We start from the raw sequence: 57,671 nt of genomic DNA, 5'->3' as shown, positions 1-57,671 counted from the left end.
AGACAGAGAGTCCGTTCAGTAGCCCCGAATTGATGAGCGTCCCAGCCTTACTATCCTTAGATTCTGTCCAAGTGCTGGGGTCTGTAGGCTCTTCGTCATGCGGTAGGACAACTTGGATAATAGGTAAGTCAAAGTGCCGAGCGAAGGCGAAGTCTCGGGAGTCATGTCCAGGCACAGCCATCACTGCTCCAGTGCCATAGCCAGCTAGTACGTAGTCGCTGATCCAGATGGGTATGGCCTCTCCTGTGAGAGGATTCTCTGCGTAGGAGCCAGAGAATACACCCGAGACACGGCGGTCTGCCATGCGGTCTCGCTCTGTCCTACGCTTGGTTGCCTCGAGGTACTCCTCTACGGATGCTTTCTGCTCTGGGGTAGTGACGAGAGGGACGTAATTGCTCTCGGGGGCTAACACCATGAAGGTTACCCCGAATATTGTGTCTATACGTGTGGTGAAGACGGTTAGTTCACCCTTGTGGATACCCTTCTGCTCCTTGCTGGCAAGTACGGGGAAGCGTACCTCTGCCCCCTCACTCTTGCCTATCCAGTTGCGCTGAGACTCCTTGAGTGATTCACTCCATTCTAGGTTGTCTAGGCTGCTGAGTAGCCTACCTGCATAGGCTGATACTCTTAGGCACCACTGCTTCATCTTGCGCTGTACGACAGGGTGACCACCACGTACGCTTACGCCTTCACTTACCTCGTCGTTGGCAAGTACTGTACCGAGGGCTTCACACCAATTGACCATCGTCTCGCCGAGGTAAGCTAGGCGGTAGTTCATGAGGGTCTCTTGACGCTTTACCTCATCCCACTTATTCCACTCCTCGGCGGTGAAGGAGATCTCTTCGCTCTGGGATATATCTAAACCTTCGGTACCCTTCGTCGTGAAGTGCTGGATAAGTTCGTCAATCGGACGAGCTTGATCTCTGGTGTTGTCGTAATAAGAATGGAAGAGACGGATGAAGACCCACTGTGTCCAATGGTAGTACTTAGGGTCAGAGGTACAGATTTCTCGAGACCAATCGAAGCTGAAGCCTATGCGGTCAAGCTGCTCACGATAACGGTGGATGTTTTCCCGAGTCGTTATCTCTGGATGTTGACCTGTCTGTATGGCGTACTGCTCGGCTGGAAGTCCAAAGGCATCGTAGCCCATAGGATGGAGGACATTAAAGCCACGAAGTCGCTTGTAGCGAGCGAATATATCGGAGGCAATATAGCCTAGAGGGTGACCTACGTGTAGCCCTGCCCCAGAGGGATAGGGGAACATATCTAGGATATAGTACGGAGGGCGACTAGGGTCTTCGGTGACACGATATACATTCTTCGCTTGCCAATACTCTTGCCAGCGTGCTTCGATTGCTCTAAAGTTATATTCCATTCTGTAATTATAAACAGCCGATTAGTGCTGCAAAGGTACGTTATTTGTTGCAAAATAGGCTTCCCTCTAGAGTGCTATAAATTACTTGATGAGGAGGGTAATAGGACACTTTCTTTTTATCTGTATTGTGCTTGGGAGGTCTCAGCTCATGGGAGGAGAAAAGTACCCATGCATGGGTCGCTTTTCATACCCACTCGTGGGGTCCATTTGTTACCCACGGGTGGGTTTCGGTGGATACCCACGAGTGGATACCAAGGATAACCCACGAGTGGGTTCCTAGAGAATTTCATAAGGGGGGCAGGGGTGCACTATATATTGAGGTTATGCAGAGCGGCTATTCTATCCTAGAGTCCAATGAGAAATCAAGCACCTGAGACATGAGCTAGTAGCCTCGGTGTTCGTCATAGTACGGGATGGGGTAGGGGAGCTAGAATTGTTGTATCTTTGAGTGTCTGAGGATCTAGGAGTATCCTTCACCTAGACAGCAGAAAACAGCGAACAAATAACATCATAGCTCATGAACAATGAACAACTGATGACCCGAGCAGCCGATAACATCCGTATCCTAGCTGCTTCGATGGTCGAGCGTGCCAAGAGTGGACACCCAGGCGGTGCTATGGGTGGTGCAGACTTTATCAATGTGCTCTTCTCAGAGTTCCTTATCTTCGATCCCAACGACCCCAAGTGGCCGGGTAGGGATCGCTTCTTTCTTGACCCAGGGCACATGTCGCCCATGCTCTACGCTCAGCTATCACTCATCGGTAAGTACTCGATGCAGGAGCTCCAGCAGTTCAGACAGTGGGGCAGTCCCACCCCTGGACACCCCGAGGTGGATGTCCTGAGAGGTGTAGAGAATACCTCAGGTCCACTTGGGCAGGGGCACACCTTCGCTGTGGGTGCAGCGATCGCCGCCAAGTTCCTCGCCGAGCGACTAGGCTGGGTGATGAGCCAGACGATCTATGCCTATATCTCTGATGGTGGTGTGCAGGAGGAGATCTCTCAGGGTGCAGGGCGCATAGCAGGGCACCTAGGGCTGGACAACCTCATCATGTTCTATGATGCAAACAACATCCAGCTCTCTACCAAGGTGGACGAAGTCGATACAGAGGATGTAGCGATGAAGTACAAGGCTTGGGGCTGGCACGTGCTAGAGGTGGATGGCTCATCAGCAAGTGAGATCCGCAAGGCACTGGCAGAGGCAAAGTCTATCGTCGGCAAGCCTACCCTGATCATCGGACATACCACGATGGCTCGTGGGGCTGTCGGTGCTGATGGCACGAGCTACGAGGGTAAGGTGAGCACCCACGGACAGCCACTCTCGGCTGCTGGGGCTTCGTTTGAGGCCACGGTGCAGAACCTAGGGGGTGACCCCAACGACCCCTTCCGTATCTTCCCCGAGGTAGAGGCTATGTATCAGGCTCGCCTTGACGTGCTTCGACAGCTCGCTGAGGAGCGTAAGAAGGAAGAGGCTCTGTGGCGTCAGGACAACAAGGATCGGGCTGAGAAGCTCGACCGATGGTTCTCGGGTGTAAGCCCTGTCATCGACTGGTCTAAGGTAGAGCAGAAGCCCGACCAAGCTACCCGTGCTGCCTCAGCCACTATCCTAGGCGTACTAGCGCAGCAGGTAGAGAATATGGTCGTAGCCTCAGCCGACCTATCCAACTCGGACAAGACGGATGGCTTCCTCAAGAAGACCCGAGCCCTCACCCGAGGAGACTTCGGGGGCGCCTTCCTCCAGCCAGGTGTAGCAGAGCTTACGATGGCTTGCCTATGTATCGGTATGGCACTGCATGGCGGTGTAATCCCCGCATGCGGGACGTTCTTTGTATTCTCTGACTATATGAAGCCAGCGGTGCGTATGGCAGCCCTCATGGAGCTACCCGTAAAGTTCGTATGGTCGCATGATGCCTTCCGTGTGGGCGAGGATGGTCCTACCCATGAGCCCGTAGAGCAGGAGGCACAGATCCGACTGATGGAGAAGCTACAGAATCATAGTGGTGCTAATAGCCTACTGGTACTTCGCCCCTCCGACGTTGAGGAGACGACAGTGGCATGGCGTATGGCTATGGAGAATGTCCATACCCCATCAGCGCTCATCCTCTCTCGTCAGAATATCAAGGACCTCCCTGCCCCCGAAGGCAAGACCCGAGGAGAGGCAGCTCAGGAAGCTGAGCGTGGTGGGTACATCGTCCAGCGTGACGAGCATCCCGAGGTGGTCCTAATCGCTAATGGGAGCGAAGTCTCTACCCTCATAGAGGGAGCCGAGCTCCTTCGTAAGGAGGGTATCCAGCTACAGATTGTAGCCGTACCCAGCGAAGGGGTATTCCGCCGTCAGCCCAAGGCCTATCAGGATGAGGTGCTCCCTCAGGGAATCAAGCGATTTGGTCTCACGGCAGGTCTACCAGTGAACCTCCTCGGTCTCGTTGGGGACAATGGTACTATCTGGGGAATGAACTCCTTTGGTTTCTCTGCCCCATACAAGGTACTCGATGAGAAGTTAGGCTTCACCGCAGAGAATGTCTATCAACAGGTCAAACAGCTACTCGGTAAGTAGTAGTTCATCCATATTACTATGCCTTGCACGAATAAGATAGGACTCGCAGCCGACCATGCTGGCTACGAGCTGAAGGAAGAAGTGAAGGCTCAGCTTATCGCCCGTGGTCTTCAAGTCGAAGACTACGGGTGCCACTCTGCTGAGCGGTGTGACTACCCCGACCATGCGCACCCTATGGGACGTGCCATCCAGGAGGGGATGATAGAGCGGGGGATCTCTATCTGTGGATCAGGTAATGGGATCTCTATGGTGCTCAATAAGTACCCACGAGTACGAGCCGCCCTCTGCTGGAATGTGGAGCTTGCTAAGCTGGCACGTGAGCACAATGATGCTAATGTCCTATCCCTCCCAGCACGATTTATCTCTAGGGAGGAGGCAGAGGCGATCGTCTCGGCCTTCCTAGACACAGCCTTTGAGGGTGGGCGACATGCCGCTCGGGTAGAGAAGATCCCCATTCACTAGCTGGAGGGGATTCCCCCACAGCATAGAAGACCCTATGAGCAAGTATCTAGCCCTATTCATAGCGCTACTCCTCTCCATCACGACATCATGGGCAGGACCACTCCTGCCCAAGGTGAAGCGAGACATCCCACAGCGGGGTGTCTCGCCTTTTCGTAGTGGGCAGGTGTGGCTTACTACCACACGGCTTGAGTCGGAGCTATTGAGCCTCCTTGAAGAACTTGGACTTGAAGTTCACCCAAACGCTAAGCATCGAATTAGTCTAGAGCTACAGACCGAGATAGAGGGACTCCCCAAGGGGAATGAGGAGGCGTACAAGCTAAGTATTACTAGCAACCTTATTAGCCTCAAGGCCTATACAGATACGGGGCTGTATAGAGGGCTACAGACGCTGAGACAGCTCTATGAGAGAGGTGAGTGGACGGCACATATGATCCTTGACTGGCCAGCCTTCCCATGGCGTGGCTTCATGATGGATGTTGGGCGTACCTATATTCCCCTAGAGGAGTTGAAGCAAGAGATAGACTTACTGGCTCGCTTCAAAGTCAATGTTTTTCACTGGCATCTGACAGAGAACGAGGCTTGGAGGCTAGAGAGCAAGCTCTATCCCAAGCTTAATGATCGGACCTCCATGACCCGTATGGCTGGTCGGTACTATACCCAAGAGGAAGCGAGGGAACTCGTACAATATTGTAAGGCACGTCGCGTACTACTCATTCCCGAGATTGATATGCCGGGGCATAGCGCAGCCTTTGAGCGTGCGCTTGGCTACGGCATGCAGACCAAGCAGGGGAAGCAGACACTCAAGGCTCTCATCAAGGAAGCATGCGAAGTCTTTGATGTCCCCTATCTGCATATTGGTACAGATGAGGTGCAGTTCACCGATAGAGCCTTTGTCCCCGAGATGGTCGCCTATGTACGCTCCCTAGGCAAGAAGGTGATCTCTTGGGCACCAGGATGGTCTTACCAGATAGGAGAGGTCGATATGCTCCAGCTCTGGAGCTCTCGGGGGAAAGCCATCGAGGGGATCCCAGCCCTAGACTGCCGCTACTACTACCTCAATCACTATGACCTCTTCTCTGATATAGGACGCCTCTATAATAGTCGTATCTATGGTGAGGATAAGGGGTCAGAGAATCTCTATGGGGCTTTGCTCGCAGTATGGACGGACCGAGATACTCAGAGTGTGTGGCAGATTGTCCGTGAGAACCAGCTATACCCTGCGATGCTTGCCCTAGCAGAGCGTAGCTGGGTAGGTGGTGGTCGAGGTGACTTCACGAGTAGGGAAGTGATGACCTCTGACCCTAAAAGCCCTGCCTACGAGGACTTCAAGGACTTCGAGACGAGGATGCTCCACTATCGCAAGGCCTTCCCTCCTAAGCTCTTTCCCTATGTACGACAGACGGATGCTCGCTGGATTATATCTGCTCCCTTCCCCAATGGTGGTGAGCTTAGTCGAGTATTCCCTCCTGAGCAAGCCATCGGTACCACAGCTCCCCCTAAGTCCTTACCCAGCTATACCTACGAGGGTAAGACCTATAGCTCACAGATGGTCGCAGGGTCAGGATTCTACCTAAGGCATGTGTGGGGTGACCTCTGTGCTGGTCTTTTGGAGCAGGCAGAGACTGACCATACCTGCTATGCTATGGCATGGGTCAATTCACCTAAGGAGCAGAAGGTCGGGTTACTCTTCGAGACACAGAACTATAGTCGCTCGGAGAAAGACCTTCCTCCACCTCTCGGAGCATGGGATTACCGAGGGAGCATGGTGTGGGTGAATGGTATCTCAATAAAGCCTCCCGTGTGGACGAATAGCCATACGATCCCCAGCCTCACCACAGCCCTAGGTAATGAGAATGCTTGCTCTCGTCCTCCAATCCCCATTACCCTAAGGAAGGGATGGAACCAGCTCTTCATTAAGCTCCCCATAGGGGCATTTACCACCCGTGAAGTACGCCTTATCAAGTGGATGTTTACGGCTGCCCTTCTGAGCCTCGATGGTACGGAGGCAGCAGATGTACGTTACCTCGACTTGTAGCCATTATGATCAAGTAGTACCTATCGCCTTGACCTAACTTGGTGAGGCTAGTATGACACTTTTCGTCTTCTCTTTACTTAACTAGCAGGGACTACATAATGGGTCACTTTTCGCTCCCTAAATAGAGTGAGAAAGAAACCCTTGCAAGACCTCCCCAAGGAATGCTTGCAAGGGTTTCTTTACATACCCATGCAAGGGGTTTGATGAGACCCATGCAAGGGTTTGAAGGAGCCTCTCCTAGGGTCTTGAACCAAGCCTATCAAACCTCGTGATTAAAGCCTCTGAGAGGTAAGGATACCACTTCATCAGCCTATCTCAGGGAGGTGCTATTTGGGTGCAAAGCAAAGGGTTAGTAACTTTGTTCCTTGACCCAGCTATCTGAAGCAATATAAAGACTAATGGAACGATTTTTCAACCGAGAGTTTACCTTTGACCGCATAGCACGGATGTTCGTCCTCACGATCATCGTACTGCTTATCCTATGGGGTGTACGGGCGATTTGGGATGTGCTACTGCCGTTTCTGTTGGCAGGGATTTTTGCCTATGTGGTCATGCCACTCGTGCGTTTCTTCCAGTACACGCTACGGCTTCGCTCTCGAGGGCTATCGGTCATTCTGACGCTGGGGGTGATAGGTGCATTGATTTACCTAGCTATCATCTACGTGGTACCCTCTGTGAAGGAGGAGGTGGAGAAGACCCTGCAGATGATCTCCAGCTATAGTGGAGGACAAGACCTGATCTCCATGCTCCTGCCTCGTAGTGTACGGGACTACTTCACGAGTAACCGCACTTGGGGCAATCTCTCCCGTAATCTCTCTATCGACAAAGTCATTGAGAATACGAAGCTCATACTTGACCAAGTCGGGGGGATTATAAATAGTACACTCTCGGTCTTCTCATGGGGCTTTGTCTTCCTCATGGGGATTGTGTACTTCATCTTTATCCTTTTAGACTTCGAGAACCTCGGGCGTGGTATCATCAGCCTCTTCCCCGTATCTCTACGCCCAATGATGCGTACCGTCTTCTCCGACCTAGACCGCTACATGAATAGCTACTTCCGTGGGCAGGCTCTGGTGGCTCTGAGTGTAGGGGTATTGCTCTCGATAGGCTTCAATATCATCGGGCTACCCATGGCGACTGCTATGGGGATCTTCATTGGACTACTGAACTTCATCCCCTACATGCAGGCTCTTGGGATTGTACCCCTCGGTCTGGCAGGGCTACTGATGGCAGCGCAGAATGGTGAAAACGTCTTCGTCTGTTTGCTCTTAGCCTACGGCGTGCTGCTCATCGTACAGATTATTCAGGATATGATTCTCGTGCCTCGGATCATGGGGCATACGATGGGGATGCGCCCTTCGCTTATCCTCCTTGTCCTGACGATATGGGGCTCTCTGCTCGGATTCTTTGGGATGCTAATCGCTTTGCCTGCAACGATGTTCCTTTATTCCTTCTATAAACGCTACATACTGGAGGATAAGGAATACATAGCCGAGGTAGAGGAGCGAGCAAGGCAAAAGGCTGAAAGGCGAAAGAAGAAGTCCACCTCACGTCATCAGACGAAAGCCTCTAACCCCTCTGACGGAGAAGATGAGTCTCTTTAAGGGCAGTAGTACCTTCATCGCTCGAGGACTCCAACGTACAGGGCAAAGGGGAAGCAAGGGTATCTCGGGTTCGCTCCGCCTAACCACTCTGGGGGTAGCCTTTAGCCTGAGTGTGATGCTCCTCTCGGTGACCATCATCCTGGGCTTTAGGGAACAGATACATGAGTTTGCCTTTAGTCAGACGGGGCATATCAGCATAAATAGCTTCGGCAGTGATTGGCGCAACTCAAATACGCCGATACATGTCTCGCCAGAGCTACTTACCTTCCTGAGGCAAGAGCCCTACGTAGAGCGAGTGACACCCATCATACAAGAGGCGGGTCTTCTGAAGACTGAGGATAATTTCGCTGGAGTCTTACTCTATGGCATCGACAGTACCTTCAGGGGAGACTACTTTGCCCATAACCTTCGTGAGGGACGTCTTCCTCAAACAAACCTCCAGCAGGGGCATGCAATGCCAGAGATAACACTGCCTGTACAGACAGCAGAGCGTATGGGCTGTCGTGTGGGAGAGAAGGTACGGATTTACTTCTTTGGTGATAAGATGCGTGTGCGGGTCTATACACTCGTTGGGGTATATGAGTCCACGGGTATGGAGCTGTCACCTGCCTTGTGTCCGATTAGCTCCTTACAGCGACTGAACCGCTGGGATGACAACACCTATAGCCGCCTGATGCTGATGCTCCGTGAGCCAAGCCATGCAGAGCGAGACCTCTCTGAGCTCATTGCCTCCCTGCAGAAACGTCCTAACCTCATCGGTCAGCAAGACTATGGGCTGAACCTCGGGGAGGAGCTACAACCGGAGCTCTTCAACTGGCTTACCTTCCTCGATACCAATGTTTATGCTCTGCTCTCACTGATGATACTCGTCGGAGGCTTCACTATGATTACGGGGCTAATCATCCTTGTGCTGGATAAGAGCAAGCAGATAGGTATTCTCAAGGCTCTAGGTGCTACGGATGGTCTCCTACGCCGTACCTTCCTATTGCTCGCTGGGCGTCTCATCCTTCGGGGGATGCTCTGGGGGAATCTCCTAGCTTTAGCATTAGGGCTCGTCCAGCAGCATTTTAGGCTTATTCGACTGAACCCTGCGAACTATTTCATGAGTTCGGTACCCATCCATTTTGCCCCTTGGGCATGGGTGGGGATTAACGCTGGTACATTATTGCTCATCCTCATCATGATCCTAGTGCCTGCGGGCATCGTCAGTCGCATCCGTCCTGCCGAGAGTATGCGTATTGACTAGGATATGCCTCTCTCTTTTCGCCCTATTGACGACTAAGAAAGCCCACCCTAACTGTGGTGAGCTTTGTCCTTCTACTACAAAAGAGAAAAGCTAATCCTAGAGCTAGATAGGTCTAGCTCTAGGATTAGCTTTTCTCTTTCTACTGCTGGGAGGGTTTATGCCTAGAGCCTATACAGCCTCCTGTCTTTTGGCCTTTAGGGTCATGACCCTTGGCTTCCTTTTTCCGTAGGGGTGAAGGTCGGGAGCTGGATGTGCAGAGCTACCGCAAGTACACGAAGGACAAAGACAGAGAGAGCGGAGAAGAATTGCACCCATTCGATCGAGATACGTGTATAGTAACCGAGCAAGACATAAATCGTCCCTCCAAGGATACATGCCGAAGCATAGAAGTCCGTCCTAAAGATAAGAGGCGTATCGTTGATAAGAATGTCTCGAATGAGTCCTCCGAACGAGCCTGTGATCGTCCCCATAATGATGGCGACCCACCACGGATAGCCTACGGCGTAGGACTTAGCTACACCAACCACCACAAACAGCCCAAGACCAATAGCATCGAAGAAGAAGAGCGAGTGGTTGAGTCGTACCACTTGTCTGCGGAAGACGATTGTGAAGACCAGTGCCAGACCTGTGATAATCAGATACGATGGCTGTATTAGCCAAAAAGGCTTAATGTCCAGCAGAATGTCTCGGATTGTACCACCCCCAACAGCTGTTACGAACCCTACAACGTACGCACCAAACCAGTCAAATCCCTTCGCAGCTGCTAGGCGTATACCACTGATAGCAAAGGCAAGTGTCCCGAGGTAATCACACCAATCGACAAAGCTATTGACGTCAACGATGTGGTCGAAGTTCATCATACCTAGTTTCCGTTTCGTTATACCTTTTCTGTGGCTTCCCCGACTTAATAAGATTCGCTCTCTGAGGGAAACGATCCGTCTCGTACTGCCTCAATGTAATCACCGACAGCAGTACGAATAGCCGAGCCTACCTGCCCAAAGCGACGCAGGAACTTCGGGCTAAAGCTCTCCTCCATCCCTAGCATATCCTGCGAGACGAGTACCTGTCCATCGACACCCGAGCCTGCTCCAATGCCAATGACAGGGATGTGAAGACGCTTAGCAACACGTTCGGCAAGTGTGGCTGGGACCTTCTCTAGGACAAGGGCAAAGCATCCAGCCTCCTCTAGTCCCAGAGCTTCCTGCTCGAGACGAAGGGCGTCTTCCTCACTTTTTCCCTGCAGGTGATAGCCACCGAGCTGATGTACAGATTGTGGGGTTAGCCCGAGGTGTCCCATAACGGGGATGCCTAAGGTTGTGAGTCTCTTGATGAGAGGATACAGTATAGCTCCGCCCTCGAGCTTGAGTGCGTCGCAGCCCGTCTCCTTCATGAGTCGTACTGCTGAGCTGAGGGCAACTTCGTCTGAGACCTGATAGCTCCCGAAGGGCATATCCACTACGACAAGTGCATGCTCTGTGGCACGCACAACGGAGGCTCCGTGGTAGATCATCTGCTCTAGAGTGATGGGTAGGGTCGTTGAGTGACCAGCCATAACGTTTGCCGCCGAGTCCCCTACGAGTAGGATGTCTACTCCTACACTATCGATGAGGCGAGCCATCGTATAGTCGTAGGCCGTGAGCATGGTAATCTTCTTGCCCTCCTGCTTCATCGCAGAGAGGCGTAGCGTCGTTATCTTCTTTAATTCGGGTTTGTGTTGAGACACTTTATTCTATAAAAACTAAGGACACACCTTCTCGCTACACCTAGGGTAGCAGGAAGGCATGTCACGTATGAAATGAACTAGTTAAGTAAGCACTAAGGCGTAGGTAGAGTTTACTCCCACTCTATGGTGCTGGGTGGCTTGGAGGAAATGTCGTAGACCACGCGGTTTACGCCACGCACCTTATTGATAATCTCGTTGGATACCTTGGCCAAAAAGTCGTAAGGCAGGCGCGCCCAGTCTGCACTCATAGCATCGGTACTTGTCACGGCCCGCAGGGCAATCGTGTAGTCATAAGTCCGCTCGTCTCCCATCACGCCCACCGAGCGAATGGGGAGTAGGATAGCTCCAGCCTGCCAGACCTCGTCGTAGAGTCCTGACTCACGGAGCTGAGACATGTATATGTCGTCTGCGTTCTGTAGGATCTCGATTTTCTCAGCTGTAATCTCCCCAAGGATACGGATGCCAAGCCCTGGCCCTGGGAAGGGCTGACGCTTGATGAGGTGCTCCTGCATACCCATCTCGAGGCCGACACGTCTTACTTCATCCTTGAAGAGCAGGCGCAGAGGCTCGACGAGACGAAGGTTCATACGCTCGGGGAGCCCCCCTACGTTGTGGTGGCTCTTGATGACTGTACCTGTGATGCTGAGTGATTCGATGACATCTGGATAAATGGTGCCCTGCCCAAGCCATTTAATGTCCTTGAGCTTCTTGGCCTCTTCATCAAAGACTTCGATGAAGCCTTTACCGATGATCTTACGTTTCTCTTCAGGATCTGTGACGCCTTTAAGTGCGGTGAGGAACTTCTCACGAGCATTCACCCCGATGACGTTCAGCCCAAGGTGTTCGTAGTCCCGGAGGACGTGCTCAAATTCGTCCTTCCTCAGCAGTCCGTGATCGACGAAGATACACGTCAGTTGCTTGCCGATAGCCTTATGTAGTAGTACGGCTGTTACGGAGGAGTCTACACCGCCTGATAGTGCGAGGATGACTTTATCCTGCCCAAGCTGCTCTTTCAGCTCTTGGACGGTATGCTCTACGAAAGATGCAGGAGACCAATTGCCTCTAATGCCAGTCACACTGAGGAAGTTACCCAAGAGCATTGTCCCCTGTTCCGAGTGGAAAGCCTCTGGATGAAACTGCACTCCCCAGGTCTGCTCTCCATCGATGCGGAAGGCCGCTGCTGACACATCCTCCGTGCTGGCTATGATACGGAAGCCTTTCGGTAGCTCAGTGATTGTGTCGCCATGGGACATCCAGACTGTGGAGCCCTGTGTGAGCCCTTTCATCAGTGGGTCATTGACGTGATGGATAGTTAGGTGTGCTCGTCCATACTCACGGCTTGCACAAGGCTCTACCTTTCCCCCTGCCTGATGTACGAGGCTCTGCGCACCATAGCAAATCCCTAGCAGAGGTAGCTTCCCACGTAGGTCACTGAGGGTGATATGGTAGGCATCAGCATCATAGACCGAGTGTGGACTACCTGAGAGGATGATACCAGCTACACCTGTTAGGTCCTTAGGGAGCTTGTTGTAAGGGATGATTTCGCAGTAGGTATTGAGCTCACGAAGTCTGCGACCGATGAGTTGGGTCGTTTGTGAGCCAAAGTCAAGGATGAGTATCTTCTCCTGCATATTCCAGTAACTAAGAGTTGTGGGGCAAAGATACAAATAACCCTTAATACCCCTGCCCTAGAGATGTTGTATCCTACAAAAGTGGTTGGAGCCACATGCCTACCATCTCTATCCTATTGGTGGGTGAGAATATACTCGCTCATACCTCTCGCATCTAATCTCAGGGCAAGGGTAAGCGAGGATGCAAACTTGTACAAGCCGGACACAAGGTATCCATATCTGTTTTGGCCTTGTTGGTACTGAGAGATTTCTTCCCCGCTTAGGGTAGAAAGTACCTGTGTCAATACGGATGTAATGGATATCTTCTCTTTGTTGTAGGACTTGTTCATATAGAAGTCTAACAAGTGCAGGGAGGTCATACTCCCTCTCATATCCTTTCAGTCCCTTTACCTTCTCATATATTGAAAAAAGATCCTCCCGATGCTCGTAACAATCGACAAAGTCTAAGCCAAACTTATTATTGCAGTATTGGGATTCGTAAACTTCGTAATTGCCTCCGTAGTGTGTTTTTCCCCAGTAACGAGCATTCTCTATGTGATGTTCCCAAAAATAATAGCCTTTACCTAGCCAAGCCTTCTCTTCTGCAAATAGAGGGATCTCTAGCCTTTTACTCTCTTTGCGAACAGCCTGGTAAAGGTTGATTGTTTGCTCCATTGAGTTCGAGTGTGTTCTCCTTGAGCTTTTCCCCCAGCCCACTGAGGTTTAACGTCGGTAGGATAATCCCTGGGATTTGAGACTGGGTTGTGACAAGGCTAATAAAGGCTCGGACGTAAGGGAATACGATTGCGATGCTATTTGAGTAGAAATACCCGGGGATAGAAGAAAGAGATATCTCTTCAGAGAAGTGAAAGGAAGCCTCACACTCTACCTTGCCCACTTGATATTGCCCTTGCCCAATACGTACCTCAAGAGAAAGTCGATAAAGCCCTCTCTGCCCCTCAAAGACTCCTCTAGGGAGGAAATCTATAGATAGCTCCCCGTCTTCGAGTGATGTTGTGTCAAATGTGAAGCGAGGAAACCTATATTCCTCGAGCTGAAACCTTGCATTTTCTGTCATACTCATGCTGCATCATCTAGAGAACTCTCTTGTGTAAGGGCATAGCTACCTTCATACTTCGTTTGAAACCCTAACTTAATAGTAAAAGGAGACCGTCTAGAGTAAGATATAGAACTCGTATTATCATCTTCCTCTAGCATGGTAGAGACCTTCTCATATGTATCTTCCCAAATCTGGGTAAACTCCCCTTCTGAGACTGCCTCAAACCAATCATTAAATGCATCCAGTAACTTTCCCATAATTATCCAATAGTCCGAATATGAACTGATAAACTGCTGAGCAAACAGACCTACAATTAGATCTACAAATGTACACCTTTTGTTGAATATGTTACTGTGCTCGTTGCTTCACGTATGGTCCTATACTCTAGTTATGCCTACTTGTGCTAGGTAGTTGTCTAGGTGGACTACAATCTCTAACGCATCTTCTGTGTCCCCGCTCCCAAGAGTATAAGACTGACTGTGCCTGAAATGGTAGGTGTATAGCTTGAGTATGTATTTCTCTTCCTGCTAAGGTAGCGAGGAGGGGGAGTGTATCGTGGGGCGGTGGTGAGTGTAAAGATTGTAAAGTGTGGTTACAAATGGGAAGATTGGAAGGGCTTCCTATGTCTTTGTTTATTAGGCTCTTGTAAAGAGAGATGGACGAGTTGTGGTAAGTCGTCACAAAAAGTTATGGTAACTCGTCGAAACGACTTATGGTAACTCGTGACGACGAGTTATAGTAAGTCGATGAAGAGAGTTATGGTAACTCGTCAATGAAGGATTTTTCAGGGGAGGGGGATGTTTTATAAGGATTGATGTAAGTGGCTATAAAATAGTGGTTTGTATTTCCTTTGGGAAGAGCTTCTTTCCTTTATAGAGGGGAGGGTGGAGGAGAAGGCATAGTTGCAACCTATTTTATATACGAGGAGAGCATTTAACATATACCCCAATTGTTTGAGTGAGTTAGCGTATTTTTGTGAGGCAAAGTCCATAGAGTATCTGCTCGTACACTACGTGGCAGGCCGGGCAGATATGAGGACAATGTTTGGATAAAACGTAATGAGCAAACAGCAGACAAAGAATTGTGGTCTCGTGCTGATGGGAATGGAAGTGAGCCGACGGCAAGAGAGAGCAAAGATCTTCTCTCCGTACAGGAAGATGAGCCCGTGGAGAGGTCTCCTCTCTGTGCTTATCTCGCTACAATCTTGGAGTATGTTTAAGGCTGAAGCTCGAGACTCGAGCATAAATTCACGTTCATGATGACACGATATTTGCGTATTCAGCCTTATAGAAGTTTTCTCTTCCTTTGGCTAGTCATCGTGAGCTTAGCCTCTTGTAGGACGAAGCAGAGCGATACGGGCAAGCTATCCATCACGACGACAATTGCTCCAGCAGCTACCCTCCTAGAGCATCTTGGGTCTGGTCACCTAGAGGTAACAACCCTTCTGCCGAAGGGGAATAACCCTGAAAATTATGAGCCGACGCCGCAGGATATACTATCACTCTCCGAGAGTAGGGCGTACTTCTTCATGGGAGATCTGGGCTTTGAACGTAGCTGGATGACTCGCATCCAAGGTCTCTTGCCTCAGCTACCGCTGGTTCGCCTAGACCAAGGTTTGCACCATAGAGGTGAGCGTCATCAGCATAGCGGAGTCGTGCATGATCCACATTACTGGATGAGTCTGAGTGGCCTGCGGGCTATGGCTGGAGTGATGTATGAGGCTCTGATACGGCTTGATACGCTCCATCGGAATGACTACACAAGAGCCTATGATGAGTTACAAGCAGAGCTGAACGATCTTGAAGGGAAACTGCGCTTGAAGCTCCAAAACCTGCCTACTCGGGGCTTCGTCATCTATCACCCATCACTCAGTGAGTTTGCTCACGAATGGTCATTAGAGCAGTTTGTCATCGAGGAGGATGGGAAGGAACCCTCACCGACTCATCTAGAGTCCGTTATCAGTAAGGCAAGAGAAGCGGGTGTTCGGGTGGTTTTCATCCAAAAAGAATTTGAGACAAAGCTCGTGAAGAGTGTGGCAAAGGAGCTAGGAGCAAAGATTGTAGAAATCAATCCTCTTGATGGCGATAGCCAAGGAGAACTTCTGCGGATCGCCGATGCCCTTGCCCAAGCTCAGTAATAAAAAGCCAACCACAGCGCCACCTAGCTCTCTTTGTGAAGCTGGTTGGGACGAAGCGTGAGGGCTTGTGTAGGATAGGAACCTACACATTCTGTACCTTTGACGAGAGTTTATAATAAGAGGCTTTGTGCCCTACGTTCATGGAGGGATGCTTGTCCGCATAGAGGACGAGTGCCTACCCTAAGACCTATACAAACCAATGAGTCCTATTCTACGACTAGAAGATGCCCAATTAGGCTATGCCGATACCCTTGTTCTCTCGCATTTTGATTGGGAGATCCAACGAGGGGAACGCTGGGCTGTGACAGGACCGAATGGTTGTGGGAAGACAACGCTCATGCGTACACTCCTGGGACTTATTCCCCTGAGAGGGGGGAGCCTCCTACGCTTTGATTGTGAGGGAAAGGTCACGAATACATTGGTAGCAAGTTACCTTCCTCAGATCAACCAAATAGATCGTCATTTCCCCATTCGTGTATGGGAGGTCATCGACTCAGGGCTCCCTAATGCGATGCGCAGTGCTGTGGAGCGAAAGACTGAAATAGAGCGACTAGCAGGAGCTGTTGGGATTAGAGAGTTGCTAGAGAGTGCTATCGGAAGACTTAGTGGTGGACAGCTGCAGCGGGCCCTCCTAGCTCGTGCGCTTGCATCACAACCAGAGCTCCTTATCCTTGATGAGCCATTGAGCTTCCTAGATAGAGCCTACAAGCAGAGCTTTGAGGCTCTTCTGGAGGTGCTTGTCCCCGAGGAAACCACGATGCTTATGGTGACACATGACATCGCAGGCTCTGGAACGGGAGCATGGCAAGAGCTAAAGCTAGACGAATACGCACGATGAGACTGTTTACTTCTTTTTTATTCGCTTTAGCGCTCTTATCTGCTCATGCTCCACTATGTGGGCAAGAGGAGAGGATAGACAGCTTGAGGCTGAACCGTACAGAGGTAAATAAGCAACTGCTTCATGGAGTGAAGATGGCTGCACCAATCGTTGGCGCAGGATTTCTCCAGACACTCAATAATCAGTATGTGCGGGAGCTTCGCTTTGCTTACTATCCACGCTTCCGACATCGTTATGATGATTACCTACAATTTGTGCCACTTGCTGGGCAGCTAGGGCTTCGTCTGGCTGGTGTGCGAGGCGTGACGGATAACGTGCTACAGATGGCCTCAGCCGATGCCGTAGCCTCCCTCACGATGCTTGCCCTGACCTCCGCAATCAAGTACACCGCACGTGTAGAACGGCCCGATGGATCGTCTCGTAATTCCTTCCCATCGGGACATACAACGATGGCTTTCACATCCGCGGAGCTATTGAATATTGAGTATGGTGATCGCTTCCCGTGGCTTCGACCAATTAGCTATACCGTTGCTACTGCTACGGGTGTAGGACGCCTTTTGAATAATCGTCATTGGATTGGGGATGTCGTCACAGGGGCTGGCCTAGGTATCCTCTCGGCACATTTCGGCTATTGGGTTACAGACTTACTTTTTGGCCGAAGCCGTCGGAACCATACACCATCTCCTCTTTTTCCTAGAGAAGGCTTCCTCCTTTACCTGCCTATTGAGTCAGGAACGCTCCATACGAAACGGGGTGCAGAGTGGTATGCGGTAAGTAGAGCCTTTGGTCTTGGAGTAGAATATACACCGCCTTCCTTCCCGCTCTTCTTACAGGCTCAAGCACAGCTAGCGCTACATCGTATTTATAGGCACAGCAAGACTGGTGAAGAGCTAGGTGCAGAGCTTAAGGGGATTCGCCTACAGCTGGGGCTAGGGAAGGATCTCTCTATCTGGGAAGACTTTGGTCTCAACGTATCTACCCATGCACGGTTAATCCGGTATGTGGGACAAGACGTAGTACGACCAGAGGAAATCCAGCGCGTGTCTGTGCCTCGTTGGCGTATAGGGATGGGCATAGAGCTTGCTCCCCACTGGCAGTTTACTCGCCATCTAGGTATCCGTGTGCCTTGTGGTGTTGATTATTTTCCCTCGAGTCTGCGCTTCATGCCTCTGGGAGGAGAAGAGGTTAGACTCCGTGGTCTCTCCTATTACATTTCGTCGTCTCTAGAGGTGCATCTCTAGTGGTGTGCCCCTGTTTAATGTTACTATCTCATGATTTCGTTTTACTTGATGCCCGTAATCTTTGTCCTAGGTATCCTCGGCATTGCCTTTGAGGAGCAGATTAAGATCAATAAGACTGCTACGGCACTACTCACTTGTGTGTTACTTTGGGCTATTCTGCTTATTGATACGAGTATTGCTTCTAGGACAGAGGGCTTCTTACAGTATGTAGCACATGCGACTGGGGGTGGAGATACGGAGGTATCAGACTACCTTTCTCTTAGGCTTACGGAGCATCTTGGGGATGTCTCTGGGACACTCTTTTTTGTCCTCTGCTCCATGGTGCTCGTGAGTACGATCGATAGCTACGGAGGTTTTAAATCGGTGGCGAGCATTGTTGCTACCACTAATAAGCGGAGGCTACTTTGGCGTGTAGCCTTTGCTTCCTTCTTCTTCTCGGCATTTCTCGACAACCTAGCAGCCTCTATTGTCATCATAGCTGTCCTACGCAAACTCGTGCCAGACACGACTGACCGTATGAAGTATGCTTGTATGTCGATTATCGCATGTAACGCTGGTGGATCATGGTCTCCGATTGGTGATGTCACGACACTTCTGCTCTGGAATAATGGGCGCATCACCCCTTACTACCAGATCTTTCACTTGATTATCCCTGCCCTCATTAGCCTTATTGTGCCAACGCTCCTTGCACACTTCTTCCTCTTTAAGAAGGGGGTGAAGCTACGTCAGCGACCTAATGTGCCAGAGGATGAAATGTATGATATCCTTCCCCATCGAGCTCGTATCGTTGTCTTCATCTTGGGTATCCTCTCGCTGATGCTTGTCCCTATCTGGCAGACGTTCTTTGATGTGCCAGCCTTTATGGGAGTCATCTTTGGTCTGGTGCTGGTATGGATCTATACTGAGCTGATGTTCTCTCGCTATAAGAAGAGACTACGTGAAGCGACAACACTTCGCATGACAGAGCAGCTTAACAACAATGCAGACCTAACGACGATCTTCTACTTCTTGGGCATTCTGATGTCGGTAGCGGCATTGATCGAAGGAGGACAGCTAGCAGTAGCCTCTACCCATGTGACTAAGCTAATCCCCAGCACAGGGCTTCTGGCTACAATCATTGGGGTACTATCCTCTGTGTTGGATAATGTCGCTCTTGTTGCTGCTGTGCTGGGGATGTACCCTGTGGATGCAAGTGGTGCGCTCTCACCCTTTGTCTTGAATGGTTCCTTCTGGGTGTTCCTCGCCTATTGTGCTGTCAATGGGGGTAGCTTGCTCATCATAGGCTCTGCTACGGGTGTTACGGTCATGGGGCTTGAGGGCATTAGCTTTGGCTATTATCTCAAGCGGTTCAGTCTACTTGCTCTCTCAGGCTACTTGGCTGGTGCGCTCGCCTATCAACTACAGTCACTTATCTTCTGAGCATTTCACCACTGAATGACCAAGTATGAGTAGACTTGTCGCTGTGGGAATATGAGGGGTTGGATGGTAGGATAGGTGGCGTCTGTACATACCCTCTTTCTGTGATAATTCGTTATATTTGTGCGACTACGAACTGTATAGTCCTGTGATACCACACTCACTCCAAGGCGCGATCGTGGCGATACTGGTGAGGCTTAACAAATAAATAGTGTGTAGAGAAATGATCAGGGTAATGCGTTTAGCCGATGATAAGTCTGATAAGTTTTGGCGCATAGAGACACTAGGATCCGACTTCGTGATTAATTGGGGAAAGACGGGTACCTCTGGTCGCTATGAACTGAAGGCTTGTCAGGATGAGGACAGCTGTCAGAGGCAAGTAGACGAACTTATCCGCGTGAAGATTAAGAAGGGTTACTCCGATCTCACCAGCTTCTGCCCTCAGGGGCAATACTACTACGATGATGACACCTTTGGCCTACATCCCTTAACGAGCCACCCTGTATTCCGCAAGTATTTCACCGACGACTTCTATTACTCGAGTGTCACCGAGTCTGCACCCTTTGGCAGTGACGAGGGGATAGATGCTCTCTGGGAGCTCTCTGATCTCTTACGCCGCAGACCACATGCTGAGCTCGTGGACTTCCCACAGAGCGTCTTGATGAAGCTCTATCAACTACCTTACTTCCCTCCACATGATGAGACCCTCGATGAGCTACGGGAGCTAGAGGGGAAGGAGCACGCAGGGCAACCGATGCTCCATGTACTGAGGCGTACGGATCGAGTGATTATTGCTTCGGCCTTGGCGCATATTAAGATTACGGGCGAGCTTGACTCACAGCTTCACGAGTTGGCACTACGGGCTATTGCCCGGCTGAGCAAGCTCACAGAGCTGGGGCTACCTGTACGCTTGACTAGTGATACCCTCCGTGCGATTACTGAGGATCTTAGTCGCTATGACCGTGAGGTCATTAGGGCGAAGCAAGCCTAGCTTGACACATAGCCTTCCTTCTTCTACTATGATAGCCAGAGCTAAGGAATAGGGAGTTTATTCCCATCCTTTATCCCCTTCCTTTTACACCTCTTCTACCTCTCCACCTCTTGTCGTCTTATGCCCTAACGGAAATGGCGTGAGCGGAACTCCGAGGGAGTGCATCCCTCCATGCGACGGAAGAACTGGGAGAAGAACGATGGATTAGCAAAGTGCAATGCATCGGCGATCTGCTGTATCGATAGGTTGGAGCCTGTTAGGTACATCTTCGCTGTGGAGTGGAGCAGCCCACTGATGGACTTTGCTGCTGTCTCACCACAGTATTCCTTACAGATTGAGTTGAGGTAGCGAGTGGTGATGCAGAGCTTACGAGCGTAGAAGTCCACGGTATGCTCTTCATGGTAATGGTTGAAGATGAGCTCAAGGAAGTCGGCATAGTATACCTCCTTCCTCGTGAACTTAGATGGGTCATATACCACCTCTTCTTCGTAGTGTGATAGGACCTCGCATATCATGGCTGCGGTGATATGCTGTAGGATCTCGATGTTGTACTTCGTCTGTGGTCGAGAGGCTACCCTTCCCATCAGTTCGAGTATCTGGATAAGGTCCTCCATGTGTCCTTCCTTTAGCGTGAAGCAAGGGTAGAAAAATACCTTCTTGATCAAATCTGGACTAGGGTAGTGACCTCGTATGCTTACATCAATGACGTCATTCCACACGAAGAGGTAACCCTCACTGCCTGGACTACACTTAGGGTGTTGGATATTTTGGTAGATGAAGATATTGCATGCATCTCGTTCGTGCAGGGTGTAGGTTGTGTTGTCTGCCGTCAGTGTAATCGTCCCACGGGTGCAGATGAAGAAGCGAGAATAGCTATATGCACTCAGCGCATACTCAAATTTGGAGTAGTCTTGCACATCATCCGTGAAGTGGATGATATTAATCTGCCTTGATGTGATCGAGGGGGAATGGGCCATAGGGATCGATGATAACTCAATAAGGGTTGGAAAATATGTAACGAAGGGGGGGGGTGAAAGCACCCATGCATGGGTCTCAGCGATACCCATGCATGGGTTGGCATCAAGACCCATTATGGGTCTCCTCGGGAACCCTTGCAAGGGTATCTCATACTACCTACTCATTGGTGTGAAATTTGCCTACTTATAGTGCTTATTTACCCATGAATGCCTAGTCACCTTGCTTATCGAATGGACTACTGAGTGTGGGCAAGGTAGCCGTGGTAGCGACTGAGTACTTGGTCAACATAGCGAGTCACACCTTTGCCTCGGAGGTAGCCTGCACGACATACGGGATCATTGTAATATTTGGCTTCGCTCTTGAGGCGTAGAGCCTCTTCGATACCGCCCGACCATTTTGTCGTTGAATAGCCATACTTAGCCGCTAGACGGATAGCATCCTGTAAGTGTGCAGGTCCTGCATTATAGGCTGCGAGCGTTACGGCAATACGATCCTCGAGCTCGGGGATAGAGGTGAAGAGCTTCTCCGTGGCACGGATGCAGTCTACGGCGACTCGTACAGAGACATTGGGGTCAAGGAGTTCGTCCTTGCTTGCCCCAAAGATATGTCCCGTGCGAGGCATGATACCCATGAGGCCCCGAGCACCAGACCAGCCAATGACGTGTGGCTTGAAGTTTGACTCCTGATAGGCAATGGCTGCGAGGAGCTGCCAAGGCCAGTTAATCCGCTGAGCCTCCTTCTTGAAGATGGCATCGAATGGGGAGAGTCCACCCTCGTGTATATAGGTGCGCTCTCCACGACCGATTGTGGGGGAGTGGCCACTCTGTACTGGGCGTGGAGAGGGAGTGGGCTTTACTTCGTCCTCCTCACTCTTGTTTAGTTCAAAGTATTTACGATAGATGTTCTTGAAGGAAGGCTGTGAAGGAATGTCCTCGGCCCACTTGTCTAAGGCCAGGGCTAGCCCCTCGTGGTCGGGAGAGGTAAACCAGCGAAGGCTTTGCTGGAAGCCTACCTCGACAGAGATATCAATGCTTGGGTAGTAGGTCTTCGCTAGGCGTGCTAGCTCTTGGTCGGCGATGGTATAGTCGATACTGCCCGAAGCGACTTGGTCAATGAGGTCTTCACTATCAAGGGTATCCGCAGTGATGAGACGTAGGTAGATCTTCCCACCCAGCTGCTGCTCCAAACGCTCTACACGTTTCTCTTCGCGAGAGCCCGAGAGTAGGGTAATGGTCTTACCCAGAAGTCCCGTCACATCTCGTACGTAGCGAGCGGTATCCTCCTTGTTTATAAGGCGACGCTGTACAAGGGTAAGCCCTGATAGCTCCTCTGGACCAGTGAAGCGTAGCTCACTCCTGCTAGACTGGGTGACGGCGTAGGGAGTGATACAGAGATTCATCTCCCCAGAGAGGATGAGACGCTTAGCCTCTGTCATATCGTGGACAACGTAGAGCTTCAGAGGGCGGCGTACCTTTTCTGCAAAGAGACGTAGTAGCTCATACTGGTAGCCCATAGGTTCGTCTCGGTAGACAAAGAAAGTCGTAGCCCCCGAGAGCGTGACGACACGAAGCGTATCAGGTAGGCGCATCCGTGCCTCTTGCTCCGCTTGTATGCGCTCGGTGCGCCTACGATGAGAGAGGGTAAAGCCAACGAAGAGGGCAAGCAAAAGCCCAGCGACCACAAAGAGGGTCGTTGGGCTAAGTTGTTTGGGTAGTCGCATAGTAGTAGTGAGTAAGAGAGATTAGTGCACGTGGCGTACCAGCTGCACTACATTCTCTATGTGATGGGTGTGGGGGAACATATCCACAGCTCGAGACTTAGTGACTCGATAGTCACCAGAGGCGGTGAGTAGCTGTAGATCACGTGCCTGTGTGGCGGGATTACAGCTTACATAGACGATACGCTGTGGGGCTGCACGGAGGATCGTAGCGATAACGTCTTCGTGCATCCCTGCGCGTGGAGGATCAGTGATGATGACCTCTGGATGACCATGCTGAAGGATAAAGTCTTCGGTGAGGATATCCTTCATGTCTCCCGCATAGAAGAGTGTGTTGTCAATATCGTTGACTTCACTATTGATCTTGGCATCAGCTATGGCCTCGGGGACATATTCGATACCGATGACAGAGGTAGCATGACGTGCAACAAAGTTGGCAATCGTACCTGTGCCTGTATAGAGGTCGTAGACATGCTCCTTACCCGTCAGCTCTGCAAACTCCCGAGCTACCTTATATAGCTCGTAGGCTTGCTCGCTATTCGTCTGGTAGAAGGACTTAGGGCCAATGCGGAACGTAAGCCCCTCCATTCGCTCCTCGATATAGTCACGACCTGAGTAGCAGTGTATCTCTTGGTCAGTGATGGTGTCATTGGCCTTTGCATTGATGACATAGAGTAGGGAGGTGATTTGAGGGAAGTGCTCCTTCACGGCATCAAGTAGTGTGGTACGAGCCTCTTCATCCTCACGGAAGAAGACCACGACAAGCATAATCTCTCCAGTAGAGGTCGTACGCATCATCAGGGTGCGCATGAAGCCCTCCTGCTTACGTAGGTCAAAGTAAGGGTAGCGTTCGGGTCTTGCTTTACAATAATCTCGGATGAAGAGACGGATGTCATCTAAGACCTTAGCTCCGAGGTGACACAGGTCAATGTCCAAGACCTTGTCAAACATCCCTGGTAGGTGAAAGCCTAGTCCAGAGAGATCTTGTCCCTCTCTCTCATCCAGAGCGGAGAACTCATTAGGCTGTAACCAGCGACGATGACTGAAGGTAAACTCTAGCTTATTACGATAACGCTCCGTGCGCCTTGAGCCTAGGATCGGTAGGTAGGTCTCTACGTCAATCTTACCGATGCGACATAGTGCATCTCGTACAACTTGATCCTTGGTCTCTAGCTGAAGAGAGTAGGGGAGATGCTGCCACTTACACCCGCCACAGATGGTGAAGTGTGAGCAGAAGGGGGTGACACGTTGTGGGGAGGGAGTTATTATCTCTGTGATACGCCCCTCCATGAAGCTACTTTTCTTCTTAGTGACCTGGATATCACATACGTCTCCAGGAGCTGCAAAGGGGACGAATAGCACCTGACCATTCACATGGGTGAGTGCCTTCCCTTCGCCTGCGATACCTTCGATAGAGATACTCTGTAGTAGAGGTAGTTCTTTTTTCTTTCGTGCCAATGCTATCTTATATAAAGCTCCCCATAGCTATACGGCACCATGGATAGGTGAGGATAGCTATGGGGAGGAAATGTCTATTAACCTAGGTAGGAGCTAATGAGCTGCTTGTACTCGTTAGCCAGAGAGGCAGCCTGCTCCTGGGTAGGAGCTTCTGTATAGATGCGGATGATAGGCTCTGTATTACTTCTACGCACATGCACCCAGCGGTCAGAGAAGTCAATCTTGACACCATCTACCCGATTGATATTACCCTTACCCTCTTCTTCCCTGGCTAGACGATCAAGTAGGAGCTGTGGATCTGCTGTCGTAGGGAGCTCCACTCGTTGCTTGCTCATGTAGTAGTTGGGATAGGTGGAGCGTAGTGTATGTACGCTACGACCATCCTTTGCTAGTAGGGTTAGGAAGAGTGCTATGCCTACGAGGGCATCACGTCCATAGTGGAGCTCGGGATAGATAACCCCCCCATTGCCCTCTCCTCCAATAAGGGCGTTTGTCTCCTTCATCTTCGCTACGACATTCACCTCTCCTACTGCAGCCGCATTGTAGTTACCGCCATAGCGGAGGGTCACGTCTCGTAGTGCACGAGTAGAGCTAAGGTTGGAGACGGTATTCCCCCCACCATTGAGCTTGAGGAGGTAGTCAGCTATGGCAACGAGGGTATATTCCTCTCCAAAGAACTCTCCTCGCTCATCAACAATGGCAAGTCTGTCTACATCGGGGTCAACGACAAAGCCTAGATCTGCTCCTACCTTACGTACCTCATCACAGATGGCTGTGAGATGCTCGGGTAGAGGTTCAGGGTTGTGAGCAAAGTCTCCTGTTACTTCGCTGTAAAGACCTGTTACTTGGGTTACACCTAGAGCCTCAAAGAGAGCTGGGAGAGCAAGCCCCCCAACAGAGTTTACACTATCGTATACGACACGGAAGTTTGCTCTACGAATAGCCTCTACATCGACCCCTCGTACACTAAGGATAGCCTCAATATGCTCCTTGAGGTAGCTCTTCTCCTCTACGATCCTGCCGAGTGCAGTGACCTCTGCAAAGTCTATCTCCATAGCGTCTGCAAGGCGAAGGATCTCTTTCCCCTCAATGTCACTTAGGAACTCTCCTCTGCAGTTGAGTAGTTTTAGAGCATTCCATTGCTTGGGGTTGTGGCTAGCTGTAAGTATGAGTCCTCCATCAGCCCCCTTACCGACGACAGCCATCTCGGTGGTAGGCGTAGTGGCAAGGTCAATGTCAATGACATCACATCCCATCCCTATAAGCGTACCAATGACGATACTCTTAACCATAATGCCCGAGAGGCGTGCATCACGTCCTACAACTATGAGCGGATGCTCCTCGCCTGATTGGGTACGGATGAATGTGGCATAAGCTGCAGTAAACTGTGCCGTACTTATGGGGTTCAACCCGTCAGTGGGTGCACCACCAATAGTGCCACGGATGCCTGAGATGGATTTGATGAGTGTCATGTGTGCCTGTATCGTTGTGTGGTTGGTTTATCGATAAGTGTATTGAGCCTCCTCGACGTAGATTGAGTTCCCCTGAGTATAAGTTGCCGTAGGCCCTAGCTCGAAGGGGATGATTAGCTGTACACGAGCCCCATTACCGAGAAGGGATGCGGGGAATGCTACACCCTCACAGAGGAGCTGATCGAGTGAATTGGAGAAGCTATTGCTTCCGATGGCTCGGTAGTGCTCTGTGCCTACATTATAATAGGATACGTAGAGGAACTTCAGTTCGTCAAAGGATGGGTTGGCAATGGAGTTAAAGGTATAGACGGTATCTCGACTATCGTTGAACATCCGACCTTTCATCCGTACCAGCACACGTGTTTTCTCTGCTACGGCCTTTTCGTCAGACCCCTTGTCAAGCACACGCATGTAGAGACCATTCGATAGCTTGTAGAAGACATTTTGGTCAATTGGGGTAGGGAGTAGCTCGTCATTGCGAGAGATGACTTGGAACTTCTCCTTGGCGATAAGTCGGTCAATAGCTCGGCGCTGCTCCTTCTTTAGCTGAGAGAGGGGTTTGACGTTGCTCTTCTTACAGCTCCCTAGGAGAGCGAAGGTCACTAGGAGTAGCAGAGCAAAGAGGTGATGGCTACGTAGTCTATTCATTATGTATGTTTATTGTTCCTGTGATAATGGGTATCGCCTAAGCATTCCCTTTAGCTGGCAAAGATAGATATTTTTAGCCTCTTCTATAGTGCCGATATGCTCGGCACCTGCGGCATTCTGATGGCCACCTCCACCGAAGGCTTCCTGGGCAAGTATATGTACGGGAAAGTCCCCAGTAGAGCGTAGGGAGAGCTTGATCTGTGTCTTGTCTTCTCGGATGAAGCAAGAAGAGGAAATGCCCTCAATGGATAATGGGATATTCACTAGTCCTTCGGTGTCTCCCTTGGTAGCTCCAAACTCCTGTAGTTCGGACTGAGAGAGTGTAATTACTGCAGTCCCTAGCTCGGGATAGAGCTCTAGCTTGCGACCCAGTACATAGCCCTGCAAGCGAATCTGCGCTTCGGGGTTATGGTAGGAGAGCCGGTCAATGATAAAAGGGTAGTCGGCACCAAGGGCCAAAAGCTCAGAGGTGACACTAAATAGCTCTGGCGAGAGGTGGCTATACATGAACCTACCCGTATCTGTAATAATACCGGTGAGTAGGAGTGTGGATGCCTCTGGAGAGATATACTCCTTCCATCCCAGCTCTTTGGCTAGAAGGTATACCAGCTCACATGTGGCAGATGCCTCGGGGTAGCTAAAGCAGGGGGAGCAGCCTACCTCTGGGAAGAGGTGATGGTCAATGAGTACACGCTCTGCAGAGCTAGCCTCTATCTCCTTGACGAGCGGAGGGTAGCGTAGTCGCCCCACTTCGTTGTGATCGAGGTGGAAGATGAGGTCTGCTTGCCTGATGAGCTCTAGGCTATGAGCTTCATCCTCAGGATAGATGATGAGCTCGTGGAGGAGGGGTAGCCAGCTAAGGTAGTTCTCGATACGATCGGGGCTAATGGCTTGCACATTAGCTTCGGGGGCTACTGCTCGTAGGACTTGCATCCAAGCCAGTATAGAGCCTAGGGCGTCTCCATCGGGGCTGGTGTGGGGAAGGACTACGATACGCTTGCGACTCAAGATTAGCTGCCTTAGTCGCTCTACCTCTAGTCTATCCCATTGATACTTTCCCATGTATTCCTGTATAGTCTTATTAGCTCGTTTTCTCCTCTAGCTCAAGTTGTCTGAGTACGAGCTCATCAAGTTCGTTGATGAGTACCCCGATACGCTCTGAGGCTGTGATGAGCTCTGCATGTGTGAGTGTACCTGCCGAGAGTGCTTGCTCGATAGCTAGCTTCTCTTCTTCTAACGTTGTGATACGTCCCTCTAGTCCCTCCAGCTCTTTTTTCTCTGCATAGGTGAGTTTAGGTGCACGAGTAGAGTTGGGTCGTTTGGGCTCGCTAGGGATGATGGTTTTCTTCTCTTTGTGTTTCGCCTCTTCTTCCTCTCTTGCCCCTTGCCAAGCACGATAGAGGGTATAGTTGCCTGGGAAGTCACGCACCTTACCCTCGCCCTCGAAGCAGAGGAGGTGTTGGACGACTTTGTCCATGAAGAATCGGTCGTGGGAGACAATGAGTACACAGCCAGAGAACTCCAAGAGGTATTCCTCTAGAGCTTGTAGCGTGAGGATGTCGAGGTCATTCGTTGGCTCGTCGAGGATGAGGAAGTTCGGAGCTGTGACGAGTACAGTGCATAGGTATAGGCGGCGTAGCTCACCTCCACTGAGCTTCTCTATGGGAGTGTACTGACGCTCTGGGGGGAAGAGGAAGCGAGTCAGCAACTGACTGGCGGAGATACGCTCTATGTTACTGCCCGTAGGGAGTGCAAAGCTCTCTGCCATGTCCTCTACGATGTCGATGACCCGTTTGTGTGGGTCAAAGGTTGGAGCCTGCTGACTGTAGTAGCCAAAGCGTATGGTCTCCCCGATATCAAACCTTCCTGAGTCTGGGGTTACTTCCCCGAGGAGCATGCGTAAGAAGGTCGTCTTGCCTACTCCGTTCTCCCCTACGATGCCTACCTTATCCCGTCTGGAGAAGATGTAGCTGAAATCATTGAGGATAACCTTATCGCCATACCTCTTGCTGACGTGCTCTGCCTCGAAGATCTTCTTCCCGAGGTGACCTATGTTTGCTCCACCTAGCTCTACTTGCTGTGTGCTGTGAGTGACTTTGGTCTTCTCCTCTAGGGCATGGAAGGCATCGATGCGGTACTGTGCTTTTGTTCCTCGTGCTTGGGGCTGTCGGCGCATCCAGTCGAGCTCACGTCGGTAGAGGTTAAGGGCTCGCTCACGTGCGGCCTCTACCTCTTCATGACGCTCGTCTCGTTTCTCTAGGTAGTAATCATAGTTCCCCTTGTAGCGATAGAGTTTTCCACCATCAAGCTCTATGATGTGGTTGCATACACGATCGAGGAAGTAACGGTCATGCGTGATGAGTAGGAGCCCCATGGTGGAGCGGGAGAGGTAGCCCTCGAGCCCCTCGATGCTTTTTAGGTCAAGGTGGTTTGTTGGCTCATCTAGGAAGAGTAAGTCGGGCTGAGAGATGAGTGTGCCTGCTAGTGCTACACGTTTCTTCTCACCGCCTGATAAGCCCTTGAGGGGGCGTGCATAGTCATGTATGCCGAGAGCGCCTAGGATCTCCTTGGCACGTTGCTCATAGCTCCATGCTCCAGAGGCCTCCATCTCGGGGAGTAGTTGCTCCATAGCTGTGCTGTCATCCTGTGTGATGGCTAGCTCCCAGCGCAGGGTGAGTTGTGCTATGGGATCATATTTGCTGAAGCAGGCCTCCAATACGGTGCCCTCCTCTGGAAGGTCAGGGAGCTGAGGGAGGAACGCCTTTGTGAGATCTCGCTCGTAGGTTACAGAGCCGGAGTCCTGAGGCTCTAAACCAAGTAGGATACGCAGGAGTGTAGACTTCCCTGAGCCGTTGGGAGCAATGAGTCCGACCTTCTGACCACGATCTATGGAGAATGATATATCGGAGAAAAGGAGGCGATCGCCGAAGCTCTTGGTGAGTTGCTCTACTTGCAGCATAGGGGCGATGCTTGGCTAACGTGTCTTCGTAGAGTCTCGTTGCCCACCCCAGTGCTCTACGACCTCGGGTAAGCGTCCTGCTCCTAGGTAACGCGAGGTATAGTATGAACTGTTGTTGTAGCTCTCTATGACGATCCCTAGACCACAGCTACTGTGCATCATTTGGATATTCCCATTGTCGTTACTGACGACCATCGCTACATGCCCGACGCGACTTTGCCTTTTATTCCTACCCTTGAAGAAGAGTAAGTCCCCAGGCTGAGGATCTTTAATCTTGTTGGCATAAATAGCTATAGCCCCTGAGGAGCGAGGAATCTTGATGCCCTCTAGCGAATAGATGTAGCTCACAAACCCCGAGCAGTCTAGGGGCCACTTAGCGATGCCTGTTGCTCGGTAGCGGTGACCTAGGAGCTTTTGCCCGTGATCCACTACGGTGCGGATGAGGTTAGGGGTACCCTCGGCTAGGGTGATGGGCTTGTAGGAGTAGCCTCGCCCACTCGTACCATGACGTCTAGACTGCGTGGAGCAGGCTTGCTCCTCAGAGCTGTGGGTCTTCTTTCGTTTGGAGTGACGTCGATGCTTGGACTTCTTTTTGCCTTTCTGGGGAGAGGCTTGGTCTGTTTCCTCCTCGAAGCTCAGCTCATGGGAGGACGAAGACGCCAGAGTCTTTGCATCCTGAGCATGGTAGGTGTCTGCCGCAGCCCTTGCTCCACAACTGGTCGTGGTGCATAGTGCTAGGATAAAGAGTGTCGCTACGTATGATTGTTTGAATAGCCTCATCGTTGTCAATGAATGTGAATGAAGGCAAATATACGATAATCATGCGGGATGCCCTGCCGAAAAGCTAGAGAGAAGCCCCTGAAACCCATGCATGCATTCCCGTCGAAACCCTTGCAAGGGTCTGTTTGAGAATGCATGCATGGGTTTCTAAGGAAGTCCTTGCAAGGGTTTCTCTTCCTTCACTAGGAGGCTTGTGTGACCCTTGTCTCTAGGGTAAACTTGACCACCTCACTTGTGTAGTGTCCGTGGCTAGACGTGAGCCTCACCCTCCTCCCATGATGACCCTTATCCAAGGTATTTAGTATATCTTTGCACAAACCTATGGGGATTACCCCAGGTGTAGCACTTTAATTTATAAACCCATACAACTCAGTATTAAGATGGCTCTATTTGATAAGCTTACGAAGAAGTCCACACCAGACTTTGACCCTAAGGAAGTGTTGCCTACCATCCTAGAGGCTTTGGAGAAAGAAGGTTATCGCCCCGATCGAGATAACGATATACGCATCGTGTACAAGAACGAAGGTGTGTATTTCTGTCTCTATTATAGAGTCGAAGACCCTGAGTTCTTGATGGTGCGTGCTACCTTCGAGCGTGCTGCCTTTGAGGATGTCGAAGAGCCTTATCTATACAAGGCCTGTGCTGCCACAGACTACGATCAGAAGGTAAGTAAGGCCTATATCGATGACGAGGGTGATATTGTCTTCTCAGTGGAGACCTTCCTCTTCCCAGGTACACCGATTGCCAAACTTGCCCTGCGTATGAATGACGCTCTAGGCTCTACCGTGGCCTTCTTCCATCGTACCCTCAAGGAGATGGTCGGTAAGAAGGATGGGGCAGAGGAAGCTACCACACAACCCTCGGGAGGCGAACTCGCCAACTAGACCTACTCATTACCTCCATATAGATACAGAGGTATCCAACCTATCAAGACCCCCTAGAGCTATACGCCCCAGGGGGTCTTATGCGTTGATATACAGGGGAGAGAGGGGTTATTCCTCTTGGCGTAGGTGCCTCGTGTGTCAGAGTGTCAGATGACGGAGTATTTGGTCTGTTCTTTGCAATATGTTACAAAAAGACTAACTTTACCAGCAGAATGGTAGGCTCATGTAGGGTTTGGATGTTATTGCTTAGTCCCCTTCCTCCTATCCCTGCCTTTCGCTAGATTACAAGTCAGAAGTAAAACGATTAGACGATACAAGCTATGAATGCTGTAAAGATGTTGCTCCTCCTCGGAGCAGGCTTCCTGTGGGTGCCCGTAGTACATGCACAGAAGGACGATAAGTATCTCGATGATGCTTACTATCGTCGAAGTGATATACAGAAGATTGACCAAGAGGCTAGGCGTAAGGCAGAGCTACGCGCAGCTGCCGCTCGAGCAGAGCGTGAAGCATGGGAGAAGGAGCAAGCAGAGCTCTTGGCTCGATACAAGAGAAGGAAAGCAGACCGTGAGATAGATGCCTATAATGGGCGACTAGGCGAGAATGATACGATTATGCTTACTGAGGCGGAGCTAGCTGACCTCCTAGCCTCACAGCGCAGTCGACAAAAGGGGGATGAGCCACGTGTCTATGGCCCTTACTCCTCTCGCCTCTCTCGATTCTATGGCAATGGCACGACAGTCATCGATGGCGCACGACGTGTGTATATCGATGCTGACCCTTGGTACAACGACTTCGACTACTACCGCTCTGGAGCCGACATATATGTAAATATCGGTAGTTATAGCCCTTATTGGGGGAATAGCTGGGGCTGGGGAGCACGTGTCGGTTGGGGCTCTTGGTATGATTACCCTTACTCTTGGTATGACTCCTACTATTATCCTAGCTATTGGAGAGGGAGCTACTGGGGCTATCCTCGCTACTATGGAGGATACTATGGTGGCTACTATGACCCCTACTATTACTACTCAGGTTACTACAATGGGTACTATGGTGGGTACTATAACGGCTACTACGGAGGGTACTATGACTATTACTCTCCCTACTACTATGGCTATGCTACTGGAGCTGCCACTCGTGCCTACAACGAACATTATTACAACAACCCCTACTCTCATGGGGCACGTTCGCACACAGGTCGGTCAAGCTACAGTGGCTCATGGGGTGGCTACTCTGCGTACTCTCAAGTAAGAGACCGAGGGGAAATCAATCCTCCTCGTGCTTGGGATGGTACATACTCGACCTCGCCAAGCCAAAGGGCTCGTGGACTCTACGACAACGACTATCAGAGACGGAATAGTGACTACCAGAGACGTAGCGAACCCCAACAACAGACTCAGCGTACCTATGAAAGCTACCCAGCTCGTAGCTATGATAGGAATGACTCGCAGGCAGGGCAGTCTCAGAACTCTGGTGGAGGGTCCTCTACCCCCTCACGCCGCAGATAGTCTACCAGAGGTGTGTGATTAATCTGATTGATAAACGATAAGCATTGTCGCCCGATGACATACAAGCATAAACTACTAGGGGTAGTAGCCCTCAGTCTCCTACCCCTAGCTCTATCGGCACAGAGTGCTAGCGAGGCGTTTCGTCTAGGTAGTGCTACGGATCCAACAGGATCCGCTCGTTATACAGCCCTCTCTGGGGCTATGGGAGCTGTCGGCTCAGACGCTTCCTCCTTGGTGCGAAACCCTGCGGGCATCTCTCTATATAGAGGTGATAATCGTCTTTCCCTTACCCTAGGGGTAGCTCAGAGTAATACTCGCAACAGCTGGTACGGCAACTCTACAAGGATGGAGGGGAAGTGGCGTGTACCCTTCGAGGAGTTCTCCTACCAGAGAGGCACGAGTAGGGATACACGTGGACGTCTATCCTTTGTCTTTAGTATCCGTAACGGAGGTAGCTTTGATCGCTCGTTCCGAGCCCAAGCTACTCCTGGAGCAGGCATGGTGCATAGCTCGCTAGCAGACTATGCAGCTGCTCGTACGAACAATGCCCGCTACGACTACCAGGCACAGCATGACGCAGACTTTACCCTAAGTAAGCTACAGAGTACATCTGCGTTCGATAATCCTCGTGTGCCCTTCATCTCTATCCTCGGGGCTGGCTCAGGTTGGATTTCTCCAGATAAAGACCCACGGGATCCAAGTAAAGAGCTCCAGCGCTATGGCTCGACCTATGGCTCTAACAATGCCCCTTCTTACCTAGCGCATCCAGAGCGTCTTGACCTAGAGATCTACGAGCGTGGTAATATCTTGAACTATGATCTTGCTCTAGGTATCGAGGCTACGGATGCCCTACACTTCGGTATCGTAGGGACGCTGTCCTCCTTGGACTATGACCTTACCTCCTACTACACTGAGGGCTTTAATAACTCAGGACGCCTCTTCTTGAGGAACCAAGTATCGGTATCTGGCTTCGGTGCAGGTCTTGGGCTTGGTGCTCTTTATGAGGTGGCTGAAGGGCTTCGTCTTGGTGCATCTCTGTACACTCCTACTTTCTATAGCATGAAGTCAGACTTCATATCCTATGGAGAAGGTATCTATGGAGGTAAGAAGGGGAATGTTCGTACACCTAGCTCTGCTGCGTCCTCGTATGTACTACGTGGTCCATGGCGGTTTGGGTTGAGTGGAGCTTACGTCCTTGGGCGTTCGGGTATCCTGAGTGTGGACTATGAGTACACCACACTGGGTAACCTGCGTATCACAAACCCTCCCGAAGATCGATCATACGATAGCCCTGCGGATGCAGGCTATGAGGAGGATAATGCTCAGCTCAAGGGTTGGTATCGAGGGACGCATACCCTTCGTGCAGGTGCTGAGGTGATGCTGGATCCTCGCTTTGCTCTACGTGCAGGGTACAGGTTCACGAGTTCCCCCATCAAGGATGGCATGGTCAAGGATGGCATTGCACAGCAGGAAGCCTTTGTATCTGGCCCTGTCGTGCATTACTCCCTCCCAGGGACGATTAATAGCTTCTCTGCAGGGCTTGGCTACCGTATCTCACCCTCTGTCTCGCTGGATGTAGCCTATGTCTACACACATCAGGATGTGAAGACGTTTGCCTTCCCCTATGTTAACGACTATGGGAACCACTTTGGCCTTACTCCTCAGCAGATTAAGGATCAGAATGTACGTCCAGTAAACATTGACGGAGCAGAGTCTATCAATGAGACTCGCATGCGTCACAAGATAGCAGCCACGGTCTCATTTCGCTTCTAAGTGTAGTTAACGTTGTATATTTGTCCCGTAGCTCGTGGAGGATTCCTCTCTGGAGCTATGGGATAAATCATTCTAGAGTATAAAGAATAAGCTTATGGAAAATTCTCAGATGCCCTATGAGGGGCAACCCACAGAGGGCTATTATGAACTAGGAGGTGATGTCGTCGCCCAGCGTGCCGTACAGCGCACATTCCTATGGATGACGCTTGGGCTGGCTATTACAGGGCTGGCCTCGGTCTTCACGGTAGATAGTGGTCTTGTCTTCCGCATGCTGGAGGGCAATATATATTGGTTCTTGTTCATTGCTGAGATCGCACTTGTGTGGTTCCTCTCGGCACGCGTGATGTCGCTGAGCCTACCCGTTGCGACTGGGGCCTTCGCTCTCTATTCGATCCTCAATGGTGTGACGCTGAGCCCAATCTTCCTAATCTATACAAGTGAGTCAATTGCCTCTACGTTCTTCATTACGGCAGGGACATTCGGGGCTATGGCGCTCTATGGTTACATGACTAAGCGTGATTTGACTCGTCTCGGGAGTTTGCTCTTCATGGCGCTCATCGGGGTTATAATTGCTACGGTTGTGAATATCTTCCTTCGCTCGGAGATCCTAATGTGGATCATTACCTACGCAGGGATTGTGCTCTTCGTTGGATTAACAGCCTATGACACACAGAAGGTTAAGCAACTTGCAGCCCAAACGGCTCATGACGAAGAGCTCTCTAAGAAGGTCTCAATCATTGGTGCACTTAACCTCTATCTGGACTTCATTAACCTCTTCCTCTATCTCCTGCGCCTCTTCGGTCGCCGTAATTAGTCGGGTATAGATCCTTTATATAGCAAGGGCTGCAACTAGGTCTCTAGTTGCAGCCCTTGCTATTTGTTGCTCAGTCTTAGGTGAAGTGTGGGTACCTCTATGCTCTTCGGATGGCTAGATGCTTCTTCATCCACGAAGCCCCTTTATCTAAAGGGAATTATAGAGGTTGCTAACGAGTTACCATAAGTCGTTGTGACGAGTTATGGTAAGTCTTCACGACGACTTACCATAACTCATGAGAACGATTTGCCATAACTCTTTGTGGAGAGTTACCATAACTCGTTGGCTTATCCTTTTTGGCTTCTTCTATGTTGCTTGGAACTAAGGCTTTGTAATCAGTCTGAGATGGGCTGTTTTGGCTTTTTTACAGCAGGGGAAAATTGTCCTATCCTTTCTTAAAGAAATGCTTATCTTTGTCAGGACGCACGAAGAGTACGACTCTTCTGTCGCCATAACTGCAGACAAACAAATGTAACCAGATATGGATGCAAAAATTCAAGAACTGACCGACAAGATCTTTAATGAAGGTGTCGAGAAAGGCCAAGCAGAAGCAAATCGCCTCATAGCCGAAGCCGAAGCTAAAGCACGAAAGATCGAAGAAGATGCCACACGCAAGGCCGATGAAATCCTTCGCATCGCTGAGCAACGCTCTAGCGAACTAACGAAAAACACAGAGTCTGAGCTCAAGCTACATGCTTCTCAGCTCATCGATTCCCTCAAGAGCAGTGTTGCCGATCAGATCCAGGGCGAGGTGGCCAAGTCTAGCACACAGGCTCTGCTCACCGATAAGGCCTTCCTGCATAGCTTTATCCTCAAGCTTGCCGAGCGTTTTGACCTCACACACGGGCTGGAGATTACTACGGCAGACGCTGAGGAGCTGCGTAGCTACTTCACAGCGAATGCTAAGCATCTCTTGGAGCAGGGGGTTACGATTCGTGCCGTAGCAGGCAGACCGACTGACTTCACCTTGGCACCGAAGGATGGTAGCTTCAAGATTCAGTTTGGTGAAGCAGAGTTTGTAGAGCTATTCAAGAGTTTCCTTCGTCCTGAGATGGCCAAGATACTCTTCTAACTAAAAGAGGAAGAGCAAGCCATGGCTAAGTATTATGCGCTTGTCGCAGGGTTACCTATTGTGACTGCTGAGATGCAGCGTCCCCCTGTGACAACGGAGGAATTCTATACGGAGCTACAGAGCGTCCTCACCCAACAAGACCGAAGCTATCTGGAGCTTCTACGTCTGGGGGCTACTCATGGGGCACTCCTAGATGCTCTTTTGCATGAAGGAAGTGAAGCTAATGAATCCTCTTCCATGCAAAAGGATGAAGCTGAGGCTCAGAGCGATGAGGCTACCAAGGTAGAGCTACCTATCCTACTTCAGCAGGTAATAAAGGCTGCACAAGAAGGGAAGAGACTCCCGAAGCAAAAGCTACTCCCTGAGTATCAGATACGGTTTGTCTACGACCTTTTCTTTGTGCCTAAGCGTTCGGCATGGGATGATGGTTTGGTTGAACCTACTCTTATTGATCGGATGGGGCATAATCGCCTGGCATTGGAGGACCTCCTGGCACAGTACTATTATGAATGGGCAGAGCGAAGCAGTAGCTCCTTCCTGCAGGAATGGTTTCGCCTGAACAAGAACATCCGTAATATCCTTGCAGTCCATACTTGTCGCCGTCTCGGCTGGGATCCTACTCGCTACATTGTCGGTAGGGGTAGGGTAGAGGAGCAGCTTCGCACGTCGAAGGCTAAGGACTTTGATCTGGGTGAGGAGCTTCCTTATCTGGGCGAGGTGCTGCGTATCGCTGAGGAGCGAGACATCGCACGGCGGGAAAGGCTCATTGATCTGCTGAAGTGGCGCTGGATGGACGAATGGACGTTCGTGCGTGTCTTCGATATTGATAATGTGCTCTGCTACTACCTACGTCTCAGTATCCTGGAGCGCTGGAGCGAGCTGGATGAAGCTACGGGCGAGCGTACCTTCCGAGAGATTGTCCTTTCTCTTAAAGGGGAGAGTGCCAAGGTGCTGGAGGACTTCAAGCGACAGCAGCGTCACTAGCCGAAGGAGCTAGCCACTATACATATAGATAAATAGAAACAACACAATATAATGGCAACAAAAGGTATCGTAAAGGGTGTCGTCGGTAACCTCGTCACCATCGAAGCCGATGGTCCTGTGGCGCAGAATGAAATCTGCTACATCACCGTCGCAGGAGTACCCTTGATGAGTGAAGTCATTAAGGTAAATGGGAAGAATGCCTACGCGCAGGTCTTTGAGTCCACTCGTGGCATGCGTATTGGTGATCCTGTCACCTTCGAAGGGCATATGTTGGAGGTCACACTTGGCCCCGGAATGCTCTCGAAGAACTACGATGGCTTACAGAACGACCTAGATAAGATGGACGGGGTGTTCCTTAGCCGTGGCTCGTATACTTATGCGCTGGACGAGGAGAGACGTTGGGACTTCAAGCCTCTGGCAAGCGAAGGCGAGCGTGTCACTGTAGGTGATTACCTCGGGGAAGTCATAGAGAACTTCCAACCTATTAAGATCATGGTACCCTTTACCTTCGAGGGGCTGTATACGCTGAAGAGCATCCGCCCAGAGGGCGCATATACCGTACGGGAAGAGATTGCTGTCCTCGTTGATGATGAAGGCAAGGAACATGCTGTCACGATGGAGCAGAAGTGGCCCGTCAAGCGACCCATTACATGCTACGTGGACAAGCCTCGTCCATACAAGCTCCTAGAGACAGGCGTGCGTATGCTCGATACGATGAACCCCATCGTAGAGGGTGGCACGGGTTTCATCCCTGGTCCTTTCGGTACGGGTAAGACGGTGCTACAGCACGCTATAAGCAAGCAGGCAGCAGCGGACATCGTTATCATCGCAGCGTGTGGTGAGCGCGCTAATGAGGTCGTGGAAGTCTTCAAGGAGTTCCCTGAACTCAAAGATCCCAACACGGGTCGCCCTCTTATGGAGCGTACAATCATCATTGCTAATACCTCGAACATGCCGGTAGCTGCCCGTGAAGCCTCCGTTTATACGGCGATGACGATCGCAGAGTACTACCGTTCGATGGGATTGAGGGTGCTGCTGATGGCGGACTCTACTTCTCGCTGGGCGCAGGCACTGCGTGAGATGTCCAACCGTCTGGAGGAGCTTCCCGGGCCTGATGCTTTCCCGATGGACCTCTCGGCTATCGTGGCGAACTTCTACGCTCGTGCGGGCTTCGTGCATCTAAAGAATGGCAAGACAGGTTCGGTGACGTTCATTGGTACGGTGTCGCCTGCAGGAGGTAACTTGAAGGAGCCCGTTACTGAGAACACGAAGAAGGTTGCTCGTTGCTTCTACGCCCTCGAGCAGGAGCGTGCCGACCGGAAGCGTTACCCTGCTGTGAACCCCATTGATAGTTACTCGAAGTACCTAGAGTATCCCGAGTTTCAGGCCTATGTCGCCGAGCGCATCGGGTCAGGGTGGATCGAGAAGGTCGCTGAGATGAAGCAGCGCCTCATACAAGGGAAGGAAATCTCCGAGCAGATCAACATCCTTGGGGATGACGGTGTGCCACTAGAGTACCACGTGACGTTCTGGAAGTCGGAGCTTATCGACTTTGTGCTTTGCCAGCAGGATGCATTCGACGAGGTTGATTGCAATTGCCCTATTGAGCGTCAAGAGTACATGGCGGATAAAGTCATGGACATCTGTAGGATGGAGTTTGATTTCGAGGGCTTCGTAGAGGTTAGTGACTTCTTCAAGGAGCTCATCAACGCCCTACGCCAGATGAACTACACCCTCTTCCAGAGCGAGGACTTCCGTGCGGCCGAGGAGAAGGTCAATGCACTTGTTTCCCAAAGAGCTAAAAACTAAACGACAATGGCTGCAAAAGCATTCCAAAAGATCTACACGAAGATCGAGAACATTACGAAGGCAACCTGCACGCTCCGTGCCGAAGGCGTGGGGAATGAGGAGCTTGCTACGATCGATGGGCGTCTAGCGCAGGTCGTGCGCATCATGGGACAGGAGGTTACGCTCCAGGTCTTCGGTGGTACGGAGGGCATCCCTACCAATGCTGAAGTAATCTTCCTCGGGAAGGCACCAACCCTGCAGGTAGGCGATCAGCTCGTCGGACGTTTCTTCAACGCCTACGGGCTTCCTATTGACGGGGGGCCTGCTATCTCGGGCAAGGAGGTTGAAATCGGTGGCCCCAGCGTGAATCCCGTTCGCCGTGAGCAACCCTCTGAGCTGATTGCTACGGGTATCGCAGGGATTGACCTGAACAATACGCTCGTTACCGGACAGAAGATTCCCTTCTTCGCTGACCCTGACCAGCCATTCAACGAGGTAATGGCGATGGTGGCGCTACGTGCCAAGAGCGACAAGATCATTCTCGGCGGTATGGGCATGACAAACGATGACTATCTCTTCTTCAAGAACACGTTTAGCAATGCAGGTGCGCTGGATCGTATCGTCAGCTTCATCAACACCACGGAGGATCCCTCCGTCGAGCGTCTGCTCATCCCCGATATGGCGCTCACTGCGGCGGAATACTTCTCCGTTGAGAAGAAGGAGAAAGTCCTCGTGCTGCTTACCGACATGACGAACTACGCCGATGCCCTGGCCATCGTCTCCAACCGCATGGATCAGATTCCATCGAAGGACTCGATGCCCGGCTCGCTCTACTCCGACCTAGCGAAGATCTACGAGAAGGCGGTACAGTTCCCCGATGGAGGCTCGATCACCATCATTGCCGTGACGACGCTCTCGGGTGGTGACATCACCCACGCCGTCCCCGACAACACGGGCTACATCACGGAGGGACAGCTTTACCTACGTCGTGATAGCAACGTGGGGAAGGTCATTATCGACCCCTTCCGTTCGCTCTCCCGCCTGAAGCAGTTGGTAATCGGGAAGAAGACGCGCGAAGACCACCCGCAAGTGATGAACGCTGCCGTCCGCCTCTTCTCCGATGCAGCCGGTGCGCAGACGAAGATGGAGAATGGCTTCGATTTGACGGACTATGACAACCGCACGCTAGCCTTCGCTGCGGATTACTCGCGCGATCTGCTGGCCATCGACGTGAATATCGACACCGAGCAGATGCTTGACACGGCATGGCTGCTCTTCGGCAAGTATTTCCGTCCTGCCGAGGTGAACATCAAGCAGTCGCTCGTCGATAAGTACTGGCCAAAAGGCTAGAAATCAATAGCTTCTAATCCCATCCTATATCCTAAAAAATGAAAGGTAAAGGCTCGATTCTGCGACCAGTATACCTCGCACTTGCGAGGTATATACGTCGCAAATGCGAGGTATATTGGTCGCAAGTGCGAGGTATATTGGTCGCAACGGTCAGCTTTTTCCTCCATTCCGCAAGGGTGCTGGGTAATAGTTTTTCGTATTCATAAACACTTAAATCTGTATTGCTATGGCAATCAAGTTCAGGATTTTCAAGCGCACTGTACTGCTTGGGAAAGACAAGGGCAAGACGAAGATCTTCGCCCAATCAGTCACAACAAAGAAGATTACCTTCAAGCGTTTCTGCGAGGAGGTGGCCGACGGCTCTACCGTAGACTCTGCTGACGTCAAGGCCGTCTTTGACCGCATGGTCAAGGTGCTTAAGCGTCACATGGCTGATGGTGAGGCTGTGGACTGCGGAGAGCTAGGCACGTTCACGCCTACCTTTGGCTCCGTGGGGATTGATGAGAAGGAGACCTTCGTAGCCTCCAAGCACATCAAAGATCCAAAAGTCTCCTTCCGTGCTAAGCCCGACTTCAAGGACCTCTCTGGCGTAAGTTTTGAACGTATTTCCGAAGAGGAAGAAGCCGCTCGCAAGGCTTTGGCTGAGAAGAAAAAGGGTAAAAAGAAGCCCGGCGGTGGCAGCGAGCCTGGTGGCGGAGGCGTTGGCATCTAGTCACAAACTCTTCCCTCGAGGTTGCTCGCCCAAGACAAACGCTACGGCGGGCAACCCTCGACGGGAAAATCAAAGAAGACAATGAACCCAGGTATATTCTTGTTCCTTTGCTCCTCTTTCTCCAGCGTTGCTCCCCTCTTCAAAGAGGCTTGCCCCGCAGAGCTACAGGGAAAGGTCGTCACATTCATCCCTACAGCCAGTAACCCTGAGTCGTACAAGGCGTACGTCAAATCGGGACAAAAGGCATTGGAGAAGTTTGGGCTGAAGGTCGAACCTTTGGATGTCGCAGAGGCTTCTGCCGAAGAGATTGAAGCCTCTCTTTCTCGGGGAGACCTCATCTACGTCTCTGGAGGGAATACCTTCTACCTCCTTCAGGAGCTCCAACGTAAGGGAGCCGATAAGCTTATCCTGAGAGAGATTGAGGGTGGGAAGCCTTATATAGGTGAGTCTGCAGGGACGATGATTCTTGCCCCAAGTATCGAGTATGTTCAGCTTATGGACAAGGCTAGTGTGGCACCTGAACTAACCTCTTTCGCTGCCCTAGGAGTCATTTCTAAATACCCTCTCCCTCACTACAAGAGCTTCCCCTTTGCGAAAGTAGGAGAGAAGATTATCGCTACCTATGGCGAGAAGCTCCCTCTCGTGCCAATCACAAACCATCAGGCAATCATCGTCCGAGGAAATGACCTTACGGTCGTGACTAAAGAATAATAAGGAAGCCATTCAAGACTTATGGCGATACGATTTCAATACAACAAGACCTCGCTGCAACAGCAGGAAAAGGCGCTGAAAATGCGCGTACGCACCTTGCCTACTATTAAGGCTAAGGAAAGCGCCCTCAGACAGCAGGTCAAGCATACGAAGATGGAGGTCGAGCGTCTGGAGGCACGCCTCGAGGAAGAGCTACGTGGCTACCAGGGAATGGTACGACTATGGGGCGAATTTGACCCCAGTCTCATTACCGTGCAGAGCGTTGAGCTCTCGATGAAGAAGATCGCTGGTGTCATGCTCCCCGTGCTGGGTGACATCCACTACGAGATACGTCCCTTCAGCATCTTCAATGCTCCCAGCTGGTGGGCTGAAGGTATTGAGTTGCTCAAGACCCTTGCCACCGTGGGCATAGAGGCAGAATTTCAGCGACTAAAGATGGAATTCCTCGACCACGCTCGTCGCAAGACCACCCAGAAGGTAAACCTCTTCGAGAAGGTACAGATACCTGGCTATCAAGACGCCATCCGAAAGATTAAACGCTTCCTCGAGGACGAAGAGAGCCTCTCGAAAGCGTCACAGAAAATCATGCGCTCCAACATGGAGCGTCGTGCCCAACAGGAAGGAGGTACTGTGCTATGATACAGCCAATGAATAAGTATGCTTTCCTCGTCTTCCACAAAGACTACGAAGCATTTCTTGAGAAGCTACGTACGCTGGGTGTCCTGCACGTCAAGGAGCAAAAGAATGCACGTGAGGTCGATGCTCTGCGTGCCATAATCTCCGAGCGAGCACATATCACAGAGACTCTGCGCTCGCTGCGTCCTTACACCACCGAGGAGCGTGCTTCCTCGCCCAACCTCTCTCAGAATGAGGAGGCAGGACGTGCCCTCATCGCAGAGATAGAAGGCGAGCTACAGCGCCTCGCCTTCCTAAACGAGACTCTTACGTCGTTTCGTGCCGAGGCTGACGATGTGCGTCCCTGGGGAGCGTTCGATGTCTCTGCACTCACTCGCCTTGAGGGGGCAGGCTACGCCCTTAGCTTCTTCACCATACCCCTAGCTCGCTTTACCGAGGCCTTCCAGAGCGTACATGACGCCCTTCCCATTGCCGAGCAAGCTGGTAAGCAGTATTTCGTCCTCCTTCATCACTCGTCAGATGCCCCCTCCCTGCCTGATGCAGAGCAGGTGGCACGCCCCAGCCGGAGCGTTGCGGAGCTGGAGACGCTCCTAGAGAGCACCGAGGAGGAACGAGACCACTTGATCCAGAGCCTCACCGAGCGCACCCAGCATTGGTTGCCTGAGCTAGAGGCGTACGATACATTCCTAGAGAACCGCTTTACCTTCGGTAGTGCACAGCTTCAGGCCGATCGCCTGATGGATGAGCGGCTCTTGGTGCTCGAAGGCTTCGTCCCCGCTAGTGAAGCCGAGCAGTTCGAGCTAGCGCTGGAGCAGGCTGGCTACTGCTACCGTCAGGTAGAGTTTGACCCTGAGAAGGAGCGTGTACCCATCCAACTGAAAAATAATTCCTTTACGAAGAGCTTCGAGTTCGTTACTGGGCTTTTCTCTCTGCCTAACTATCAAGAGATTGACCAAACGTACTTGATTGCGCCGTTCTTCATGCTCTTCTTCGGTATGTGCTTCGGCGACGCAGGCTACGGGCTGATTTTATTCTGCGTCTCCACGTACTTTAGGCTAAAGAGTAAAGACGCAGATACGAGCCTGCTTGCTCTCGGGCAGTGGCTCGGAGGGGGAGCGTTTGTCGTTGGTCTCTTGATGGGTGGTATCTTCGGTATCTCCCTGCCTTGGGCCAGTGACAAGAACTATATCTTCAGTCAGGATAACCTGATGATGGTTTCTATTCTCATAGGGATCATCCAAGTACTGCTTGGGAAAACAATCGGAGCTTACAAGAAAGGTCGCCAACTTGGCTGGAAGCATTCGCTCGCGGGCTATGCGTGGGTGCTGCTACTGATAGCGCTGGGGCTGATCTACGGTCTCCCCAAGGCAGAGATTGTCCTACCTCCGGCAGTGAACTATGTCCTGTACGGTGTGGCTGGCCTTGCGGTGCTCGTGGCTTTCTTCTATAATAGCCCGGGTAAGAATCCATTCGTAAACTTAGGCTCTGGACTCTGGACGACCTACGAAACGGCATCAGGTCTCTTGGGTGATTCGCTCTCCTATATACGTCTCTTCGCTATCGGGCTGACGGGCGGTATCCTAGGTAGTGTCTTCAATCAGCTAGCCCTGTCCTGCGTACCTGCTTCGGGTAGCGGAGCATCCGCCGTGAGCTACGTTGTGGGCTGGCTAGCTGCCCTACTGATCCTACTCTTTGGGCATGGTATCAACTTCGGTATCGCTATGATCGGTGCCTTCGTCCATCCGCTACGTCTGACCTTCGTTGAGTACTATAAGAATAGTGAATTCGAGGGCGGAGGTAAGCCTTACACTCCCTTTAAGAAGAAATAAAATAGCAACATAAAACCATATTAATTTAAGTAGAATCATGAATGAGATGTTATCTTTCCTCGGCATTGCGCTGATGGTAGGTTTGACGGGTATCGGAAGTAGTATCGGTGTAACGATTTGCGGTAACGCAGCAGTCGGCGCCATGAAGAAGAACCCCGATTCCCTTGGCCAATATATTGGGCTCTCTGCGCTGCCAAGCTCGCAGGGTCTCTATGGGTTCGTAGGCTTCTTTATGGCTAAGAGTGCCCTCGATAAGCTTTTGGCTGCCGGTGCAATCACACCATTCACAGCATGGGCTATCTTCTTTACTGGTCTGATCCTAGGCGTCGTAGGTGCCTACTCGGCGATACGTCAAGCACAGGTTTGTGCCAATGGTATTCAGGCGATTGGTAATGGAGAGAATGTGTTTAGCGCTACGATGGTGATGGCTGTCTTCCCTGAGCTATACGCAATCCTTGCCCTTCTAGTGACAATCCTGACGGTACTGTCGCTCTAAGAGCCTCCTCCCCCAAAAAGCGCAAGGCGATGCAGTTATCTGCATCGCCTTGCTTTGTTTTATGCTTTAGGGCAGCTTAGCTCAGTCTCTAGGAGTACTTTAGGCTGTCCTAGTTTGCTTGTGGGACTATTCGTCTTCTTCCCACTCACCGAGGCTTCCGTTTGCGGAGAAGTTAATCAGCAGATTTAAGCCATTACGTAGCTTAATTGCCTCTGCCTCGGGGCGCTGATAAGCCTGTTGCTTTGTTCCGTTTTCCATATACTAGTTATCTGTACGCTTGAAGAATTTCACAATACTGTATAGCTGGTGTGCTGTTCCCCAATCTGCCACTACGGCATTGTTTAGGATACTGAACGCACCAAAATATCCATCCTTAGCGATGTAGTCCGCCACGGTACCTCCACCCCATGTCGTGCTCTTTTGGGTAGCCTTATCGGGCGTAACACCAACTTCAGCAACGCCATAGAAACGAATCTGTCGTGTCACAGCACCACTGCTATTGAAGACGTTGCTTGTGGCTAGCTCCTCTGCACTTGAGATATCTAGTACACCAACGGGAGCACATGTGATGATAAGTCCACCACCGCCCTGGGCGAGGGTATAGCGGAAGGCAAAGCGATTATCGTTCGAGAGCTCAGCATTGAAGTCTGTCTCTAGCGTTGTTCCTGTTGTAGCATAAGCCAGTACATAGAAAGATTGTCCAGGCTGAAGGTCAGCGTTTGTCTGAGGGTTATAGGTCTGATAAGCGACAGAAGCCTTGTAGTTGTTTACTTGCACTGCAACTACCCCATTCTTTACTCGTTCGTATTGCTGTGGGGCAATTCGGTTCGGTGCAAAGAGGATGCTATTCCACTCATGTCGGTTAGGTAGGTGCCACTGAGTTGCTCCCGTCTTAGGGAAGGTGTGGTTGTCTCTTGTGTACTTACCTCGTATATAGGCAGCCTTGAAGTAACCTACCTTATCTGTACATTATAAGTTGAGAGGTTGCTGTAGTTGTAGTTGGGGAGGTCGACAAAGTCGGTCTCCTGATAGTTTAGGACGTCCTCAGAGAGTAAGCTTAGGGGGTTCGCAATCCGAGTGCGATACAGCGTAATCTCTGCGTTATAGAGCTTACCATTCTCGTAGTTTGGTGTCGTCTTGGTCAGCTTCATCTTACTATAGAGGCGACCTGCAGGAGCATCCTTAGCAATAAGGTCAAGTTTATAACTGTTCTCGTTCGTGGGGAGTGTTGGCACCCAGAGGATGACAGACTGGTCACTCTTTGAGTTGGCTATCCTAATTTCCTTAGAGAGCGGGAAGGTTTGTTTTCCTTCATAATCCTCACGGGTTAGGGTTTTTGCCGTAGCATTAAGGCTAGCACCCTTAGCGATGAACTTACTGCTCGTCAGCCCACTAATCGTAACATCATAAAACGTTTTATTTGTCATCTTCACCCGCACGAGGTGTCCATAGGGCTTAAAAATCTTTGTCTCCGTCTTGGGTACCCAGAAGCCACTTACATTTCGACCAAGCTTTACGTCCATGATGTAAGGGACGTTGAGCGTAGCAGCTTCTGTCTCAGAGAAAACCTTAATCTGATTTCCTGGTGAGTAAGAAGAGGAGAGTGAAAGGCTATTAGGTGTTCCTGTGGCGTCACCTAGCACTGCGATGAGGCGAAGGTTGTTGGGGTTAGAGACTACAGCTGTAAAGTTGATGTTTTCATTACACTTGAGGCTCTTCCCATCATCACTGACGTCCCAATCATGCTTTTTGCTGTATAGCAGATTGTTCCCCTCATAGATGCAGGTGAATACAGACACCTTAGACTTACCCTCAAGGGTGTACTTTACCTTTCCAGAGGAGAGTTTATAGTCCATAGCACGAGCTGTAGCTCCTTCATCGACTTGTGCTGTGAGATCTAGCTGAAGATTGTACTGCTGGGGCTTCTGCTGCTCTTCATTCTTGTTACATGAGGCAAGTGCAAAGAGCATAGCTAGAGCCAGTAGGGTTCTTTTCATTCGCTGTTTACTTTGATGTTTAATAGAGACACAACTATCAGGAAGGTACATTAGACTAAGAATGTACCAGCCCCTAGGTGGTCAAGAAATAAGAGAAAGTGTACTATAAAGTGTGAAGGAGTTTAGTTTACAAGAGCATTGCTCTTACTCTCTTCGCCTGCAAAGATACAAAAAAGATTCCGAGTTTTATTTATGTTTTACAAAAGCAATAGACTTAGCCATGTGTTCTTCGGAATTGAGGTGACCAGGGGCTTGGTATCCTCTGTGACTCGCTATTGGAGGAGTTGGGAAAAAAAGACGGATTAGATGTGACCTCTGAGCTTCTTGTTTGAGTTGTTGTAGCCCCATAGTCAGGGTAATATAATCGGTGCCTTAACAGAGATGTGCTTGTCTACAACTGAGCTCCAAGAGGAATGGGCTGAGGAAAAGATGTATAACGATACGCCCCATAGTCACAAGGTCGGACTATGGGGCGTATCGTTGAGGTTCCTGGCGGAGTTATCCTAGTCGCTGTTATGTGATTCGAAATCAAAGGGGTGGATTGAAGTCTCTCAGATTGAATGAATACGAGGAATAGGGGGATTCTCAAGGCTTTCTTTATAAGATTATCTTAAAAATTTGCGACCCTATTTGCGACCCTTCTTCTTCTCGTGAGCCAGCTGTCTTGCTGTGGTAGTCTATCCCCAAGAAACCTTCTTAGAATTGTCAATCACGGGCTATCCTATTACTTAAGTTCTCTATAGGAACTTGCTTGCAAGAGCCACTTCTACCAGAGTCTATCTAATGGATGCCTTTGACTTTGCCCGTAAAGAAAAATCAGGGATTATTCTTTTACTTTCAAGTCAAATCTTCTACTTATAAACTCTCTATGGGTTAGATCAGAAAAGTAGAAGAAAGATCCACTAATACCAAGATATCAATCATCTATTTCTCATAATAGTGTTAGGCTATATTATCAAGAGAACCTGCGTATTTTTTCCCTTTATTATTACGTGACATCTCTCTTTTGACCTTATTTATTCGACTCCGTGTGATGTTGAGAGCTTGCTTCGATAGTGAGCTACCAAAGAGAGTCCTCGTGACAAGAGGGAAGTTTTCAATCTTCCACCCAAAGTCTTTTCTTCCCGAAGAGAGATAGCGATATACATCAAGGGATAATCCCACTTTTCGGGAGGCGGCATTTTGGCTACTCCTGTGGGTCGCAAGAGAGATTATGCTTTGAAGTTGAGCTTTTACCTGTGCCTTGGCTTGTACTGAAAGATCATTAAAATGTCCTAGAGCAAGAAAGAGCTGCTCCTGCTTCTCAAGGTGGTCTACGATATCTCTCTCAGCTTCATTTGCTAGATATGGAGAGTTCCTATCTAGATGTGGTTGGAAGAATAACTTCTTATACTCTTTCGCCCAAACTTCGTATAAGCACCCATAGCTATCTAATAGCCCTTCTAGGATAGAGCAGTGTCCAATCTTATGGGTTTTGAATGCTTGGCGATTGGGTAGTATGAATTCTATCCGCAGCATATTTTTTGTTTTAGCTACGACAGATGCCTGCTTATCTTTTTTTCTCGGAGTGGATTTGCTTTCTACTTCCGCAAGCTTGTCATATATGCAGGCTACTTTTTGCTTCCAAGCATTTCGCTTATGAGAGCTTCTTTCTTTATCTCGATACCTATCCTTACGATAGAATGTCACAGAACCATCTCTCTGTTCTATGTCATAAGTACTATAAGCAACGAGAGTAGAGGTGAAGACTGATGCTGAGCCTCGAAGAGGAATGTTTAGCCCTAATTCACATTGGGTAATATGCCCTTGTCTTAGCTCCTCAAAACTGATCAATAGGAGCTCTGCGACTTCCTCAAAGGCTTCCTTTGCTTGCTGGATACTGAGATCTTGAGTAGAAGAAGTATCCTCAAAGTACCATTTGCGAATGCTCCCTCTGATATTCAGCCTATGGGATGGGATGTGATATCCGAGAGCTAAGGGAGCGTTGGACTTGTTAGACCTATACAAGAAATAGTTTTCCCATTCTTTCGCATTGGGGCGTAGGCTACAATTGTCAAAGCTCCCTGTAAATCCATTGAGGCTGATCTTGATGTTGTCGATCATTTCTTTCTTTTTTTAGACCATACGGAGGGGGATTTTCCCACTCTTCTTCCTATACTATATCAGAAAAGGTGCTTTACTTCATCGGTGAAATGTATTTTACTGTTCAATGAGGGTCGTAATTGGTTGGTATATAAATAAATGAAGGGAGGAATTTTTTTTCCTCCCCTCACTGCCTGTAGACTATGATGATCTCCTAGAGCCTATTTTGTCTGCTTGTATTCAATTTGACAGAGTGCTTGCATCTTCTCTTTTTCCTCCTCTGAGCCGTCATAGAGATCCTGCCAAACATGCCTGAGGCTTATGCGGTGTCTATTTTCGCCCCAATTCTCTTGCTCTTTGCTAAATAGATAGTTCGCAAATACCACACACTTTGTATTGTGCTTAGATAGAGTTAAAAGTTTCTTCTCCTTTTTCTCAATCAGGCTTGTGTTATTGCTTGTTGTTATCTGGGCAAGTATCTCTGTATCTCCATACGATATACCCCATATATCTACTATATGAGTTGTTCCTCCATACATAGGGGCAGGTCGTAAAAGATATAGGTCATACGCTTCCGCATGTTCAGATGTGAGCCACAATTTGCACATATCTTCTGTCGCCTCATCGGATAGGAGGCTGTAGTGATATGGGTACACAATACCATAGTAGGCTCTATAAACAGCCTGCCGTTTTCGCTGATTAACTACATGGTGTATAGTCCCACTATTGGGACTTAGATTCTTAAGTATCGGATAATCTGCTGGGTTAAGGCTGGCATGGAGCATGCCCCAACGAGGGGTACAATAGACACTCTTTAGCTTGAAGCAGTAGAGTCGGTAGCCTTCGTATTGTTCAACATAAAACTCTGTACCCTGTTTAATAAGTCCAATACGTAGATCTTGATGCCCTTTATAGGAAGCTACAACAAGAACATCCTGCTCCTTGACCCTATTGGCTAGACTAATGAAGTCCTGGATGTATTTGCCTTTCTTAGGTCTAGCCATACTTTTTCCTGCAACAAGCATGTCGAAGTACTCTTGGTGACCTTCATCATTACCCGTCTGGGCATAGTCTTGTACACAGATAGAGACTATAGCCTCCTTATGTAAGCGATCTGTATGCAGAGCTTGCTTGTCGGTATAGTTAGTGTACCATACGTAGACAGGCTCATCGAAAAGAGGGGATTGTAGCCATATAGCCTCTGCCTGCTTGGTCGCAAAAGCAAGCACCCGCTCTCTCCAAGCCTTGTCATTATCTTTGAGTAACTCTGTATCTTCTGCTGGGAAGTACTTCTTTGCTAAAGCTAGCTCGCTATGTCTGTGTGTGGATGCATCCCATATTTGAGGATTCAGATGTCCCTCGATATGAGGTGGGAGGTTATAGGATTTTGCCTCTTTAAGTAATTTAAGTGTGGTTTGCTCCCACGAATTGTATAGACCCTGATAGCTCCAAGAGCTAGTGCTTGTAGCTAGCTCAAGCCTGCTGTCTATGTCTATTATGCGATGATAGATGGACCCCCGGTTCCTTGGCTCGAGTAAAGGGCGGTAGGGAGGGCGTTCTCCTATGTCTGCGAGGAGCTTCTCGCGCATAGAAAAGCATTTAGAGAGTATTCCTTCTAGTGTGTCTGCGTATTTTTCAAAGGATAGTCTGCGTATTTTTTTCCAATGTTCGTGTGATTTGATGAAATCTAGCAGGTCTACGATATCTCTATCTGTCTTATCCGCATGATATCTATTATGCACACGTAGCATCACGTCAAAACCGACAGAAAGGAGTGTGCTATGTACAGCATTATAGCGCTCAAATCCTTTGGGTGCTTGCTTCTCTGTTAGGTATCGGTAGGCTTCATCTTTGATATGATAGCCAGCCCAAACTAGATGAGCTAATGTGAGTATCCGTTCATCCTGGGTGATGCTATGTGCCTCATGGCAAGAGTCTTCAAATAGAGCTTTGGGATTAACCGTAAGTCCTAATGTCTCAAATGCGTTAGAGCTTCTCATTTCGTTCAGAAACCTCTCTAGATAGCCACTGAGAGAAAATAGAGTTCACCTAAAGAAAAGTGGGCTACCATCCGCTCTCATCAGGTATCGCCAAACACCTAAGCATACGCAGACAGAAGCCCACCCTATACGAGGAGCATCTGTACCTTGATATGCTTTACGAGAATTTGGCGATTTCGATGAGCAAGGCACTTCTCTAATATGTCGCCCCGTAGGGCTTCAACAAAGGTAACGCAAATTATCCAATGGAGATATTAGAGTTGCACTCTTGTATGGGTGGGCTTAGTTAGATGATTGAGAGTCTATCCTTGTGTGTCTTAGCTTGTCTTTCTGTCCATTTCTGATATCTTCCCGTTATTGTTGTAGATGAATGTCCCAGGATGTTGGCGATAAAGTACTCCGAGATGCCCTTTTCTGCCAAAAGGGTTGCTAGTGTTCTGCGAGCTGTATGGAATGTGATATGTTTGCCTATCCCTAAGTGCTCTGCTGCATCTTGAAGATACTTGTTTATCTTATTTTGATTGCGAAAGGGGAAGATAAACTCATCTGAGATTTCCTTTAGCTCTTCTCCCCCAGGAGAGTATATTTTGAGTAATAGATAGGCACGATCAGGCAGTGGGATTATGACCTCTTTTCCAGTTTTCTTTGTTTGTAGCTTTAGGATCCAGGATTGTTCATCTGAAATATCGATATTTCCCCATCTTAAGGATGTAGCATCACTAATCCTCAAGCCTGTAAAGCAAGAGAATATGAAAATCACCAAAGAATTAAATCGATTCTCTCCATCTTCCGCCAAATCATACTCCAAACCAAACGTGCAGAGATCTAGGAATTTAAGAAATTCATCCTCTGTGAGGTATACATCATTTTGCCGTTCTTTGGGAAGCTTAAATGCTTTCTCCTTAATGGGGTTGGGTAAATCTACTCCTAAAGCTTGTATGTAGCTTATGACGGAAGAGATACGTTTAAAGTGATTCTTTCGAGCTCCGGGAATATCACCCTTGCCATCTTTTCTTGCTTTGGAGAGTAGATAGCTATCGAATCGCTCCAAAAGAGATAGAGAGATATCCCCTATTTTAATCTCTGATTTGAATCCCTTGAGAGCCCAAAGTGTAGAGTGGTAGCCTCTTCTTGTGCTATTTGACAATGAGCCCCTATCCATGCCCGTACGTACATACTCCTCCCAGTAATCGTAGAAAGAGCTACTCTTTCTTGGTGGTTGGAGGTTATCTCCCTTTATGATCCTATCAAGATCATCCTTGGTAAGTTCCTGCTGAGTAATGAATGCTTGCTCTAGGCATAAGTCGATACGAGCTTTTTCCTTTTGTATTAAAGCGTCATTAAGCACGTTCCTTGACCTCTTTAGCTCGTCATCCCACTCTCCCTCTTGCACTGAGATATTAAGGCTGTATTTCGGCTCTAATGTGCCCACGCGCTTAAATCTCACGTATAGGGGGATGCTCCCGTCCTTTCTCTTCTTGTCTTTGGGTAAGAATAGTGTTGCCCGTTGTTTCTTGATTATTGCCATTCTCTATCACTGAATATCAGACTAAGATAGCACTATTGCTCAAATCAAGAGCTAAATGTCTCTATATCCTTGGCTAGCTCTTTAGCTATTGATAGATTGTACTTGAGATAGCGCTGGGTCATATCTACCGACTTATGTCCAAGGTATTTCGAGATCTTGTATATATCCACGTTGTCTATTACGAGTAGGGTTGCAAAGGTGTGTCTAGAGCTGTGATAGGTTATGTGTTTGTCTATCCCAATGAGCTTAGCATATTTCCTTAGTGCTTTGTTGAAGGTTGGTTCTGCAAACCATTTGAATACTTTCCCAATACCTTTTGTCTCCTTTAGCCTCTCTTCTAGTATACGCTTCGCAAGGGGGAAGATTGGTGTTATGACTTCATTCTTGGTTTTTATCATCGTTTTGTGGATGATGCCATTTTCAAAGTCTATGTCCTTCCATTCTAAGTCCAAAGTATCTGAGAAACGTAGCCCACAGAAACAAGAGAATTGATACATCTGTAGTACATTGTAGTCAGTGCTATCTTTCTCAAGAGATAGAGTAGCATCTCTTAGCTTCTGTAGCTCATCTTTATTGAGGTAAACTTCTCTCGCATTTGATTGAGCGATCTTAAACCACTTGTAAGGATTCTCAATAGGAATACGATGTTTCTCTATATCTAGAAGAACTGTACGTATGTTCTTGTGTTTGGGGTTTCTTCCTCCTGCAGAGTTTCCATTAACGTCTCTCATATAGGCATCGAACTTCTCTATAAAGTCCAGGGTGACATCACAGATACGCACTTTGTCTCGAAATGCTTTTAGGACATTGTAGGTTGTGAGGTAGACACGTATCGTTTCTTTATTGAGTCCTTCTTTGCGTCTCCTTTCTACGTAGGATAGGTAGTATTCATAGAAGGATCTTTGCTCTGGCTTGGCTTCCTCCTTCCCTTTGTAAAGGCTTCGAACGAGATTTATAGATAGCTCTTTCCCTTCGAGGATGGCATTGTGTATGGCTAACTCAAGCTCGAAAATCTGCTTGTCAAGAATAAGTCGTAGACTTTTTTCTTTGACCTCTTTGTGCTTATCATCCCAGTCGTCGGGGCGCACATCAAACCCTGTTGAGAAGCGTATCCCCTTATCTCGCACCCGTACCCGAAGATCTATAGGGTATTTACCATTCTTTTTTATAGGCTTATCCTTGCGGATGGACTTACTGATAGTGTATTCTGACATTCTTACTTGCTTTTGAATGATCGTATTCCATACACTAAGTTCGGTAATTGTCAGGAAATAAGCGTGATATGTCCGTTTGAAGGAAGAGGTATAAAGGTAGAAGGCTACATTAGGTTTGTTTAGCCGTGTGGAGAGTGCTATTGAGAGAAGACTTCGTGATGAGCTAAAATGGGATGGTATTTTTTCCCCTTATAAGGTGAAATAATCAGCGTGTGCATCTAGAGGTGAGGCGTGCACAAGTTGGAATGAGAGGGGGAGGTTACGACCCTATTTGCGACCCTGTTATTATAAGAGAACTCCGAAACCCTTTAGAATCAAGGATTTTGGAGCTTTATTTGAGGTTCCTGGCGGATTCGAACCGCCGTAAACGGTTTTGCAGACCGGTGCCTAGCCACTCGGCCAAGGAACCCTATGCTGTGGCTTTGAGGTGCAAAGTAAGGAAAAACCTTTTGTATACGCAAATGTAGTGAATAAATGGAGGTGGTAACTTCTAAAAATCAAACTCTTATGATAGAATAACTCTCCCTCAAAAATACCCTTGTAGAGAGTTACCATAACTCGCTTTTACGACTTACCATAACTTGCTCTAACGAGTTACCACAACTCTCTAAAACGAGTTACCATAAGTCGTTGAGACGACTTATGGTAACTCGTCATGCCCCTCCGACTTATGGTAACTCACTGCTCTGCTATTCGGTGGTTATAATACTGACTTACATGGGTTTAAGTGAGTGTTCCATCTGTGGAGAATTTATTACAGTGAGCGGGGCTTTACCGAGCGAAGAGAAGAGGCTCCGCTGTGGGGCGCTGAGGCTGTAGCTTCCCATCGCGATAGACACATTGTCCATTGAGGTAGGTTCGCACAATGCTATGGTTAAACGTGTGTCCTTCGAAGGGAGACCAACCACACTTGGAGATAATGTTCTCCTTAGTCACTGTATAGGATGTATGTGGATCTACGAGCACGAGGTCGGCGTAGTAGCCTTCCCTGATGTAGCCCCTCCCCTGTATAGCAAAGAGCTCTGCGGGTTTATGTGACAGGCGATCAATGACTACCTCTCGGGTGAAGAGACCTTGCTGAGCCAGGTCAAGCATGGCTATGAGAGCGTGTTGTGTCAAGGGGCCACCACTGGCTGCTGTGAGGCAATTACCTTCCTTCTCAGAGAGGAGGTGAGGGGCGTGATCCGTTGCGAGGACATCAATCTTACCTGATTGCACTGCCTGACGTAGGGCATCACGGTCGTGCCGGGTCTTGACTGCCGGATTCCATTTAATTCTATTCCCTAGCCGGGCATAGTCTTCGTCAGTGAAGATGAGGTGATGCACGCAGGCCTCAGCTGTAATCTTTTTCTCTCGTAAGGGAATATCGTCTCTGAAGAGAGAGAGTTCACGCTCTGTCGAGATATGTAGGATATGTAAGCGACTCCCCAGGCGGGTTGCCAGCTCTACTGCTTCACTCGATGAGCGGTAACAAGCCTCTGCACTCCGTATCAGTGGATGGTAGTGGATATCCAGATGATCAGCACCGACGGTCGCTAGGTAATGCTCTTTGTTAGCTTGGATGATGTCTTCTTTCTCGCAGTGCGTGGCGATAATGAGGTCAGTCTCTGAGAAGATACGCTCTAGGGTACTAGGATTATCCACGAGCATGTTCCCCGTGGATGAGCCTAAGAAGAGCTTGATACCAGGTGTGTGAGCTCGGTCAATGAGCTTTAGCTCGTCTGCGTTGTCATTCGTACCTCCAAAGAAGAAAGAATAGTTGGCCCATGAGGTTTCGGCTGCACGCTGCATCTTCCACTGCCAGGCCTCTAGACTCGTTGTCGGGGGCTTGGTGTTGGGCATCTCCATGAAGGACGTTGTCCCTCCAGCAATAGCAGCACGACTCTCACTCTCGATGGTGGCCTTGTGCGTTAGCCCTGGTTCGCGGAAATGTACTTGATCGTCAATGCAACCTGGTACGAGGAGTAGCCCTTCTCCTTGCACAAGGTCATCTACCTCTCGCAGAAGTCCCTCTGGGTAGGTATCCTTGCCTTCATATATATTGGAGATGGTAGCCCCTTCAATAAGAACTGAGGCAACGTAGCTACGCCCTTCATTGACGAGCGTAGCGTTTTGTATGAGCTGTCGCATAAGTAAAAGATTGATGAGCTATGGGGAAGGAATGATATAGAGAGCCTAGGGTGAATACGACTAGAAAGGATAACCAATACCAAAGTGCAGTGCCACAAGATCACTTAGCTTTTGATAGGTAATCACCCAAGGGCGGTTATTTTCCGCTTGAGGATCATATAGCTTAGAGCCGAGGTCAAAACGCAAGACAAAGTAATCAAAGTCCCAACGCAAGCCTAACCCTGTGGCAAGAGCAATCTCCTTATAGAACGTACGCCACTTGAAGTCACCCTTGGGCTGGTTTTCGTACGGACGTATCGTCCAGATGTTACCAGCGTCCGCAAAGAGTGCTAGTTGAACTGGCCCTAGGATGCGCATGCGGTACTCGGCACTGAGCTCGAGGCGGATGTCGCCCACTTGGTCAAAGATTGACCTGCTGGCAGAGCGTGGCATGCTACCAGGACCAAGGCTTCGGGCACCCCAACCGCGTACGCTGTTTGCTCCCCCAGCGAAGTAGCGAAGATCCACAGGAACAAACTGACTATTCCCATAGGGTACGGCTATAGCCAAACCTAGATGGTAGGCAACGGCATTACCTTCACCGAGTTTCCTTAGCCCACTATAGTCAAATTCTCCTTTTACAAACTGTGCAAAGTTTGTCCCGAAGAACTTGTATGAATCGTATCCGTCTCGCTCTCTACCCAGAGCCTCGGAGAGTCCGTAGAGCAATGCTCCAGAGGACTGTAGATACAGCCTAAGGTTGTGTACCCACGGAGAGGAGGAAAGACGATAGTCATTCAGCGAGTTGTAGCGCAGGAGGTAGGAGGCCCCCAAGACGAACTGATCCCGATAGTTCAAGATCTGAGTAATGAGGGGCATCGACTGACGGAAGCTCTCATTGACATAAACGAAGTGGAGGAAGTCTAAATCCAGCACTTTGAGGTGGTGACGATAGGCAGGTGTATAATGGCTATGCCAGCTATAGCCCCATTCGAGGGAGAAAATATCCCTACTGAACTCTGGACGACCATGGTAGTCATAGCTCACTTTGAGATTGGTAGCTGACTGGTAGTTTGAGGGTCCTCGGGAATTGAGGAAGGGAACTAATAGCCTTGGGAAACTTAAAGAGCTCTCTATCCCATAGCTGTAGTGGTCATCCACACGGCTACTGAAGGCCTCATAGCCTCCTCGTAGCTGGAGCTGGAACTGCTCCCCCCCAGAGAATAGGTTGTTGTGCTGGAACGTCAGTGAGGCACTAACACCGAGGTTCCCGGAGGAATTCGTGCCAACGATGTCACCACTGAGGCTCTTACTCGGCTCGGGGGCAGTAATGATATCACAGTTGAGGAGTGTGGAATCCCCTCGAAGTGAGTCTATATAGTAGCGTAGGGAGATGTTCCTCAGTGGGGCTAGGTCGGAGAGTGCTGCATAGGTGCGAGAGGTATTCTGCTGGCTGTAGAGTGTGCCAGGGCGCACCCAGATGCGGTGTGCTAATTCGCCTGGTCGTATGTAGTGATTGGGGTCGATGGAGAAGGCAATGCCCCCTAGGCTATCTTGTCTGAAGGGACGTTCGCGTTCGCTACCCTCGTGCTTGAAGCTGACTTGACCGATGCGGTACACTTGCTGAGGGACGGAGATTGTCTTGCGTACCCAAGCGTTCTTTATCTCAAGTGTATCCACTTCGTAGCGCACACTATCGGAGGAGAAACTGTAATAGCCTCGGTTCATCAGGATCTGGGAGATGCGCTCACGTTCACGTTGCATGTTTTGCGGCGAAAGTACAGATCCTGGAGAGAGGTGTGAGGTATAGCTCTCGCCACGGAAGAGCCTCATCTGATGAAGACTGTCCTTAGGGTAGAGTAGTGCCTTCGCAAGGCTATCGG

47 protein-coding genes and 1 tRNA gene (2 of these 48 cut by a window edge) are annotated in these 57,671 nt (G+C 49.8%); 23 read left to right on the top strand and 25 right to left on the bottom strand.

What is annotated here, in order from left to right:
• Nucleotides 1–1,375 carry the 5' end (the start) of a leucine--tRNA ligase gene (gene leuS, locus HMPREF0636_RS02240; RefSeq protein ID WP_044168219.1) on the bottom strand. 1,427 nt of this gene lie to the left of the window's left edge, so only the first 1,375 of its 2,802 coding nucleotides appear in the window; it begins with the start codon at nucleotides 1,373–1,375; its stop codon lies beyond the left edge, outside the window.
• A 517-nt stretch (nucleotides 1,376–1,892) separates the two neighbouring features.
• Here leuS and HMPREF0636_RS02235 point away from each other — a divergent pair.
• The 5 genes from HMPREF0636_RS02235 (at nucleotide 1,893) to HMPREF0636_RS02215 (ending at nucleotide 9,276) form a co-directional block, all read left to right on the top strand.
• Nucleotides 1,893–3,929, top strand: coding sequence for a transketolase family protein (locus tag HMPREF0636_RS02235; protein WP_044168217.1), 2,037 nt, complete (start codon nucleotides 1,893–1,895; stop codon nucleotides 3,927–3,929).
• 18 nt (nucleotides 3,930–3,947) lie between these two features.
• Nucleotides 3,948–4,391: a ribose 5-phosphate isomerase B gene (rpiB, locus tag HMPREF0636_RS02230; RefSeq protein WP_044168215.1), complete on the top strand. Its 444-nt coding sequence runs from the start codon at nucleotides 3,948–3,950 to the stop codon at nucleotides 4,389–4,391.
• A gap of 34 nt (nucleotides 4,392–4,425) precedes the next feature.
• A complete protein-coding gene (locus tag HMPREF0636_RS02225; RefSeq protein WP_044168214.1) occupies nucleotides 4,426–6,426 on the top strand; it encodes a family 20 glycosylhydrolase in 2,001 nt (666 codons plus the stop codon).
• Between the two features lie 398 nt (nucleotides 6,427–6,824).
• Complete coding sequence (locus HMPREF0636_RS02220) at nucleotides 6,825–8,030, top strand: AI-2E family transporter (protein ID WP_044168213.1); 1,206 nt, start codon at nucleotides 6,825–6,827, stop codon at nucleotides 8,028–8,030.
• Nucleotides 8,017–9,276: an ABC transporter permease gene (locus HMPREF0636_RS02215; protein WP_044168212.1), complete on the top strand. Its 1,260-nt coding sequence runs from the start codon at nucleotides 8,017–8,019 to the stop codon at nucleotides 9,274–9,276. The genes HMPREF0636_RS02220 and HMPREF0636_RS02215 overlap by 14 nt, the downstream gene beginning before the upstream one ends.
• Nucleotides 9,277–9,476: 200 nt before the next feature.
• On the opposite strand, the gene HMPREF0636_RS02210 is transcribed toward HMPREF0636_RS02215, so the two are convergent.
• The 6 genes from HMPREF0636_RS02210 to HMPREF0636_RS02185 all read right to left on the bottom strand — a co-directional run bounded on the left by HMPREF0636_RS02210 (nucleotide 9,477) and on the right by HMPREF0636_RS02185 (nucleotide 13,926).
• Nucleotides 9,477–10,136 (bottom strand): trimeric intracellular cation channel family protein, encoded by a 660-nt coding sequence (locus tag HMPREF0636_RS02210; protein WP_005467277.1) that lies wholly within the window; start codon nucleotides 10,134–10,136, stop codon nucleotides 9,477–9,479.
• 44 nt (nucleotides 10,137–10,180) lie between these two features.
• Nucleotides 10,181–10,999, bottom strand: a complete 819-nt coding sequence (gene panB / locus HMPREF0636_RS02205) for a 3-methyl-2-oxobutanoate hydroxymethyltransferase (RefSeq protein WP_044168211.1) — start codon at nucleotides 10,997–10,999, stop codon at nucleotides 10,181–10,183.
• A 110-nt stretch (nucleotides 11,000–11,109) separates the two neighbouring features.
• On the bottom strand, nucleotides 11,110–12,630 hold the full coding sequence (guaA, locus tag HMPREF0636_RS02200) for a glutamine-hydrolyzing GMP synthase (RefSeq protein ID WP_044168209.1): 1,521 nt from the start codon (nucleotides 12,628–12,630) through the stop codon (nucleotides 11,110–11,112).
• A 108-nt stretch (nucleotides 12,631–12,738) separates the two neighbouring features.
• Nucleotides 12,739–13,284: a hypothetical protein gene (locus HMPREF0636_RS08425; protein ID WP_155807270.1), complete on the bottom strand. Its 546-nt coding sequence runs from the start codon at nucleotides 13,282–13,284 to the stop codon at nucleotides 12,739–12,741.
• Nucleotides 13,238–13,687: a protein-export chaperone SecB gene (locus HMPREF0636_RS02190; protein WP_052328705.1), complete on the bottom strand. Its 450-nt coding sequence runs from the start codon at nucleotides 13,685–13,687 to the stop codon at nucleotides 13,238–13,240. The genes HMPREF0636_RS08425 and HMPREF0636_RS02190 overlap by 47 nt, the downstream gene beginning before the upstream one ends.
• Nucleotides 13,688–13,689: 2 nt before the next feature.
• Nucleotides 13,690–13,926, bottom strand: a complete 237-nt coding sequence (locus HMPREF0636_RS02185) for a hypothetical protein (protein ID WP_044168205.1) — start codon at nucleotides 13,924–13,926, stop codon at nucleotides 13,690–13,692.
• 1,001 nt (nucleotides 13,927–14,927) lie between these two features.
• Here HMPREF0636_RS02185 and HMPREF0636_RS02180 point away from each other — a divergent pair.
• From HMPREF0636_RS02180 to HMPREF0636_RS02160, 5 genes are all read left to right on the top strand, one after another.
• Entirely contained in the window at nucleotides 14,928–15,806 is an 879-nt protein-coding gene (locus HMPREF0636_RS02180) for a metal ABC transporter solute-binding protein, Zn/Mn family (RefSeq protein WP_248616856.1), read from the top strand.
• A gap of 199 nt (nucleotides 15,807–16,005) precedes the next feature.
• Nucleotides 16,006–16,644 (top strand): metal ABC transporter ATP-binding protein, encoded by a 639-nt coding sequence (locus tag HMPREF0636_RS02175; protein WP_044168204.1) that lies wholly within the window; start codon nucleotides 16,006–16,008, stop codon nucleotides 16,642–16,644.
• Nucleotides 16,645–16,727: 83 nt separating this feature from the next.
• Nucleotides 16,728–17,885, top strand: coding sequence for a phosphatase PAP2 family protein (locus tag HMPREF0636_RS08195; RefSeq protein WP_162147888.1), 1,158 nt, complete (start codon nucleotides 16,728–16,730; stop codon nucleotides 17,883–17,885).
• Between the two features lie 30 nt (nucleotides 17,886–17,915).
• A complete protein-coding gene (nhaD, locus tag HMPREF0636_RS02165) occupies nucleotides 17,916–19,304 on the top strand; it encodes a sodium:proton antiporter NhaD (protein ID WP_044168203.1) in 1,389 nt (462 codons plus the stop codon).
• Between the two features lie 220 nt (nucleotides 19,305–19,524).
• Nucleotides 19,525–20,292 carry a WGR domain-containing protein gene (locus HMPREF0636_RS02160; protein WP_044168202.1) on the top strand — a complete coding sequence of 256 codons (768 nt, stop codon included), beginning with the start codon at nucleotides 19,525–19,527 and terminating at the stop codon, nucleotides 20,290–20,292.
• A gap of 125 nt (nucleotides 20,293–20,417) precedes the next feature.
• Here HMPREF0636_RS02160 and HMPREF0636_RS02155 read toward each other — a convergent pair whose 3' ends face one another.
• From HMPREF0636_RS02155 to HMPREF0636_RS02120, 8 genes are all read right to left on the bottom strand, one after another.
• Nucleotides 20,418–21,269 carry a helix-turn-helix domain-containing protein gene (locus tag HMPREF0636_RS02155; protein ID WP_162147887.1) on the bottom strand — a complete coding sequence of 284 codons (852 nt, stop codon included), beginning with the start codon at nucleotides 21,267–21,269 and terminating at the stop codon, nucleotides 20,418–20,420.
• Between the two features lie 236 nt (nucleotides 21,270–21,505).
• Nucleotides 21,506–22,990 (bottom strand): MltF family protein, encoded by a 1,485-nt coding sequence (locus HMPREF0636_RS02150; RefSeq protein WP_044168200.1) that lies wholly within the window; start codon nucleotides 22,988–22,990, stop codon nucleotides 21,506–21,508.
• Between the two features lie 21 nt (nucleotides 22,991–23,011).
• A complete protein-coding gene (gene rlmD / locus HMPREF0636_RS02145; protein ID WP_044168199.1) occupies nucleotides 23,012–24,445 on the bottom strand; it encodes a 23S rRNA (uracil(1939)-C(5))-methyltransferase RlmD in 1,434 nt (477 codons plus the stop codon).
• Nucleotides 24,446–24,522: 77 nt separating this feature from the next.
• Complete coding sequence (gene glmM, locus HMPREF0636_RS02140; RefSeq protein WP_044168198.1) at nucleotides 24,523–25,917, bottom strand: phosphoglucosamine mutase; 1,395 nt, start codon at nucleotides 25,915–25,917, stop codon at nucleotides 24,523–24,525.
• A gap of 27 nt (nucleotides 25,918–25,944) precedes the next feature.
• Complete coding sequence (locus tag HMPREF0636_RS02135; protein WP_052328702.1) at nucleotides 25,945–26,565, bottom strand: DUF4827 family protein; 621 nt, start codon at nucleotides 26,563–26,565, stop codon at nucleotides 25,945–25,947.
• Nucleotides 26,566–26,574: 9 nt separating this feature from the next.
• Nucleotides 26,575–27,627, bottom strand: a complete 1,053-nt coding sequence (locus HMPREF0636_RS02130; RefSeq protein WP_044168197.1) for a DHH family phosphoesterase — start codon at nucleotides 27,625–27,627, stop codon at nucleotides 26,575–26,577.
• 19 nt (nucleotides 27,628–27,646) lie between these two features.
• Nucleotides 27,647–29,524: an ABC-F family ATP-binding cassette domain-containing protein gene (locus HMPREF0636_RS02125; protein ID WP_044168196.1), complete on the bottom strand. Its 1,878-nt coding sequence runs from the start codon at nucleotides 29,522–29,524 to the stop codon at nucleotides 27,647–27,649.
• 15 nt (nucleotides 29,525–29,539) lie between these two features.
• Entirely contained in the window at nucleotides 29,540–30,304 is a 765-nt protein-coding gene (locus HMPREF0636_RS02120) for a C40 family peptidase (protein ID WP_044168194.1), read from the bottom strand.
• Nucleotides 30,305–30,684: 380 nt separating this feature from the next.
• Between HMPREF0636_RS02120 and HMPREF0636_RS02115 the strand changes: the two genes are divergently transcribed.
• The 13 genes from HMPREF0636_RS02115 to HMPREF0636_RS02055 all read left to right on the top strand — a co-directional run bounded on the left by HMPREF0636_RS02115 (nucleotide 30,685) and on the right by HMPREF0636_RS02055 (nucleotide 44,858).
• Nucleotides 30,685–31,188, top strand: coding sequence for a type III secretion system chaperone family protein (locus tag HMPREF0636_RS02115; RefSeq protein WP_044168193.1), 504 nt, complete (start codon nucleotides 30,685–30,687; stop codon nucleotides 31,186–31,188).
• Between the two features lie 320 nt (nucleotides 31,189–31,508).
• Nucleotides 31,509–32,693, top strand: a complete 1,185-nt coding sequence (locus HMPREF0636_RS02110; protein ID WP_044168192.1) for a hypothetical protein — start codon at nucleotides 31,509–31,511, stop codon at nucleotides 32,691–32,693.
• Between the two features lie 54 nt (nucleotides 32,694–32,747).
• A complete protein-coding gene (locus HMPREF0636_RS02105) occupies nucleotides 32,748–34,466 on the top strand; it encodes an outer membrane protein transport protein (protein WP_044168190.1) in 1,719 nt (572 codons plus the stop codon).
• A gap of 94 nt (nucleotides 34,467–34,560) precedes the next feature.
• Entirely contained in the window at nucleotides 34,561–35,280 is a 720-nt protein-coding gene (locus HMPREF0636_RS02100; RefSeq protein WP_005467300.1) for a Bax inhibitor-1/YccA family protein, read from the top strand.
• Between the two features lie 481 nt (nucleotides 35,281–35,761).
• Nucleotides 35,762–36,352, top strand: a complete 591-nt coding sequence (locus tag HMPREF0636_RS02095; protein ID WP_005467301.1) for a hypothetical protein — start codon at nucleotides 35,762–35,764, stop codon at nucleotides 36,350–36,352.
• 21 nt (nucleotides 36,353–36,373) lie between these two features.
• Complete coding sequence (locus HMPREF0636_RS02090) at nucleotides 36,374–37,336, top strand: DUF2764 family protein (RefSeq protein ID WP_044168189.1); 963 nt, start codon at nucleotides 36,374–36,376, stop codon at nucleotides 37,334–37,336.
• Between the two features lie 51 nt (nucleotides 37,337–37,387).
• Complete coding sequence (locus HMPREF0636_RS02085) at nucleotides 37,388–39,145, top strand: V-type ATP synthase subunit A (protein WP_044168188.1); 1,758 nt, start codon at nucleotides 37,388–37,390, stop codon at nucleotides 39,143–39,145.
• A gap of 6 nt (nucleotides 39,146–39,151) precedes the next feature.
• Nucleotides 39,152–40,474 carry a V-type ATP synthase subunit B gene (locus HMPREF0636_RS02080; protein WP_044168186.1) on the top strand — a complete coding sequence of 441 codons (1,323 nt, stop codon included), beginning with the start codon at nucleotides 39,152–39,154 and terminating at the stop codon, nucleotides 40,472–40,474.
• 226 nt (nucleotides 40,475–40,700) lie between these two features.
• Nucleotides 40,701–41,186 (top strand): HU family DNA-binding protein, encoded by a 486-nt coding sequence (locus tag HMPREF0636_RS02075; RefSeq protein ID WP_052328701.1) that lies wholly within the window; start codon nucleotides 40,701–40,703, stop codon nucleotides 41,184–41,186.
• 81 nt (nucleotides 41,187–41,267) lie between these two features.
• Nucleotides 41,268–41,897, top strand: coding sequence for a Type 1 glutamine amidotransferase-like domain-containing protein (locus tag HMPREF0636_RS02070; RefSeq protein WP_044168185.1), 630 nt, complete (start codon nucleotides 41,268–41,270; stop codon nucleotides 41,895–41,897).
• Nucleotides 41,898–41,918: 21 nt separating this feature from the next.
• Nucleotides 41,919–42,536 carry a V-type ATP synthase subunit D gene (locus HMPREF0636_RS02065; protein ID WP_044168184.1) on the top strand — a complete coding sequence of 206 codons (618 nt, stop codon included), beginning with the start codon at nucleotides 41,919–41,921 and terminating at the stop codon, nucleotides 42,534–42,536.
• Nucleotides 42,533–44,362 carry a V-type ATP synthase subunit I gene (locus HMPREF0636_RS02060; RefSeq protein ID WP_044168182.1) on the top strand — a complete coding sequence of 610 codons (1,830 nt, stop codon included), beginning with the start codon at nucleotides 42,533–42,535 and terminating at the stop codon, nucleotides 44,360–44,362. The genes HMPREF0636_RS02065 and HMPREF0636_RS02060 overlap by 4 nt, the downstream gene beginning before the upstream one ends.
• Nucleotides 44,363–44,399: 37 nt before the next feature.
• Nucleotides 44,400–44,858, top strand: coding sequence for an ATP synthase subunit C-like protein (locus HMPREF0636_RS02055; protein WP_005467310.1), 459 nt, complete (start codon nucleotides 44,400–44,402; stop codon nucleotides 44,856–44,858).
• A gap of 126 nt (nucleotides 44,859–44,984) precedes the next feature.
• Here the strand turns inward: HMPREF0636_RS02055 and HMPREF0636_RS08530 are convergent, their stop codons facing one another.
• The 10 genes from HMPREF0636_RS08530 to tamL form a co-directional block, all read right to left on the bottom strand.
• Nucleotides 44,985–45,116, bottom strand: coding sequence for a hypothetical protein (locus tag HMPREF0636_RS08530; protein WP_005467311.1), 132 nt, complete (start codon nucleotides 45,114–45,116; stop codon nucleotides 44,985–44,987).
• A 3-nt stretch (nucleotides 45,117–45,119) separates the two neighbouring features.
• Nucleotides 45,120–45,635, bottom strand: a complete 516-nt coding sequence (locus HMPREF0636_RS02050; RefSeq protein WP_044168180.1) for a hypothetical protein — start codon at nucleotides 45,633–45,635, stop codon at nucleotides 45,120–45,122.
• A gap of 176 nt (nucleotides 45,636–45,811) precedes the next feature.
• On the bottom strand, nucleotides 45,812–46,855 hold the full coding sequence (locus HMPREF0636_RS02045; RefSeq protein ID WP_155807268.1) for a hypothetical protein: 1,044 nt from the start codon (nucleotides 46,853–46,855) through the stop codon (nucleotides 45,812–45,814).
• A 942-nt stretch (nucleotides 46,856–47,797) separates the two neighbouring features.
• Nucleotides 47,798–48,958 carry a hypothetical protein gene (locus tag HMPREF0636_RS02040; protein WP_044168177.1) on the bottom strand — a complete coding sequence of 387 codons (1,161 nt, stop codon included), beginning with the start codon at nucleotides 48,956–48,958 and terminating at the stop codon, nucleotides 47,798–47,800.
• 200 nt (nucleotides 48,959–49,158) lie between these two features.
• Nucleotides 49,159–50,937 carry a hypothetical protein gene (locus HMPREF0636_RS02035; RefSeq protein ID WP_044168176.1) on the bottom strand — a complete coding sequence of 593 codons (1,779 nt, stop codon included), beginning with the start codon at nucleotides 50,935–50,937 and terminating at the stop codon, nucleotides 49,159–49,161.
• Nucleotides 50,938–51,223: 286 nt separating this feature from the next.
• Entirely contained in the window at nucleotides 51,224–52,465 is a 1,242-nt protein-coding gene (locus tag HMPREF0636_RS02030; RefSeq protein WP_044168173.1) for a tyrosine-type recombinase/integrase, read from the bottom strand.
• Between the two features lie 44 nt (nucleotides 52,466–52,509).
• Nucleotides 52,510–53,679, bottom strand: coding sequence for a site-specific integrase (locus HMPREF0636_RS02025; RefSeq protein ID WP_044168171.1), 1,170 nt, complete (start codon nucleotides 53,677–53,679; stop codon nucleotides 52,510–52,512).
• Between the two features lie 338 nt (nucleotides 53,680–54,017).
• Nucleotides 54,018–54,088 (bottom strand) — tRNA-Cys (locus HMPREF0636_RS02020).
• 362 nt (nucleotides 54,089–54,450) lie between these two features.
• On the bottom strand, nucleotides 54,451–55,809 hold the full coding sequence (locus tag HMPREF0636_RS02015; RefSeq protein ID WP_044168169.1) for a dihydroorotase: 1,359 nt from the start codon (nucleotides 55,807–55,809) through the stop codon (nucleotides 54,451–54,453).
• 60 nt (nucleotides 55,810–55,869) lie between these two features.
• Nucleotides 55,870–57,671, bottom strand: partial view of a translocation and assembly module lipoprotein TamL gene (gene tamL / locus HMPREF0636_RS02010; RefSeq protein ID WP_248616855.1) — the 3' portion only. It continues 484 nt past the right edge of the window; only the last 1,802 of its 2,286 coding nucleotides appear in the window; its start codon lies off the right edge, out of view; it ends in the stop codon at nucleotides 55,870–55,872.

It is taken from the genome of Porphyromonas catoniae ATCC 51270 (assembly GCF_000565015.1).
Taxonomy (GTDB): Bacteria; Bacteroidota; Bacteroidia; order Bacteroidales; family Porphyromonadaceae; genus Porphyromonas; species Porphyromonas catoniae.
The sequence above is the reverse complement of the archived record's forward strand: the minus strand, read 5'-3'. Positions and strand labels throughout refer to the sequence as shown.

Coding starts and splice junctions, on each gene's coding strand:
- HMPREF0636_RS02115 (WP_044168193.1), top strand. CDS start 30,685: ATGGCTCTATTTGATAAGCTTACGAAGAAGTCCACACCAGACTTTGAC.
- HMPREF0636_RS02125 (WP_044168196.1), bottom strand. CDS start 29,524: ATGCTGCAAGTAGAGCAACTCACCAAGAGCTTCGGCGATCGCCTCCTT.
- HMPREF0636_RS02180 (WP_248616856.1), top strand. CDS start 14,928: ATGACACGATATTTGCGTATTCAGCCTTATAGAAGTTTTCTCTTCCTT.
- HMPREF0636_RS02055 (WP_005467310.1), top strand. CDS start 44,400: ATGAATGAGATGTTATCTTTCCTCGGCATTGCGCTGATGGTAGGTTTG.
- HMPREF0636_RS02235 (WP_044168217.1), top strand. CDS start 1,893: ATGAACAATGAACAACTGATGACCCGAGCAGCCGATAACATCCGTATC.
- HMPREF0636_RS02015 (WP_044168169.1), bottom strand. CDS start 55,809: ATGCGACAGCTCATACAAAACGCTACGCTCGTCAATGAAGGGCGTAGC.
- rpiB (WP_044168215.1), top strand. CDS start 3,948: ATGCCTTGCACGAATAAGATAGGACTCGCAGCCGACCATGCTGGCTAC.
- HMPREF0636_RS02025 (WP_044168171.1), bottom strand. CDS start 53,679: ATGTCAGAATACACTATCAGTAAGTCCATCCGCAAGGATAAGCCTATA.
- HMPREF0636_RS02030 (WP_044168173.1), bottom strand. CDS start 52,465: ATGGCAATAATCAAGAAACAACGGGCAACACTATTCTTACCCAAAGAC.
- guaA (WP_044168209.1), bottom strand. CDS start 12,630: ATGCAGGAGAAGATACTCATCCTTGACTTTGGCTCACAAACGACCCAA.
- HMPREF0636_RS02090 (WP_044168189.1), top strand. CDS start 36,374: ATGGCTAAGTATTATGCGCTTGTCGCAGGGTTACCTATTGTGACTGCT.
- nhaD (WP_044168203.1), top strand. CDS start 17,916: ATGATTTCGTTTTACTTGATGCCCGTAATCTTTGTCCTAGGTATCCTC.
- HMPREF0636_RS02135 (WP_052328702.1), bottom strand. CDS start 26,565: ATGAATAGACTACGTAGCCATCACCTCTTTGCTCTGCTACTCCTAGTG.
- HMPREF0636_RS02100 (WP_005467300.1), top strand. CDS start 34,561: ATGGAAAATTCTCAGATGCCCTATGAGGGGCAACCCACAGAGGGCTAT.
- HMPREF0636_RS02095 (WP_005467301.1), top strand. CDS start 35,762: ATGGATGCAAAAATTCAAGAACTGACCGACAAGATCTTTAATGAAGGT.
- HMPREF0636_RS02220 (WP_044168213.1), top strand. CDS start 6,825: ATGGAACGATTTTTCAACCGAGAGTTTACCTTTGACCGCATAGCACGG.
- HMPREF0636_RS02215 (WP_044168212.1), top strand. CDS start 8,017: ATGAGTCTCTTTAAGGGCAGTAGTACCTTCATCGCTCGAGGACTCCAA.
- HMPREF0636_RS02110 (WP_044168192.1), top strand. CDS start 31,509: ATGAATGCTGTAAAGATGTTGCTCCTCCTCGGAGCAGGCTTCCTGTGG.
- HMPREF0636_RS02105 (WP_044168190.1), top strand. CDS start 32,748: ATGACATACAAGCATAAACTACTAGGGGTAGTAGCCCTCAGTCTCCTA.
- HMPREF0636_RS02175 (WP_044168204.1), top strand. CDS start 16,006: ATGAGTCCTATTCTACGACTAGAAGATGCCCAATTAGGCTATGCCGAT.
- HMPREF0636_RS02065 (WP_044168184.1), top strand. CDS start 41,919: ATGGCGATACGATTTCAATACAACAAGACCTCGCTGCAACAGCAGGAA.
- HMPREF0636_RS02190 (WP_052328705.1), bottom strand. CDS start 13,687: ATGACAGAAAATGCAAGGTTTCAGCTCGAGGAATATAGGTTTCCTCGC.
- HMPREF0636_RS02040 (WP_044168177.1), bottom strand. CDS start 48,958: ATGATCGACAACATCAAGATCAGCCTCAATGGATTTACAGGGAGCTTT.
- HMPREF0636_RS02085 (WP_044168188.1), top strand. CDS start 37,388: ATGGCAACAAAAGGTATCGTAAAGGGTGTCGTCGGTAACCTCGTCACC.
- HMPREF0636_RS02060 (WP_044168182.1), top strand. CDS start 42,533: ATGATACAGCCAATGAATAAGTATGCTTTCCTCGTCTTCCACAAAGAC.
- HMPREF0636_RS02210 (WP_005467277.1), bottom strand. CDS start 10,136: ATGATGAACTTCGACCACATCGTTGACGTCAATAGCTTTGTCGATTGG.
- HMPREF0636_RS08425 (WP_155807270.1), bottom strand. CDS start 13,284: ATGGAGCAAACAATCAACCTTTACCAGGCTGTTCGCAAAGAGAGTAAA.
- HMPREF0636_RS02120 (WP_044168194.1), bottom strand. CDS start 30,304: ATGAGGCTATTCAAACAATCATACGTAGCGACACTCTTTATCCTAGCA.
- HMPREF0636_RS02045 (WP_155807268.1), bottom strand. CDS start 46,855: ATGAAAAGAACCCTACTGGCTCTAGCTATGCTCTTTGCACTTGCCTCA.
- HMPREF0636_RS02155 (WP_162147887.1), bottom strand. CDS start 21,269: ATGGCCCATTCCCCCTCGATCACATCAAGGCAGATTAATATCATCCAC.
- HMPREF0636_RS02225 (WP_044168214.1), top strand. CDS start 4,426: ATGAGCAAGTATCTAGCCCTATTCATAGCGCTACTCCTCTCCATCACG.
- HMPREF0636_RS08530 (WP_005467311.1), bottom strand. CDS start 45,116: ATGGAAAACGGAACAAAGCAACAGGCTTATCAGCGCCCCGAGGCAGAG.
- HMPREF0636_RS02075 (WP_052328701.1), top strand. CDS start 40,701: ATGGCAATCAAGTTCAGGATTTTCAAGCGCACTGTACTGCTTGGGAAA.
- HMPREF0636_RS02185 (WP_044168205.1), bottom strand. CDS start 13,926: ATGGGAAAGTTACTGGATGCATTTAATGATTGGTTTGAGGCAGTCTCA.
- HMPREF0636_RS02130 (WP_044168197.1), bottom strand. CDS start 27,627: ATGGGAAAGTATCAATGGGATAGACTAGAGGTAGAGCGACTAAGGCAG.
- HMPREF0636_RS02080 (WP_044168186.1), top strand. CDS start 39,152: ATGGCTGCAAAAGCATTCCAAAAGATCTACACGAAGATCGAGAACATT.
- HMPREF0636_RS02035 (WP_044168176.1), bottom strand. CDS start 50,937: ATGAGAAGCTCTAACGCATTTGAGACATTAGGACTTACGGTTAATCCC.
- HMPREF0636_RS02150 (WP_044168200.1), bottom strand. CDS start 22,990: ATGCGACTACCCAAACAACTTAGCCCAACGACCCTCTTTGTGGTCGCT.
- glmM (WP_044168198.1), bottom strand. CDS start 25,917: ATGACACTCATCAAATCCATCTCAGGCATCCGTGGCACTATTGGTGGT.
- HMPREF0636_RS02160 (WP_044168202.1), top strand. CDS start 19,525: ATGATCAGGGTAATGCGTTTAGCCGATGATAAGTCTGATAAGTTTTGG.
- HMPREF0636_RS02070 (WP_044168185.1), top strand. CDS start 41,268: ATGAACCCAGGTATATTCTTGTTCCTTTGCTCCTCTTTCTCCAGCGTT.